This window comes from Alicyclobacillus shizuokensis NBRC 103103 (genome assembly GCF_001552255.1).
Classification (GTDB): Bacteria; Bacillota; Bacilli; order Alicyclobacillales; family Alicyclobacillaceae; genus Alicyclobacillus_G; species Alicyclobacillus_G shizuokensis.
The window spans coordinates 115,344-163,491 of record NZ_BCQV01000004.1 but is presented as its reverse complement, the minus strand read 5'-3'; the positions used below and the strand labels follow the sequence as shown (position 1 = coordinate 163,491).

Sequence of the window (48,148 nt, the reverse complement as noted above, 5' to 3'; positions counted from 1 at the left end):
CTACAGACGATACGAAAGGACGGAGACGGGATACTGAGCGAAGAAAAGATATTACCGATGTGACGCCTGTGCAACATACCTTTGCTGCGATCTCAGTGTACGAAAGGATCGAGTAACCGGCAAATTGCCGTAAGTCGTGAGCTACGAAAACACAAGCAAATTACGAGGGAACAACTGCTCAACGAGGAAGGTCGCGAACTCTCCGTCCGACGTATGGTAGAGGTTGAGAGTATGTTTGGACATCTAAAAGCCAATCGCGGGTTCCGCAGATTTCGCCTAGGGGGTCTATTCAAGACGCCCATCGAGATGGAACTCATCTGTTTAGCTCACAATCTGATGAAGAAGGCGGCCTTATCAGCGTGGGAAGAACTGCCTTTTCGCACAGAATGCTAAAAAACAAATCACCAGACACAACCGGGGCTGTCTCCTTCGTCATCTTACGATGAGTTTTAGGACAGCCCCACAGGCCTACGATATACTTGCTGCCTGCCATGATATACACGCAGATTCCCTTGAAACGCACGGGCGAACAAGTTTTCTGTATCTAATGAGTCGACTCCCCGACTAGCAAAGAGTCGATCTCTCGACGTGTGGGAATCGCATTTTGCGCTCCATTACGTGTAACGGTAACCGCTGCCGCCGCCGACGCGAATCGCAGCGCCTGCCTAATATCCATTTCTTCACTTCGGGCAGCCGCAAATGCGCCGACGAAGGTGTCGCCGGCAGCCGTTGAGTCAAGTGCGTTCACCTGAAACGAAGGCTGAAAAATGAGCGTCATACCATTCGAATTCAGAGCTCCTTGACCGCCTCCGCCGTCACCGGGCGCGGCATAGACCGCTCCCTTTGTACCGAGGGTAATTATAACCTCCCTTGCCCCGGCCTCCAGCAGGGAAGCGATTACCGCCTCAATGTCTGTTGTCGGGGCAATGCCGGTTAGCGCTTCAGCCTCAGTTTCATTAACCACCAAGGTATCCACGTACATTAGCCAATCCAGTGACACCCCGGCCACCGGCGCTGGATTCAGGATGACGTGGATGCCTGCAGCATGTGCCGTCTGCATGGCATACAGGCTAACGTCCGCCGGGATCTCATTCTGGACCAGCAGCGTATCAACTCCGGAAAACATTCCGTTATTTACCGCTTCCCTGAGCATCTCGGTAGTCAATCGCCCATTCGCACCAGCGGCCACTATAATGGTATTTTCACCAAGTTCGTCGACAGAGACAAATGCTATTCCAGACTCACCCTCAAATGCTTGCACATATGCGATGTCAATCCCGTCTCGTCTTAGTGCCGCATTGAGCGTGTTGGCAAACTCATCATTCCCGAGGGCGCCGTACATCCTGACATTGGCTCCAGCTCGGGCGGCAGCAACCGCCTGATTCGCTCCCTTACCGCCTGGCTGATACACGACCCCATGGCCATGGATCGTTTCTCCTGGACGGGGATGCCGACGAACCCGCAACACGACATCTATATTTATACTACCAACAACAGAAATATATGACATTTATTTGATCGCCTTTCAATTAAAAGCCTTTAAACGAACTTCCTTTTTCGATGAGCTTGATGGGCGAGGAAACAATGGCATCCACATTCTCCCCGTTAGCCGCTTTAATTGCGTATTCCACCCCCAGTTGGCCTTCCCTTTCTGGCTGTTGAGCAATATCCGCGTACAGTAAGCCCTTATTGACATCATTCACGGCCTCTGCTTCACCGTCAATTCCGACAATCCGAATCCCGGATTTCCCCGATTGCTCAATAGCCTTCAACGCGCCAAGGGCCATCTCATCATTCTGAGCAAAAACTCCTTTCACAGTTGGATAAGCTTGCAAGAGGTTCTGCATAACATTAAGAGCCTCATTGCGGTCGAAATTCGCCGCTTGCCTAGCCACAACCTGTATTCCAGAAGCCTTTTTGATTTCCTGGTCAAACCCTTGTTCCCGTTCACGCTCCGAGGATGTACCGATTTGCCCCTGCAGTTCAACTACACTGCCCTTACCGCCCAATGCTTTGATCAACTCGTCAGCCGCCATTTTGCCAGCTTTAACGTTATCAGAAGCGATGTAAGTCGTCACCTTAGCACCTGTCACAGTACGATCCAGGGTTATCACCGGAATATTCGCGTTGTTGGCCATTTTTACAGCCTGTGCCAGCCCTTGACTGTCAACAGGATTCAAAATAATTGCGTCCACCTTCTGTTGAATTAAATCTTCTACCTGATTCAATTGTGTGGAGGAATCGTTGTTACCATTGTCAACAATGAGTTTTACTCCTTCTTTCTGCGCCTCCTCTTTGGCGCCCTTCTGCATAGCGACAAAGAACGGGTTGTTAAGCGTCGATACAGCAAATCCAATGGTTTTGCCACTGCCACTCGCTGAACTACTCGAACTGCTTGTATTGCCACTCACAGTGTTCGGGCTGCCTCCTGTCACGCCACAACCAGCCAATAAGCCAATGGTCAACGCAGATGCTACAACAACACTTTTCTTTCTCATGATTGAAAACCTCCTCGCACTCAGAAAAGGATTCTAAATATATATGTTGACTACCAGCCACGACTGGCAGCAAACTAGCGACTAGCGGGACGGTCTTTTCCGGTCTAGTAGAATCGCAACCAGGATGATGGCGCCTTTTACCGCATCCTGCCAGAAAGAGTTAACACTCAACAAGTTCAGACCGTTGTCGATCACGCCGAGTATCAAACCGCCAATGACAGTTCCTACGATGGTGCCTTCACCGCCGAACAGACTAGTTCCGCCAAGTACAACGGCCGCGATAGCATCCAGTTCGTAACCAGTACCGGCGGTTGGCTCAGCCGACCCAAGACGGGCAGTCAGAACCAAGCCAGCCAGTGCGGCGAGCAAGCCGCTAATCATATATACAACTAATAGGTATTTTTTTACAGATACGCCCGCAAGGCGAGCTACTTCTTCGTTGCCTCCAATGGCGTAGATCCGACGACCAGGCACCGCCTTATGTAAAATAATCCAAGCCATAATGAGAACAATGACCGTGACAATGACGGGAAGTGGAATCCCAGCAACGTAAGCCGTGCCGAGACTCGTAAACGAGTGCGGCAGGTAGAAAATCGGCATGCCTTGCGTTAGGATCTCAGTAATGCCGCGATATAGTTGCATCGTACCGAGTGTAACGATGAATGGCGCAAGTCGACCGTAGGCAATAAATATTCCATTTAGCAAGCCAGCCAAGAGCCCTATTATCAATGCGATGATCATCGCCAACCATGGATTCACGTGTGCGACCATCAGCTGAGCACTGATTGCCGCGGTGACGGCCAAGGTGGAACCTACCGAAAGGTCAATCCCGGAGGTCAAGATGACAAATGTCATTCCAGCGGCTAGTAGTATATTCACTGACGTCTGCATGGCTACGTTACGCAGGTTGTTGAAAGTCAGAAATTCTGGACAGATAATGGATAGAACGATGAATAGGACGACAAACCCGAGAAACGGGCCTAAATGATATCTTCGAACAAGATTCTTCATCCAAGAACTCCTCCTGTGGCCAATATCATAAAGTTTTCTTCTGTCTTGTTTTCTTCGGTAATCTCCCCTTGCACTGTGCCCTGATACATGACGTATATCCTGTCGCACATCCCCAACAGTTCCGGGAGATCAGAAGAAATCATCAGGATACCTTTGCCCTCACGGACCATCTTGTTCATCAATTCATATATCTCTTGCTTGGCGCCGACATCGACGCCACGAGTCGGTTCGTCCAAAATCAGCAAATCAGGCTGACTTGCCATCCATTTCCCAAGTACGACCTTCTGTTGATTGCCACCGCTCAGGCTACCGGCCGCCTGCTCTGAGTTGGCAGCTCGAATTCCCATTCGTTTCATATAGTCATTGGCAAACGTCTGCTCTGCGCGTTTCTGAACCAGACCAAATCTCTTCCGTTGATCCAATGTGGGTAAAGCTAGGTTCTCCCGGATCGAAAACGACAGAATCAGCCCTTGCCGCTTACGATCTTCCGTGACGAAGGCTAACCCAGCGCGAATCGCGTCAGCAATTGACTTGAAATGCCGCTCAACCTGCTTGAAACGGACCACTCCCCCTTTCATCTTGTCCACTCCGGCCAATGCCCGAGCGACTTCCGTACGGCCAGCTCCCATCAAACCACCTAAGCCGACAATTTCACCCGCTCGGACAGTCAAATTCACGTCATGTACAGCATCGTTCGTTAGTCCTTCGACCTCGAGGATAACATCACCCACCGGCACCCTTTCCTTGGGATAGCGATCTTCAACATCACGTCCCACCATCATGGCAATCAACTCACGCTCATCCACCGTCTTCATATCTCGCGTTCCAATCATCCGCCCGTCCCGGAGGATCTCAACCCTATCCGCGATTTGATAGAGCTCTTCCATGCGGTGCGAAATATAAATCATTCCGACCCCATCTTCGCGGAGCTGATGAATGAGGGCGAAAAGACGATCAGTCTCCGATTCAGTCAATGCCGCTGTCGGCTCGTCCAATATCAGGAATCGCACTCTCGACTGCAATGCTTTGGCGATCTCGACCAGTTGCTGCTCACCAACGCCGAGGTCTGCAACCTTCGTCGTGACCGGCTTGTGCAGGTTTACACGTTCCAAGGCTTCCTTCGTCTCTAGGTACAGCTTCTTGTAGTCAATGAAACCAAGTGACCGCCTATAGCGTTCCTCATGTCCTATCAAAAAATTTTCAGCAATAGACAAATTCTTGAACAAACTTAATTCCTGGTGGATGATTTCGATTCCGTTTGCCCGGCTGTCTTGAATATTTCTTATAATTAATCGTTTGTCATCGATTACAATTTCACCTCCATCAGCTGGGTAGATGCCGGTTAAGATTTTCATCAGAGTTGATTTACCGGCCCCATTCTCACCAAGGAGCGCGAGTACCTCACCCGACTTGACACACAGGGAAACATCATTGAGAACGCGTACGGCCCCAAAGGACTTGGATATGTTTCGCATCTCGAGGACACTCATTCACTTCCCTCCCATCAGAACGGTACACCGGCACGCAGAATAACGTTTGCATAAGGTGTCCATTCTCCTGTTCGTATAACGGATTTGGCACGATTGCTACGTAATTTCAGCTCTCTATGTGAGACGTATTGCGGGCGACATGGTAACGTTTCCACAACACTTTGCAAATAACCCTTCTGGCCTTTTAATTCTTCAGCAAGTATTGCCTCTTCAACACAAAGTTCACTCAATACTGTACGTAGAACGGTCAAAAAATCGGGTACTCCCGCAGTAACTGCCAAATCGATACGGTGGATGCCGTCGGGTACGGGAAAACCATAATCCGAAATCACAACCTCATCGCCATGCCCTAGATTAGCCACCAACAGCGAGATTTCACTATGTAATATCCCTGCAGATTTCATGCTGCCCTCCTCTAGGTGAAGCAACCTTTCGGAAATCACTCTTCTATGACATTCTTTCTGTCGACTTACGCAGCTTCAACTCTGGCTTGAATTCAACGTGCTGCAAGTCACTGACTCCATGTTTTAGCTGTGTTATCAGCAGCTTTGACGCCGTTCGTCCCATATCATAAGCAGGTTGAGCAACGGTTGTCAGAGATGGATACACACACCGTGCCATCGTAATGTCATCGTAACCGACCAACATAACATCCTCTGGGATTCGGATCCCCATCTCATTTGCCGCCTGAATGACGGCAATCGCCATCATATCATTTGCTGCAAAAATTCCATTTGGATGTGGCCTACATTTCAACAGGTCCACCGCAGCTTGATACCCGCCATCAAATCGAAAATCCCCTGAGACGACAGAAACTTGGACATTCCTAGCGGATAGTACTGCTTGATAGAAGCCCTCTCGTCTAGCAAGCGCGGAAGGAGAACCTTCCGGGCCCGATATATGTACGATCCGATAACAACCGTTATCGATAAGGTGTTGTGTGGCCATTCTACCCCCGACCAAGTTATTGCTCCAAACGGCATTAACGATCTGATTCGGCCTGCTGTCCACTAGGATGAACGGCACATCCTCCAATTGATGCATCAAGAATTCTGGGGCCGCTCGGTTCCCTACGATAATAGCGCCTTCCACCCACCTCCCGCGAAGGAGTTGAATGTACATATCCTCACGCGTGACTTGCCAATCTGTATTACACAGAATTACGGTGTATCCATTCTCAATCGCCTCGTCCTCAACCCCGCGTGCGACATCCGAAAAAAACGGATTCGCAACATCCGGAACTATGAGACCAAGTGTTGCTGTTTTACGGATGACCAATCCTCGTGCAACAGCGTTTGGCTTGTAATTAAGTGTTTCCATTGCAGCAACGACGCGATTATAGGTATCCCTTTCAACGTAACCATTCTGGTTGATAACACGAGAAACGGTCGATACAGAGACTCGAGCCAATTGGGCCACATCTTTGATTGTTGTCATCGAATCTGCACCTATACCTACAAACTGGGAATCATTTATACACATTTATCATATGGTAACGTTTTCACACCTCGATATAGATTGTATACGTAATTCATAGAGATGTCAACTCAGGTCTTTTATTTGCCTTGTCTCTGAAATTGTCACGGTGGTAGTAAAGCCATATGCATCTCGCCGCAGACCAGGACAGGTATGGTTGATTGGGCGATAGACAGAGAACGTTGCCTCGACTGAAGACAAAGAGTCGTATGTCGCCATCCCTGGAGACACTTCTGTGAGCACGTTTTTCTGCCATTTCGGCCCCCTTCTGAGACGTATGCGCCTCGATTCACGAGCCACGCACACGTTGGGATGTGTCTGCACACATGTCACGGCGACTATCGAAGCCAAAGCGAAAGCAAGGGTCCCTGGTCCGATTTTCCCAAGAACCCTTGCCGCACAAGACTCTATGGTGTCGAGGACGGGACTTGAACCCGTACGGGTTTCCCCACACGCCCCTCAAACGTGCGCGTCTGCCGATTCCGCCACCTCGACATATGGTTTGATATGTCACACGATTGATTCGAAGTGACGACCATTATTATACGGGCTACCCCAGGGCGTGTCAACCGCCGGAACACACGCCATATCCCCGCCACCCAACGCCGTCCCAGATCTTACGCTAAGCCCAACAACCGGCCCCAGGCCGGGGCGGTTTCCCTCGTAAACCGTCCGCCCGCGCTCTCCTATGTCTGCATCTTCCACGCCGCTTCAAACCCGTAAATCCGTTTGTACAGCGTATAGTTGTAGAACACCCGGTCGACGAAGTGGCGCGTCTCGCCCACGGGAATCTGCTCTACGTCCTTGAGCCCGCCGCTCCAAGTGCCGTCGTTCAACCAACCGCTCACACGCCGCGGCCCTGCGTTGTAGGCGGCAATCGCGGCGGCCTGGTTGCCGTGAAAGGTGACCAGCAAATAATGGATGTACCAGCTGCCGATGCGAATGTTCGTGCGGGGGTCATGCAGATCCAATGGGCCCGAAAGCGTGGGGTCTTGGTCGCCGTGGCGCCGCATCTGCACGCGGATCCACTGGGCGGTCCCGGGCATCAGCTGCATGAGTCCCACCGCTCCGGCGTGGGAGACGTCGTCGGTGTGAAACTTGCTTTCGACGCGAATCACACTCGCGACCAGCAGCGGATCGACATGGGCAGCGTGGGCCGCCTGTTGTATCTCGGACGCGTATCCAATCGGGTACATCCACTGCCAAAACCGGTTGGAACTGATGAGCCCGACCAGCGCAATCAGCAAAATCAGACTGATTACGATGCGCCTGTTGACGATGAAGATCCGCACCCGGCCGCGTCGCTGCGAAGGCTCTTCCATACGCGTTCAACCTGCTCTCTGGTGTGTTCTAAAGTCCCGGTATTGTCGATGACATAATCGGCCAATCGACGCTTTTCCTCAATGGGCATCTGGGCGCGGATACGCGCCTCGGCCTCCGCCTGACTGTAGCCGTTTCTCGCCATCAGGCGAGACAACTGCGTCGCCTCGTCCGCATAGACGACGACGGTGCGCTGAACCATACACCGCGTCTCCCCTTCGAACAACAGTGGCACGTCCCAGATGACCGGATGGCCCGGGTGCTCGGCCAAATAGGCGTCCGATTCGGAGCGCATGCCGCGGCGCACACGGGGGTGAGTGATGGCGTTGAGTCGCTGCCGAGCCTCCCGGTCGTGGAAGACAATGGCCGCCAGGGCCGCCCGGTTCAAGCTCCCGTCCGGGTGGAGTACGTCCGGCCCGAACGCCTCCACCACCTCACGCCATCCGTCCGTTCCGGGCTCGACCACTCGGCGCGCCCACACGTCGGCGTCCACGACATAGGCGCCGAGCTCCCGCAGCATGTTGGAGACGGTGCTCTTCCCCGTGGCGATGCCGCCTGTTAAGCCCACGATGAGTCCGCTCATGCGCCCACCCCTTGGCCGGCGGGGTTGTCGTCCACCGGCAGCTGTGAGTTCTGCTCATGCGCCGTCAGCCGCGTGTCCGATCCGTTGTCTAGACCGGATGTGGCTGTCCTCCTCTTCCCGCGGGCTGTCGAGGGCCTGCGCGAGGTCCGGGGCGGGCGCTGGCACAAGGGGCAATAATGCGTGCCTCGGCCACCTACGCGCGTTTTCTCGATGGGGGTCTGGCAGACGCGGCACGGTTCCCCCTCGCGCGCATACACATTCAGCTCCATCTGGAATCCGCCGTGCCGCCCGTAGCCGTCAACGTACGTGCTCACGGACGATCCGCCCGCGTCAATGGCGCGCCTCAACACGGCACGAATGGCGGTCAAAAGTTCATTCGCCTGGCGGCGGGTGACCTTCGCGGCCAACCGCTCCGGATGGATGCGGGCCAGGAACAGGGCTTCGTCCACGTAGATGTTTCCAAGCCCTGCCAGGCACGTCTGATCAAGCAGCACCGCCTTGATGGGCGCCCTGCGCCGATGGATGCGACGGTAGAGAGTCGCCCCATCCAGATCGTCCGCAAAGGGCTCCGGTCCCAGGCTCGCCACCCCTTTCGGCAAAGCATCGCCTTCGGCAATGAGGTCCATGGTGCCGAACTGGCGCACGTCCCGGTAGCGGAGCTCCGTCCCATCCGTGAAATGAAAAATGATGTGAGTATGGGGCCTCTCGGGCTCCCCCGCTTGATGGAGGCGGTATTGACCCTCCATGCGCAGGTGAGAGATCAGGCGGTAGGGCGGAACGCGGAAGATGAGATATTTCCCACGCCGCTCCACCGCCTCGATACAGCATCCAGCCAGCTGCGCTCGGAACCGCTCCACATCGTCCGGTGTACGGATGAGGCGCGGCAGTCGCACCTCCACGTTGCCTATCGTCTTGCCGACAACCAGCGCCTCCAGGCTGCGTCGGACCGTTTCCACCTCGGGCAACTCCGGCACAGCATGCACCCCCTTCTACCTGCGTTCCGGCGGACGCCTGGACTTGATGTCTTGACTTGACGCTTTATTTCGCTTCGTACCACGTTTTGCCTACGTGTACATCCACCTTGAGCGGCACACTCAGCACCATGGCATTCTCCATTTTGTCCTCGACCAGCTCACGGAGCGCCTCCAACTCGCTGTTCGGGCACTCGAAAATCAACTCGTCGTGCACCTGCAGCAGCATACGCGCCTTCAAATCGGAGCCCTGCAAGGCTTCGTCGATGCGCACCATCGCCAACTTGATGATGTCGGCCGCCGTGCCCTGAATCGGCGTGTTCATCGCCGTCCGCTCGGCAAAACTGCGCAGGTTATAGTTGCGGCTGCGGATGTCGGGCAAATAGCGGCGACGGTTCAGCAAGGTGGTCACATACCCTTGCCGCTTCGCCATCTCCACGACTTCGTCCATATAGCGCCTGACGCCAGGGAACTTGGCGAAGTATCCCTCGATGAATTCCGCCGCTTGCTTGCGCGGGATGCCCAGGTTTTGCGACAGCCCATAGTCGCTGATGCCGTACACGATGCCGAAGTTGACCGCCTTGGCCTGGCGGCGCATGAGCGGTGTGACCTCCTCCGGACTCACCTCAAACACATCCGCCGCCGTGCGCGTATGGATATCCATGCCTTGGCGGAACGCCTCAATCAGCGTCTCGTCACCCGATAAATGCGCGAGAATGCGTAGCTCAATCTGCGAATAGTCGGCCGAGAGAATCGACCAATCCTCGTAGCTGGCTGTGAATGCTTGGCGCAACCGGCGTCCCTCGTCCATGCGGATGGGGATGTTTTGCAGGTTCGGATCGCTGCTGGAAAGCCGTCCGGTGGCGGTCAGCGTTTGATGGAAACGGGTGTGCACGCGCCCCGTCTCAGGCCGAATGACCTTGAGCAGCCCATCCACGTATGTGGACTGCAGTTTGCCGAGCTGTCGAAACTCGAGAATCCGTTCGACGACTTCGTGGTAGGACGCCAGCTTCTCCAGCACATCCGCGCTGGTCGAGTACCCGGTCTTCGTCCTTTTCACCGCTGGTAGGCCCAGTTTGTCGAACAGCACCTCGCCGAGCTGCTTTGGCGAGTTGATGTTGAACTCGCACCCGGCCAAACGATAGATATCCTGCTCCAGCTCGGCAATGCGCCCAGACAGTTCCTCTCCATACTGGCGCAGCCAATCAGCGTTCACCAGAAAGCCGAGCGACTCCATGCGTGCCAGCACCATCGCCAGCGGCAGCTCCACTTCCCGGTACAGACGCTCCAGGTCCTGCGCCGACAGAGCCTGCTGAGTGTGTCGGTTCAGATCTATCAACAGCGAGGCGATGCGGACCAACCCCTCGGCCTCGGCCCGCGCCGCGTCGGCATCTGGCATGGAATGGGCATCGGCCGACTTTCCGCGGCCGGCGCCTGACACCCGACCGCCGGCCGCACGGCGCAATCGATCATCCAGGCGGACCTTCAACTCCCGCTCCAGAATATCGGCCAACGACGGCTCTCCGTCGGAAGGATTGAGCAGATAGCTGCCAATCATGGCGTCGTCCCAACTGTCGTCCAGCTGCAGGCTGTGGCCGTGACTGTCCAGAGCGACCGCCAACGCCTTGATGTCAAAGACCACTTTATCCCAGTCGTCCGTCCACAACCTCTGGACATCCGCCATACCCAGTTCGCCCGCGAACGAAACGTAGTAGCCGTGATTGGCCAAACCGATAGCCACGCCGCACACGTCGGCCGTCTGGTACCCACCCTCGGCGAAGTGGGGCACAATCCCAACGGTACCGCTCAGCTTCGTCCACATGGACTGCAGCTGCGGTTTATCCACAATCACCTCCACTTGCAGATCAGGCAGTTGCCCGCCATCCGCGCCCACGTCCGAGCGAGCCTCGCTGGGGCTGTCGATTTCCCCGGAAATCCTGTCGATGAGTGACTGAAAACCCAAATCGTGAAACACGCGGCGCACCGCCGCTGCCTCATAGCCTTCGTATTTCAGTTGGTCGATGCTGACGTCAATCGGGGCCTTACGGCAAATGGTGGCCAGTTGCTTGGACATCAACGCCTGCTCCCGGTTCTCACGCAGCCGCTCCTGCAGTTTCTTGCCGGGGATCTCGTCGATGTGCTCCAGCACGCGCTCGACTGTATGGTACTCTTTGAGCAGCTTGATGGCGGTCTTCTCCCCAACCCCGGGCACGCCCGGGATGTTGTCCGAGTTGTCGCCCATAAGCCCCTTGAGATCAACAATCTGTTCCGGGGACAGCTCAAAACGGGCGCGCACCGCCTCCACATCATACACGTCCATGTCGGTGATGCCCCTGCGTGTGACGGCGGCGTGAACCGTATCGCTGACCAACTGCAGGAGATCCCTGTCCCCGGATACGACCAAGGTGGGCAGACCTTCCGCCTCCGCGATCCGCGAGAGCGTGCCGATAAGATCGTCCGCCTCATAGTTTTCCAGTTCAATCACCGGGATCCGAAACGCGTGGAGAACCTCGCGCACGAGCGGAAACTGTTCCGAAAGCTCGCTGGGTGTCTTTTGTCGTGTTCCCTTGTATTCCTCAAACACATGGTGCCGAAACGTCGTCTTGCCGACGTCAAACGCCACGGCGATATGTGTTGGGTTTTCATCCTGCAGGAGTCTCAGCAACATCTGCGTGAACCCAAACACCGCATTGGTGAATTGTCCGCGCGCGTTGGACAGCGGCGGCAGTGCGAAGAATGCGCGATAGGTGATGCTGTTGCCATCGATGAGGACAAGTTTCGGTGCGTCCGTGGCCATAGAGGTACCTCACTCCCAAATGGGGGTCGAAACGTCGGCTTGCTCTCCCCATTGTACCACACGGGCGGGACCCAATTGGCCGCTCTGCAGGCAACCGGGACAGACGGCATTTGGTCAGCCTGCCATACCGTTCCACACGCGTTCAAGAAAAAGCCTACGCCGTCAGGCGCAGGCTTTTCAACAGGCTTTCGGGCGATCCGGCCGCCCGGGCGATGGGGAGACCAGCAGCGGCCATCTCGATAACCATGCCGACACCTAGACTACCCGGACCGGACGCATCCTGTGAAAGGGTAGACGGCCGAGTGGAATGGGAACGGAGGTTACCGCTTGGACTTGACCACGTTGATGACGCTGCGAACCGATTGGGCCGACTTGTCTAGCGCTTCCTTCTCCTCAGGCAAGAGATCGACCTCGATAACCTTCTCCAGTCCGTTGCCACCCAGAATCGTGGGTACGCCGAGGAACAGGTCCTGGTACCCGTATTCTCCCTCCAGATAGGCAATCGCCGGCAGCAGGCGCCGCTTGTCTTTCAGGATGGCTTCCGCCATCTGGACCAGCGAGGCGGCCGGTGCGTAATAAGCGCTGCCGTTGCCGAGCAGGTTGACGATTTCACCGCCACCCTTGCGGGTACGCTCGACGATGGCGTCAATCTTGTCCTTGGATAACAGCTTCTCCAGTGGGATGCCACCGACGTACGAGTAGCGGATGAGCGGAACCATGTCGTCCCCGTGCACGCCGAGCACAAAACCGGACACGTCCTCCACCGACACGCCAACCTCCTCGGCCACAAACGTGCGGAAGCGCGCGGTGTCGAGCACACCGGCCTGGCCGATGACGCGGTTCTTTGGAAATCCAGAGGTCTTGTACGCCACGTAGGTCATGGCGTCCACCGGGTTGCTGAGCACGATGATGATGGTGTCGGGAGAAAACTTGACCACCTGCTCAGTGACCGAGCGGACGATGCCGGCGTTGGTCGTCACCAAGTCATCGCGGCTCATTCCCGGCTTGCGGGCCACACCGGCGGTGATGATGACCAGGTCCGATCCGGCCGTGTCCTCGTAACTGGAGGTGCCGATGACATGCACATCCTGGCCGACCACCGGCAGCGCTTCGGCCATATCCAGCGCCTTTCCGCGGGTCGGGTCCTCCAACTGCGGAATGTCGACCAACACCACGTCCCCGAGTTCTTTCAGCGCGAGCATGAACGCCGTCGTTGAACCGGTGAACCCCGCTCCGATAACGGAAATTTTCTTCCGTTTAATCATTTTCAATTCCTCCTTGACTTCCATGCCTCGCAGTCCCTTCCATAGCTGAAATGCCGAACCAATCCATCATAGATTGGCAATCAATGCGTCGCCGAATTCGGAGGTTTTGACTTCTTTGGCGCCCTCCATCAGGCGGGCGAAGTCGTAGGTGACGACTTTCTGCTCAATCGTCTTTTCCAGGGCCGAAGTGATTGCGTCAGCAACCTCTTGCCACCCCAGGTACTCAAACATCATGACGCCCGAGAGGATGACTGAACCCGGATTGACCTTGTCCAGTCCCGCATACTTGGGGGCGGTGCCATGCGTAGCCTCAAACACGGCGTGACCCGATTCGTAGTTAATATTGGCTCCCGGCGCAATGCCAATCCCGCCAACCTGCGCCGCCAGTGCGTCCGAGATGTAGTCACCGTTAAGGTTGAGAGTGGCAATGACATCATACTCCGCCGGACGCAGGAGGATTTGCTGCAGAAAAGCGTCAGCAATGACGTCCTTGACAATCAACTTGCCAGCGGCGACCGCCTCGGCCTGCGCCTTGTTGGCTGCGTCCTGCCCCTGCTCCGCTTTGATGCGGTCGTACTGAGCCCATGTGAAGACCTTGTCGGCGTACTCGCGTTCCGCGAGTTCGTAGCCCCAGTTTTTGAACGCCCCTTCAGTGAACTTCATGATGTTGCCTTTGTGCACGAGCGTCACACTCTTGCGCCCGTGCGCCAACGCGTAGTCGATGGCCGCTCGCACCAGCCGCTCGGTGCCTTCACGCGAGACCGGTTTGATGCCGATGCCCGAGGTTTCCGGGAAACGGATCTTGGTGACCTTCATCTCGTTGCGCAGGAAGTCGATGACCTTCTTGACCTCCGGAGTCCCTTCCGCCCACTCGACGCCGGCGTAAATGTCTTCGGAGTTCTCCCGGAAAATGACCATATCGATGAGTTCAGGCTGCTTGACCGGCGAGGGAACACCGCGAAACCAGCGGACAGGGCGCTGGCAGACGTAGAGATCCAGCTCCTGGCGCAACGCCACATTCAGGGAGCGGATGCCGCCACCGACCGGCGTCGTCAGCGGGCCCTTGATGCCCACCAGGTAGGTGGAGAGGGCGGTCAGCGTGTCGTCCGGCAACCATTCGCCGAACTTGTTGAAAGCCTTTTCACCGGCATACACCTCGTACCACGCAATCCGCCGCTTGCCACCGTACACCTTGGCCACCGCCGCGTCAAACACACGCTGAGAGGCGCGCCAAATATCGGGACCTGTACCATCTCCCTCAATGAACGGAATGATGGGCACATCCGGAACCTTCAGCTTCCCCGCTTGCTTTGTTATCGGTTCTCCGTCAACCGGAGCTTGGTAGGTTTTGAACGCCATCGCCGCTGGCCTCCCTTTGCACGCGTGTTGTCTCTCGAAAATCTTACCACAGGCAATTTTCAAAGAAAAATCACATATTGTTCAGAAGAAACCCTTGCTTTCCTGACGACAATCTGAGTTCCCCCGGATGGGGGCACCCCGGCGACGGTGCTGCCTCGGTTGGACGGCCCTCGCCCGGGATGCGGCTGGGCGCAGGTCAAATCAAAAAGCCAACCCGCTCCTTCACCAGCCGGAGCGTGGCCCGGCACTTTTCGGCCGCGCGCTCGGCGCCCTCGCGCAGGATCTTGTCCACCTCGCCCGAGCCCAGGATCTCCCGATACCGGGCCTGGATGGGCGCCAGCTCCGCGACCACCGCCTCGGCAAGGTCTTTCTTGAACGGGCCGTATCCCTGCCCCTGGTATTGTGCCTCCAGCTCCGCCACCGATTGCCCGGAAAACAGCGAATAGATGGTGAGCAAGTTGCTGATAGCAGGCTTGTTCTCCACATCGTACCGCACCTCGCGCTCCGAATCGGTGACCGCGCGGGAGATCTTCTTGCGGATGACGTCCGGATCGTCCAGCATCGAGATGTACGCGCCGGCGCTGGTGTCGCTCTTGCTCATCTTCTTCAGCGGGTCTTCCAGGCTCATGATGCGCGCTCCCAGCTTGGGAATCATCGGCTCGGGCACCGTGAACGTCTTTCCATAGCGGTTGTTGAAGCGCTCCGCCAGGTCGCGGGTCAGTTCCAGGTGCTGCTTTTGGTCTTCTCCCACCGGCACCAAGTCGGTTTGGTAGAGGAGAATGTCCGCGGCCATCAAAGCCGGGTAGGTGAACAGCCCTGCGGTGACAACCTCGGCCCTTTCCGACTTGTCCTTGAACTGGGTCATGCGCCCCAGTTCGCCGTAGTGGACTATGCATTGCAGAAGCCAGCCGAGTTCGGCATGGGCGGGGACGTGCGATTGGACAAACAGGATGGACTTTTTCGGATCGATGCCGGCCGCCAGATAGAGGGCCGCCAGGCTGCGCGTGTTGTGCAAGAGCTGCTTGGGATCCTGCGGGACGGTGACGGCGTGCATGTCAACCACGCAGAACAGGCAATCCGCCTCGTCCTGCAGAGCGACGAAGTGGCGCATGGCGCCCAGGTAATTGCCGATGGTCAAGGTCCCGCTGGGCTGGATGCCGGAAAACACCTGCTTCATTTTTTGGGTTCCCTCCTTGCCAGAAAATGAAAAATCCGCCCCGTATGGGACGGACAAAACCGCGGTACCACCCATGTTCGACAGCCCCAGGCTGCCGCACTCGTGCCCGTAACGTGGGCCATCCGGATGCGCCTACACAACCTCCAGACGCGTTTTGGCGTTCTGGCAGACCGGTCTCAGCGGTCTCAGCCGTGCATCGCCGGTCTGGGGCCTTCAGCACACCGGCTCCCGGGCCCATTCCGAGCCGACCGCCAACCGGGTTTCCAGCCTCCCCGGCTCTCTGGATGGGAGTCAAGCCCGTACTCTTCCCGTTCACAGCCGTTTCCACGACACAAGTTCCAGAAGACAGCTTTCTGTCGATCCGCCCGCCGCCGCGCCTTGGACAACCGGAGAACGGCGCTAGCTGCGGAGGCTGGGACTACGCATCATCTTAACGAAGTTGCCGCCGACCCGCAAGTGCTTCACCGGCCCAGCCGCGTGGATTCGCTCGCACTCCCGCGTCCATTGGATTGCACAGCTACACGGGCTCCCGGGGGCACAAACACGTACATGAGGACAATATTGATGGCGAGGAAGTCAAAAACAGCCGCCCAACAGGGCGGCCGTAAGAAAGGGGGATCGGCTCCAGTGCCTGACCCGTGTGTACGCACACCTGCCAACTTCTCTGCAGAGACGGGACTCTGTGTCAGCCGCGCACGCGCCGTAGCAGTTCAAGCAAAGTGCGAACCACAATCAACGCCGCAGCCACGTAGAACCAGGCGTTAGCGACGAGGTGCGTCGGGTCTGCCGTCGTCAGCCAGGAGAGAAGGATGAGCGGCAGAGCGTCGGTCAACATGGGGCGTGTAACCGAACGGGCCCACTCGGACCAATCGACCGTTCCCCTCAGGTCTAACGCCGCGGTGACCAGAATGCGCAGGGCAATGAGGGCCATCACGACCTCAAACGCAATCAACATCGCGGTGTCTCCCAACAGAATGCTCATGCGTGCGACCTCCCGATGGAAAGGATGAGTTCACTCCACCTTACGGGAAGACCCACGCACAGGTCACCGCGCTTGTCCTTCGCAACCGCCTATTGTCGATGTTTGTCGAGAAACTCCACAATACGCCGATAGGCTTCCATCTCATTCTGCTTCTTCATGAACCCGTGCCCTTCGTCCTCAAACACGATGTATTCCACCTCGGTTCCGCGTTGACGCAGGGCATCCACAATCTGGTCCGATTCCGCCTTCACCACACGAGGATCATTGGCGCCTTGGATGACCAGCATGGGCTTGGTCATGCCATCCAGGTAGGTGATAGGCGAGTCTGCGGTCAGCCGCTCCTTGTCCGCCTCTGGATCTCCGAGCCATTGACGCATTATCGGTTTCCAGTGATCCGGCACCGACTCCAGAAACGTAAACAGGTTGCTCGGCCCGAAAATGTCGACGCAAGCCTGGAACCACTCCGCGTGCCGACCGTGCAAAAGCAGCGTCATGTACCCACCGTAGCTGCCGCCCACAAGAAACAACTTGTCCCTGTCGGCGCGCTTTTGGGAAAGCAGCCACTCGATGCTCGCCAGCATGTCCAAACGTGGCCCCTCGCCCCAGTCACCCTCGACCATGCGCATAAACTTGGTGCCGTACCCGGTGCTGCCGCGAAAGTTGGGCGCCCAGACGTTGTAGCCGCGGTTGCACAGATATTGAAAGAAGGGACGGAACATCTTTCGCTCCGCCGCCTGCGGACCTCCGTGCGGCCAGACGACCGTGTACCCGTTGGCAGACTCCGGGTTGGCTGGGAACCAGAGCGCCTCCAACTCCAGACCATCATAGGAGGCAAAGTGAACGACCTCCGCAGCGGACAGTTGTTCGCGCGCCACGCCCATCACCCGGTTATCCGTCAGCTTCCGCCACACGCCGTCCGGCGAGCGTAGGTAGAGGTTGAACGGATCTACGTCGCTGCGTCCCAGCAGATAAACCATCCCGCTCTCCCCGACCTGGATGTCTTCCACCACGGCAACCGGCAGGTCGATGGGCCGCCCCTCCCCAGTCGGCACATGGTAGGCGTACAATCGGTCCTCGACGCCGCGGGCGGCGCACAGATACAGGGTCTGACTGGGGCGGTGCACGGCGACGGCAACAATGTCCGCTCCGTCAATCTGCAGGCGCTTCTGGAATGAGCCCGTGGATAGATTGAAGCTGGCCAAGTAGGCTCGGTCCTCGCCAAAATCCGTGGCAAACCACAGCTCCTCGCCGAGATACTCCGGACTGTACACGACATGGGGGACGTTTTCATCCGGCGTGAGCGCCCGCACCTCATCCCCCGCCTGAACGTACCCGACCATGTAGGAGTTGGCGAACAGGCGCACAAAGACGAAACTCGATTCGTCCGGCGCGACCTGGAGCAAGTGGGTGGAGCCCCCCGTGCCCTGGTACAGTACGCGCTCCTCTCCGGTGTTCAGGTCGTAGACGTACCCGTTCAGGTATGTATGGTTGTCCTTGTCAGAACAGTAATACACACGGTTGCCGTCCTCCGACACGGCGGCCAGATAGTGCCTCCGTCCCGCGTGGGTCCGAACCGGAGTTGGCGATCCACCCGCTGGAGTGATGGCGTACAGTTGCACGTTCTCATCCCCGTCACGGTCGAAGCCGACAAGGATGTACCGTCCCTGCGGATCAAACCGAATGGAATGGGGCACCTGGTCCACGTAGGTCAGGGGGTATGGATAGCCCTGTTCGATGTCCAGGCCCCAGAGATTGTACTGCCCGCCGAGGTTGGTCGAAAAAGCGAGGCGCCGCTCGTCGCGGCTGACCGCAAAGCCGGTGATGGCATACGTCCGAAAGAACTCTTCAATGTCAGGCTTGGGAAAAGAGATCATAGAGACGCCTCCTCTACGCATCTATTCTATTCGGCTCTATTCGGCATTCATTTGAATCTTCCTGTTCTTTGCGCAGAAAAAGCGGCAGCCTGGTCGTACGCCCAGACCGCCGCTTCCCTGGACCTTTTGCCGCATCAACAGCCGGCCCCGTGCGGAACCAGGAGGATGAACAGCACGAAGATGATCAGAAACACCACCGCCCAGCGGGTGAATCCACCGAACACTCCGTCCATCGTCACCCCTCCCTTCGTCGGAAGCTGTGGCAATATATGCCGCCTTGTCCTCCGACGAACGGGCGAATTTCCCTGGCAGTCGAGGCCACAAGCCGCGTCTACAACACCTGCGCGCGGCCGCGGTAGACCAGACCGCGCACCGCATCCACCGTCACGACCTCGCCGTCCTTGATGCGACTGGTCGCCTCATGCGCCCCTACAATCACCGGCTTGCCGAGGCTCAACCCGACCACCGCCGGATGGGAGGTAAGCCCACCTTCCTCGGTGATGATGGCCGCCGCCCGCTCCATGGCGGGCACCACGTCGGCGTCGGTGGCCATGGTCACCAGGATATCCCCGTGGTGGACGCGCTGCAGCAAGTCCTCGGTCTGCCTCGCGACCACGGCCCGACCGCTGACCGCCTTCTGCCCGACGCCCTGGCCCTGCACGACGACTTCCCCAATGGTGTGCACCTTGATCAGGTTGGTCGTTCCCTGCTGCCCGACGGGCACCCCGGCGATGACAATCACCATGTCGCCCGGCTGCACGTAGCCAGCGGCGAGTGCGCCATCAACCGCTGTTTCCAGAACCTCGTCCGTGGTCTGCGCCTCGGCCACCACCACCGGATGCACGCCAAAGGACACCGCCAGCCTCCGCGCCACCTTGTCCGACGGAGTAGCGGCGACAATCTGCGCGTTCGGGCGGTGTTTGGAGATCATGCGCGCCGTATGGCCCGAGGTGGTAGCGGTCACCACCGCCTTCACGCCCAAGTCGGCCGCCATCGTCTCCACCGCGTGCCCAATCACGTCCGTCACCGTTTTCTCCACATCGGTGCGGTGGCGCGTAGCCACCTCGTCCTCGGCCAGCGCTCGCTCCGCGCGTTCGGCAATCTGAGCCATCGTCTGCACCGCCTGCAACGGGTAACGGCCGGCGGCCGTCTCTCCGCTGAGCATGATGGCGTCCGTCCCATCGAAAATAGCGTTAGCCACGTCACTGGCTTCCGCGCGCGTCGGCCGCGGGTTGCGCTGCATCGAGTCGAGCATCTGCGTGGCTGTGATGACCGGCTTACCCGCCTGGTTGCAGAGACGAATCATGCGCTTTTGCGCCAGCGGCACTTCTTCGGTGGGAATCTCCACACCCAAATCGCCGCGGGCCACCATGATACCGTCCGAGACGGCGACAATTTCTTCAAGCCTGTCCAACCCTTCCTGGGTCTCAATCTTGGCGATGATGTCCGCCTGGTAGTTCTGCTCTTCCAGCAGACGGCGCACTTCCAGCACGTCGGCCGCCTTGCGGACAAAGGACGCCGCGATGAGGTCCACTCCCTGCTCGATGCCGAAGCGGATATCGGCGATATCCTTTTCGGTGACCCCGGGGATGCGCAGGGTCACGCCCGGTACGTTGATGCCCTTGCGATCCTTCAGGATGCCGCCGTTGGTGACACGGCACAGGATGTCGTGCCCCTCAACTTTTTCCACTACCAGACCAATCAGCCCATCGTCGATCCGGATGGGAGCCCCTGGGTAGACGTCTTCGACGAGGCCCTTGTAGGAGATTTCCACCCGCTCAGCGGTGCCGCACTCGACCGGATCGATGGTCAAGGTGATGTTGGCGCCGTCGGACAGCTCCACCTCGCCGCCCTCTATCTTCCCAGTGCGAATCTTCGGCCCTTTGATGTCAAGCATGATGGCCACGTGCTTGCCGACCGCCTGCGCCGCCTCCCGGATGCGACGGATGCGCTCGGCGTGTTCCTCGTGGGATCCATGGGAAAAATTGAGCCGCGCCACATCCATGCCGGCCTCGATGAGCGATCTGAGCACCTCCGGCGATTCGCTGGCAGGTCCAATCGTACATACAATCTTGGTCTTGCGCATGATTTTCCTCCTCGCCTAAATCGACAGCATCTCCGCGAGTTCGTGCAGGCTCAGCTCCGGCTGCCTAGGGGTGGTGAAGACCGTCTCAAAGTCGACAGCGTGCAGCTCGCCATTGCAGGTGGCGACCATCTTGCCTCCCACCCCTTGCCGGAGCAACCGCACCGCGTAAGCCCCCAAGCGGCTGGCCAGGACCCGGTCGCGCGCGCTGGGCGCACCGCCGCGTTGGATGTGCCCGAGCACCGTGACGCGCACGTCGAAGCCGGTGTGCTCTTTTAAGTATTTTCCTATCTCCATACCGCTGCCCGCGCCCTCGGCGACAATGATGATGGAGTGCTTCTTGCCGCGCGCCATCCCGCGCTCCAACTTGCGAATCACGTCATCCATGTCAAACGGGACTTCCGGAATGAGCACCGATTCAGCTCCTCCCGCAAGCCCCACCTGGATGGCAATATCGCCCGCATGCCGGCCCATTACCTCCACCACATACGTCCGCTCATGAGAGGTGGCCGTGTCCCGGATCTTGTCAATCGCTTCAATCGCGGTGTTCACCGCGGTATCATAACCGACTGTGGCGTCGCAACAGGGCAGGTCGTTGTCAATCGTGCCCGGGATGCCGATAGTCGGTATCCCGCGTTTCCACAGCTCCAAGGCCCCATGGAATGACCCGTCCCCGCCGATGACCACAAGCCCGTCGATGCCGGCCTCGCGCAGCCGTTTGGCGCCTTTGTCCTGCCCCTCGGCGCTCTTGAATTCCTCACAGCGCGCAGTAAACAGGATGGTACCACCGCGTTGGATGATGTCCGCCACCGATCCGAGCGACATATCACTCCACTCGCCATTCATCAGCCCGTGGTAGCCGCGCCGAATGCCGACGACTTCCAATCCCTCGTAGATCGCCGTGCGGACGACGGCCCGAATCGCCGCGTTCATGCCCGGCGCGTCTCCGCCACTGGTCAATACCGCAATCCTCTCCACTCATGCCACCCCCGCGTGCGCGTATCCGCCCGTTCGGACGGGCGAACTTCCCCGTTTGCGCCTAACCCCGGCCGCCGGCAAGGCGTACGACCGCAGCCGGATCGCAGGCTTTTGTGAACGCTGCGCCAAACCTTGGGCACGCTTTGCGTCCCGCCGGGACGCAAAGCGTCCCTTGGCGGGAGTGCAACACGCTTCCAGCACTGGCCCGAAAACCGTTCCAGGCCACCGGCCATGCCACCGGGACCACAAAAGCGGGGCGGCCGTACCTTGTCCGCCACCGCCCCTTCTGCTCTTCCCAGCGCGCACCGCCGCTCGGTCCCTGCACGGTCTGGTTGTGGGTCCGACACGTGTTCACGACTCCGAATAAATACCCATCTGGCGATATTTATCATAGCGCTCCGCCAAGAGCTGTTCAAGCGGCTTTTGAGCCAATTCGCGCAAGGCCGACAACGCCTGCTCGGCGACACGGGCGACCATCTCTTGCGGGTTCTTTTGCGCCCCGCCGACGGGCTCCCGAATCATCCCGTCGGCTACGCCCAGCTCAACCAGGTCGCGGGCGCCAATGCGCATCAGTTCGGCCGCGCGCGGCCCCTGCGTGCTGTCCTTCCAGAGGATGGCTGCCGCTGATTCTGGCGCTATCACGGAATACCAGGCGTATTCCAGGACATAGATTCTATCCGTCAGCCCAAGCCCCAGCGCGCCGCCGCTTCCCCCCTCACCGGTCACAAAGCTGACGGTGGGTACGCGAAGCCCGGCCATCTCCAGCAGATTGCGGGCGATGGCCTCGCTCTGCCCCCGCTCCTCCGCGGACATGCCGGGATACGCGCCGGCGGTGTCGATGAACAGGACAACCGGCCTCCCGAACTTCTCCGCCTGCTTCATCAATCGGAGCGCCTTTCGATAACCCTCAGGATGGGCCATGCCGAAGTTCCGGTAGACATTTTCCTTAGTGTCGCGGCCCTTCTGCGTACCGATGACCGTCACGGGGCGGCCGTCCGCCAGGCCAATGCCGCCGATGACGGCCGGATCGTCCCGGAAGTTGCGATCCCCGTGCAGCTCAATGAACTCGCTGCACAGCCCCCGTATATAATCCAGCGTCGTCGGACGTCCGGGCTGGCGGGCAATTTGCACCCGTTGCCACGGCGTGAGCTCACCGTACACCCGAGCCCTCACCTGTTCCAACTCGGCTTCGAGCCGGGCCACCTCCTGGGACAGGTCGATGCCGTGCTGACGCATGAACGCCCGTACCTCGTCCAGCTTCTTGGTCAACTCTTCGATGGGACGTTCAAACTCCAGTTGCCCCGGCATCTTGCCACCCCCTCGCCGCGTGGATGCGCAGGATGGTAGCGAGTGTATCGCGCATCTGCTTGCGGTGTACCACCTTGTCAATCATTCCGTGTTGGAGCATGAACTCGGCCGTTTGAAAATCGTCCGGCAGTTTTTGCCGAATCGTCTGCTCAATGACGCGGCGCCCGGCAAAGCCGAACAGCGCCCCAGGCTCGGCCAGAATGATGTCCCCAACACTCGCAAAGCTGGCACTGACTCCGCCGGTCGTCGGGTGTGTGATGACGCTGACGTAGAGGATGCCCGCCTCGTGCATGCGGTTGACGGCAGCGCTGGTCTTGGCCATCTGCATCAGGGACAAAATCCCTTCCTGCATCCGGGCGCCGCCGGAGGCGGTGAACAACACCATCGGGCATTGGCGCGCCAACGCCGCCTCCATCGCCCGTGTCAGCTTCTCGCCGACAGCCGAACCCATGCTGCCCATAATGAAACGAGAGTCCATGACACCGACCACCAGCGCCTGGCCGTCGATGCGGCCAGCACCGGTGACCACGCCTTCCGCCAGGTTGGTGGCTTGCTGGGCCTTCTCCACCTTCTCCCGGTATCCTGGGAATCCAAGCGGATCTTCGGACGAGAGGGCGGCGTCGAACTCCTCAAAAGAGCCTTCGTCCAGCAGCATTTCCAGCCGCTCCGGACCCCCGATAGGAAAGTGATAGTTGCAGTGTGGACATGTATACGCGTGCTTTTGCAGCTCTCGAGCCATCAGGAGAGCGCCGCAGCCCTTGCACTTTTCCACCAACCCCTTGGGCACGTCGCGCGGCGGCACCTCGTCCGGAATCTCGGGCCTGGGTCGCCTGTTTGTCTGAGCCACGGTCGCGTATCGATGTCGTTTCTTATAAAACAAGTCCTTCAGCACCCTCTCACCTCGGTCTCTGCCTTCCGCGCCGCCGCGCCTATGCGCAACAGCCGGGGGCACATCAGACCGAGCCGCCTACGGATTGGAGGTGTGCAGGATGTCGTTCAACACCTCTTGCACCTCGTCCAGTTCCGCCTCAGGAACGACGATTTCGAACTGCTGCCGGGACACGCGAGTCTGCCGAACCTTTGCCAGGAATCCTTCTGCAGCCAGTCGATCGACAATCTGCCGAGCCTGTTTTTCGGACTGTGCGATGTAGATGACCGTCCACATACACATCGCCCCTGTCAGCATCAATAAACTCCATGAATTATACCATGTCCCGTGGACAATCGGAAAAGGAGGGACACTATGCGTCCACGTTGTCCGCATCGTAGGATTGGGCCCGGTGCTGATGGGCAATGCGAGCGGCTGCGGAGGCGGCCACACTGGCAATCAAGTCATCCAGGAACACGTGGACGCGGCCGGCATGGTTGTTCAAGACGCCGATGATGCCAAGCTTCGTCTTGTCGAGATAGCCAAAATTGGTCAAACCTATCGATCCGTACACATTGGTGATGGACAGGGCGAGGATTTCGTCCACCCCGTACAGCGGTTCGTCTTCTTCCATGATCTGCTGCAAGGGGGTGGGCAGCGCCTTCTGCTCGGCCAGCATGTCCAACGCCACGCCGGTGAAAATGGCGTGCTGCACCTCCCGCTTCGCCAACACATGCAACACGCTCTCGGTGCACGCAGAGAGAGTCAATTCCCGGTGATAGGGCTTTTGCAAGTCGTATACAATCTGGGCAATCTGGTCGACCTCCACGCCTCGCTCGCGCAGCAGCGCGACAACCTTTTCCACCACGGACATCCTATCCTTTCCTCACGGCGACGCTGGCCGCTTCGCCCTGGGCAAGCGCCCCACGCGCGCGTTGCCGAGCCCCACAATCTCCTCCAGCGCCCCTATCAAGTCCGGCGACAGCGCCACCGACCACGTTCCAGGCAGCAATCGCGCGCGCCGTCTCTTCTCATCATACAAGGCGACCGGCAAACTGCCTGGGTAGGAATGGAGCACCTCCTGCACCGCCAACAGCCCGTCCGCCGCCAGCCGATCCGGATGATAGCGGACAAACAGCGCCTCCTCACCCGAGGGGTCACGCCCGCCAGCCCCTGCAGCGTCCCCTCCCGCCCGCGCCGCCCCGAGCGATGCGGCGGCATCGGCCGCGGGCCCGGACGTAAAGGTCAACCCAAGCCCGCGCGTCTGGGCACCCTCCCCGGCTTCTTGATAGGCTTCATCGAGAATCTGCCGCTTGGCCGCCGGCGCCGCGCCGTCCGGCAGAAACACGTCGAGTGCCCCGGCCGCCAGCAGACTCTCCATCGCCTTGCGGTTGCAGCGGCGCGGATGCACGCGCGTGAGTACGTCGACCAGGGAGCTGAACGGCCGTTCCCGGCGCGCTTCCAGTATCGCTTCCACCGCCCCGCGCCCCACGTTGCGGATGGACAAAAGGCCGGTGCGTATCTGCCGCTCGCCGGCGACCGTGTACAGGGGACCGCTGTCCTGGATGGACGGCGGCAGGATCTCAATGCCCAGGCGCCGAGCGTCGCGCAGGTACTCCTGGTGCTTGGTCGGGTGCCCGGCATCGAGCGACAATAATGCCGCGAAGAAGTCGGCCGGGTAGTGGGCCCGCAGGTACGCCGTGCGGTAGCAGAGCACCGCGTACGCCGCCGCGTGGCTACGGTTGAAGCCATAGTCGGCGAAGCGGACAATCAGGTCATACACCTCGTGCGCCGTCTGCTCCGCGTATCCGCGCCTGACACATCCTTCGACAAAACGCGCCCGCTCCGCATCCAATACATCCCGCTTCTTCTTGCTCACCGCCCGCCGCAAAAGGTCGGCCTGACCGAGCGAAAAGCCGGCCATGCGCGCGGCAATCTGCATGATCTGCTCCTGGTATACGATGACCCCGTACGTGTCGCGCAGGATGGGTTCCAAATCCGGGTGTGGGTAGCGAATCGGTGTTTCTCCCTCGCGGGCAGACAGGAACGTCGGGATGTTCTCCATCGGGCCCGGCCGGTACAACGAGATCACGGCAATCAGGTCCTCCAGCCTGTGCGGCCGCATCTGCCGCAGGATGCGCCGTACGCCCGCAGATTCCAGCTGGAAGCAGCCGTTCGTCTCGCCGCGCCCGAGCATCGCGAACGTGGCCTCGTCTCCGTCGGGCAACGCGCGGATGGGGATGGACTTGCCCGTACGTCGGCGTACGCTCTCCACACAGGCGTCAATCAGGGTTAAGGTGCGAAGCCCGAGAAAATCCATCTTGATGAGCCCCATCCGCTCCACATCCTCCATCGCGAACTGCGTGACAGCCACCCCATCCGGCCCCGGCTGCGTGGGGACCAGAGTGCTCAGCGGATCGGGCGAAATCACGACGCCAGCCGCGTGAATCGAGGTGTGCCGGGGCAGCCCCTCAATCGCCTGCGCCGCCTGCCATAGCGGCCGGAGTTCCGGCTTTTCGGCCGTTAACCGGGTGATCTCGGGCGCCTCTTTGGCCGCGCGCTGCAGCGTCATACCCGGGCCTGACGGGATATGACGCGCCAATTGGTCAACCAGCCGCGGCTCCACCCCCAGCGCGCGGCCAGCGTCACGCACCGCGGCCCGGGCCGCCAGGGTGCCGAAGGTGCCAATCTGCGCTACGTGGTCGGCCCCATACCGCTCGACCACGTAGCGGATGACTTCGCCGCGCCGCTCGTACTCGAAGTCGGTGTCGATGTCCGGCCAACTGACCCGCTCCGGGTTGAGAAAGCGCTCAAACAACAACTGGTTCGCGATGGGGTCCACGTCGGTGATGCGCAGACAATAGGCGACCAGACTCCCAGCGGCCGATCCGCGCCCTGGACCGGTGGAGATGCCCTGGCGGTGGGCGAAGCGGATGAAGTCCGCGACCACCAAAAAGTAGTCGGCAAAGCCGAGCTGCTCGATGACCTGCAGTTCATATTGCAAACGCTCCTGCACATCTGGTCCCACCTGGCCGTACCGCTGCACGGCCCCCGCCTCGGCGGCCTGACGCAGCACCCGCGCCGCGCTCTCGCCCGCCGGCAGTGGATACTTGGGAAGGCGCAACTGGCCGAGTGGCAGTTCCAACTGACAGCGTTCGGCAATCGCCAGCGTGTTGGCGAGGGCCTGCGGTATCTGGGCGAAGCGCCGGGCCATCTCCTGGCCGGAGACAAACGCGTAGGTATCGGACTGCAGGCGCGGTGAACCTGCTCCTGCGTCGATGGCGGCGACAAGCCTCTGCACGGGCGCATCCGAGGGTTCGAGGTAGTGCACGTCATTGGTGGCGACCGGCTGCAGGCCACGCGCCCGCGCCGCCCGCAGCAGCCCCGGCAGGCCACGCCGCTCCTCCGGCACCCCGTGGTCCTGCAGGTCCAAGAACAGGCTGTCGGTCGGCATGGCGGCTTGCCAAGCGTCCAGCCAGGCTGCCGCCCCCGCTTCGTCACCCGCGGCGAAGCGGCGCAAAACCGCCGACTCACCGCCGCCCACGAGGGCAATCAAACCTCCCGCCCGCGCTGCCACCTCGTCTAGCGTCACCGCCAACAGGCGCGGCCGCGTGTGTGTCAGCGTGACCAGCTCCACCAGGTGCGCGTAGCCCTGCAGATTCTCCGCCAACAGCACCGCCGTGTCCAGGTCGTCGGGCGCGGGCCGGCCCGGTTGTTCCCACACCCCAGCGTCTCGTACCACCGTCAGCTGGGCGCCCAGGATGGGGCGCACCCCGGCCTGGCGCGCCAGCGTATAGAACGACACCGCCCCGTAGAGAGCGTGGGTGTCCGTCAGGGCGACGGCCGGCATGCCAAGCTCCGCCGCCCGCTGCACCAGCTGCGTCAGCCGCAGCGGCGACTGCAGCAGGGAATACTCGCTGTGCACGTGCAGATGGACAAACCCGTCCACCACGGCTCCTCCTCTACCCCCGATTGCCAATCCGGTCCAACGTCTGCGCCGTCAACAACGCCTTGGCCATACACTGCCCCTGTTCATAGACCTCCACATCCACCTTCGCGAAGCGGCGACCGCTGTCGAGGATGCGCGCCTTGACCGCCACCCGGCCATCGACCGAGATGGGTCTGAGAAAGTAGAGGGTCACATTCTCGACACGCATGTCGCCGTGCCGGCTGCGTTCCAGGCAGAGCATGGCCCCCCGTTCTATCAGCGTCATCAACGGCCCGGTGGCCAACGTGCCGACCGCGTTGGTCATCTGCGGCGTCACATCCCCCACCAGTACCCCGCCGTCCTGGTCCCGGTCTTCGCGAAAGCCGCGCAGCGTAAGATCGGTCAATGTTTCCGCCACCTGCGGCTGCCGGCTCATCAACTGCAGGGCCTTGATCACATCCTGGCGGCTGACGACGCCGACCAAGCGTCGTTGGTCCACCACCGGCAACAGTTCAATCCCCTCCCAAACCATCCGGTGGGCCGCCGAGGCGACCGTGCTCTGGGGCGTGACGAAGAACGGATTGCGGCGCATGTATTGTTCAATTCGGGCGTCCGGCCGCGCCTCCGCCACGTCGCGGGCGGTCAGGATACCGACCAGGTGGCCTCGCTCGTCTATCACCGGCACCCGCGCGTGGCCGGTCGACTCGACCAAGCTCAGGTAGTCTCTCACCGTCTGCTCCGGGTGCAGGGTGGCCAGCGGATGCCGAACCACAATGTCCTCGACGTAGAGAATGTCCTTCTTGATCAAACGGTCATAGATGGCCCGGTTGATCAGCGCGGCCGTGGTGAAAGTGTCATAAGAAGAGGACAGAAGCGGGAGTTGGCGCTCATTGGCGAGCCGCTGGACCTCCTCGGAGGCCTCGAATCCCCCGGTGATGAGCACCGCCGCCCCGTGTTCCAGCGAGAGCCGCTGCACCTGTTCGCGGTTGCCCACCAGCATCAGACTGCCGGGCGAAATGTAGCGCACGATGTCAGGCAGCTGCATAGCGCCGATGACAAACTTTTGCAGCGTCTTGTGTAGCCCGTCCCGTCCGCCCAGGACCGTTCCCTCTACGATGCCGACCACCTCGGCGAAGGTCAGGCGCTCGATGTCGCGTTTTTCCTGACGGTCGATGCGCACCGTGCCGATGCGGTCGATGGAGCTGACCCACCCACGCAGTTCGGCCTCCTTGATAGCGCGGTAAGCGGTGCCTTCGCTCACCCCCAAATCGCGGGCAATGCCCCGCACCGAGATGCGTTCCCCCACCTGCAAATTCTGTATGTATTCGAGGATCCGCTCGTGCTTCGTCGTCATCCCGCAACCTCCGGTCAGCAGTGTTTCATGCATCCCTTTATGTCCATTATATAAGACAACACTCTTCACCAATTTGCCACCATTGCCTCGCGCCCATCCACCACGAATCATATAGACTCTTCTGTGTGGCACACTAGACTACACGTCGCCCAGGCGTACCGCCACTCAGGCAGAGAGGAAGGGTTTTTGCATGGTTGAACAAGCCATCACGCAGTCGCGTCCGATGAAAAAACTGCGCCAGTCGAAAGGATACCCTATCTGGGCGACCTTGGGGCGCGTGGTGGTCATCCTGTTGGCGGACCTGTTGGCCGCGGTATCGCTGGAAAACTTCTTGGTCCCGGCCAACATCCTCTCCGGCGGCATCACCGGTGTGACTCAGCTCATCCACCACCTGACCGGGTGGCCCATCGGCCTGCTCTACCTGTTGTTCAATGTGCCGTTGTTTGCGCTCGGATACAAATACTTGGGCAAGCGATTCATCCTCTTGACCGGTGTGGCCATCCTCGGCTTCTCGCTGATGACCGACTGGGTGCACCTGCACCTCGACCTGCCCCTGGAAGATCCGCTCATCATCAGCCTCTACGGCGGGGTGCTCGCCGGACTGGCTTCGGGGCTCGTCATTCGCGTCGGTGGATCGATGGGCGGAACCGATATCCTGAGCCTGGTGATCAATCGCGTGTCCGGCAAGAGCGTGGGCGGCGTGTCGTTCGCCGTCAACGTGGTGGTTGTGCTGCTCTCGCTCGGCGTCTTCGGAGTCAAGGCCGGCATGTATACGCTCGTCTCCATGTTCGCCGCCGCCCGCGTTGTCAACGCACTGCTGAACTTTCAAGCGCGCAAGACGGCCCTCGTCATCTCACCGAAGTCCGCGGAAATAGCCGAAGCCATCACGCAGCGCCTGCGTCGCGGCAGCACCCTCATCCAGGGGCACGGCACCTACACGAAAGCCGATCTGGGCGTTCTCGTCTGTGTCCTGACCCACCTCGAACTGGCCGAACTGCGCGCGCTGGCCACCGAGATCGATCCGCACGTGTTCATCTCCGTTCTCGACACGGCGGAAGTGGTGGGCCGTTTCCGACGCCTGCCTATCTGATTCCGCAGCGCTTCACCTTTGATGTCGTTTGTTCTCGCAACCCTCGTCAACCTCCGCACGGCGGCTCCCAATCTAGGTGGGTTCCCAATCTAGGTTTATTTTCTCGCGAACCGGGTGATAACGTAACTAGACCCAACTGGCCTGGCGGGCGTCTGCCCACCGAGGGCCAGCGAGAACGAATGAGGAGTGAGTCGAATGAAACAAGTGCCACTGACGTTGGTTCTGATGGCCGTCTGCCTGGTGGCAGTCAATTGGCCATCGGTTCAGACGTGGGCCACAGCCACAACCATTCACCACTACCTGGCGCACGGACTGTACCTGTTGGGCGGGGCCTGCCTTGGCCTGCAGGCCAGCCGCTGGCTGACCGCGTCCCCGTCGGACATTGTGCTCGAAGAAACGGGGGTGAGTTCATGAAACGGCGCACCGCCCAAGCCACACTGGCCGCGTACGTTGGCGCACTGCTGATTGTCCTCGGTTTCTATCCGGACTTTGACCGTGTGCTGGACTCGCACGTTCTGCTGCACGCCCTGTGGCACATCGCCATCTTCACCGGCGCTGCCCTGATTGTGTTTGGACTGGAGACCCTGCGCAGCTACGCGCGCCGACCGCGCCGCATGCCCAATTGAAGCCCCTGCGGAACACTGACCGTCCCCGTGGGACCGCATTCGTCACTTTCCTGACTTGCAGAACAGCGCAGCCAACTGCGCCGCGGCTTGATCCGGCTGCGGCGCGCTCATCACGGCAGACACCACCGCCAAACCGTCCGCTCCATGTTCCAACACCCGCGGAGCGTTTTGAATCTGGATGCCACCAATCGCCACCACCGGGATGCGCACCGCCTCCGCAATCTGGCACAGGCCGGCCAGTCCGGTGTAGCCGGCGTCGGGCTTGGACTGGGTGGGAAAGACCGCGCCCACTCCCAGGTAATCGGCGCCGTCCGCCTCAGCCTGGCGCGCCTCGTCCACGGTCTCGGCAGACACGCCAATCACCTTTTCCGGTCCCAGCAGCCGCCTGACATCGCGGCAGGGAATATCGTCTTGACCCACATGCACGCCGTCCGCGTTCACTACCATCGCTACGTCCACCCGGTCGTTGATAAAGAACAACGCGCCAGTCTCGTGCGCCAGCGCCCGCAAGGCCCGTCCCAGTTCGACAAAGCGGCGACCCAGCTCCTGCTTGCGGCGAAGCTGTATGGCGGTCGCGCCCCCGGCGAGAGCACTTCGCACCGTCTCGATGAGCGACCGCTCGTCTGGGCGTTCATCGGTGACCACATAGACACGCAGGCGCTTGGCCAGTTCCGATGCCGTTGCCATCACCCTTCCGCCCCCCAGACCCGCATGTGCGCCCGTGCGGCGACCACTTCCGGGTGCAGATGGTACAGCGCGTCAAATAGGGCCGCCTGGAACGTTCCCGGGCCCGCGGCCTGCGACGCGGCCAATTCCGCGGCCACATTGTACGCGGTCAGGGCGGCCGCCGCGGCCTGGGCCAGGTGCGTCCGTTCCGCGCCGCGGCCGGCCACCGCCGAAAACGCTCCGAGGATGCCCGTCGCCATGCAGCCAGAGCCCGTGATGGCCGCCAGCAGCGGGTGGCCGTTGTTCAACTCCCAAACCGTTTCGCCATCCGTGACATAATCCGTTTCACCAGTCGCCACCACCACACACTCGTGCGCGGCCGCGTACGATTTCATTGCCTCGGGCAGGTGGACGTCCGCCCCGGCAGAGTCGACCCCTTTGACCTCGCCGCCCGCACCCAACAGCACGCCTATCTCGCCCGCGTTGCCGCGCAGGATGTCGACATGGACTTCCGAGAGCACGCGGGCAGCCGCCGCGTCTCGAAACGGAGTCGCACCGACCCCGACCGGATCGAACACCACCGGCACCCCCGCCGCGTTGGCCGCCTGACCGGCGATACAGATGGAGTCGAGCACCGGGGTGTCCAAAGTGCCCATGTTGAGCGCCACAGCACCGGCCAGCCGCGCCATATCCGCCACCTCCTCACGAGCGTAGGCCATCACCGGCGAGGCACCGATGGCCAACAGCGCGTTGGCGACGATGTTGGTGACCACCCAGTTGGTGATGTTGTGCACCAGCGGACGCGCCTCGCGCACCCCATTGAGCCAGTAGGCTGTGTCCACAGACGAAGGTACTTGCCCAAGATCCACGAGAAACTCCTCCTCAGGTTTCATGTATCGCTGTCCACTCGCCGTTCTGCCACAGATATACATACCCGGCCGCCAGGCCGCGGAACGTGACTGTGGGGACCGAGTGGTCCGTCGGGCCGTGGCCGTGGCCTACATCCCAGTTCATGGCGCCATGGATGGCCCGATCGATGAACACCTTGGCGCCCGCCACCGCGTCGAGGATGTTGGCGCCCAGCGCCAGCGCGGCCGCGGCCGCTGAAGAGAAGGTGCAGCCGGTGCCGTGCGTCTTCTCGGTGCGCGCCCGCGGGGTCGCGAACAGAGTGTACCGGCTGCCATCGTAGAGTGTGTCCACGGCCAAGTCTGCAGCCAGTTCCGGCCATGGCGAGTCCTGCCAGAGGATGCCCGCGCCGTGCCCGCCCTTGATGACGACCGCCTGTGCCCGCCGGCACAGGAAAGCAGCCGCGTCCAGCACCCGCTGCCAGGTGTCGATGGGCCGACCGTACAACGTCTCCGCCTCCGGCAGGTTGGGCGTGACCAGAGTAGCGAGCGGCAGGAGCCGCGCCGTCAGCGTGGCCGCCGCGTCGTCGTCCATCAGCCTGGCGCCGCCCTTGGCGACCATCACCGGATCCACCACAATCGGCGCCGCCACCCCGGCCAACTCCTCAGCCACCGTCTCCATGATGTCTACGCTCCCGAGCATGCCGAGCTTCACTGCGTCCACGCCCAGGTCATCCAACACCGACCGTATCTGGGCCTGCACCAGGCTCTCATCCAGGTAAGCCACCGCCTGCACACCCAGGGTGTTCTGCGCTGTCACCGCGGTCAGGGCGGACATCCCGTATACGCCATACGCGGCGAACGTCTTCAAATCGGCCTGGATGCCCGCGCCGCCGCCGCTGTCCGAACCCGCAATCGTCAACGCCCGCACCACATGCCCGGCTGTCGTCTTTTTCATAGCCCTCCCCCTCGTCCTCAGGCGAACAAATCGGAAGACAGGTAGCGTTCACCCGTATCCGGCGCCAGGAACAGAACGCGCGCCTTTGGCGGCAGCTCGGCGGCAATCTTGACGGCAAAGTGCGCCGAAGCGGCTGCCGAGGCGCCGACGAAAATGCCCTCTTCGCGGGCCAGACGACGGGCCATGACCTGAGCCTGCTCATCCTCGATGTGCAAAAGTTCGTCGTAGATGTCCCGGTTGAGAATCTTCGGGATGAACCCTGGGCCCGTCCCCGGGATTTTATGCGGACCTGGCTGTCCCCCCGCCAACACGGGCGATCCGGCCGGCTCCACGACATAGATGCGCAGCCCCGGGATCTTCTCCTTGAGCACCTCGCCGGTGCCCGTCACGGTGCCGCCTGTGCCCGCCGTCAGAACAAAGGCGTCCAGCTTCCCCTCGAACGCCTCATAGATCTCCAGCGCTGTCGTCGTCCGATGAGCGTCCGGATTGGCCGGGTTCTCAAACTGCATAGGGATGAAGCTGTCGGGGATCTCCGCCGCCAACTGGTTGGCCACGTCAATCGCGCCCTGCATGCGCTGGGCCGCCGGCGTCAGGTGCACCTCGGCCCCGTACGCCCTGAGAATCTTGACCCGCTCGGCGGTGGCGTTATCCGGCATGGTGATGATGCAGCGGTATCCCTTGGCCGCGCACACCATGGCCAGCCCAATGCCCGTGTTGCCGGAGGTGGGTTCAATGACCGTGCTGCGGCCCGGTTGAATCCGTCCTGCCCGTTCCGCCACCTCTATCATGTTGAGCGCCGGGCGGTCTTTGACGCTGCCGCCTGGGTTAAACGATTCCAGCTTGACGTACACCTGGGCTCCCCGAGGGTTGGGGACTCGATTCAGTCTCACAATCGGCGTCTTGCCTACCAATTCCAAAATCGAGTGATGCAACGGCATGTGTACTTCGCCTCTTTCATACCTATCTGATGCCGGCGACTCCGGTCGGTCGGGGTTACACCGGACAAAACGTCAAGAACTACGATGGATCATGGACCGAGTGGGGCAGCAGGGTCGGTAACCCGATGGAGAGATGACAGATTCCTTCCCCGATTCATCGTCCATCGAACGGACCGCGCAGGCACAAAACGCCTCCCGGTTGTTTGAGCGGGTGTTCGCCGGCTTGGTGTGGCCGGGCTGTCTGGACGACGGCCCCATCCGCCCCTGGTGACAAAAAGACCCCCAGGTACCACAGAGGGGCTGTTCCCACCGTGCCGAGGGCACTGGGACGGCCCCTTGCCTCTGAATGGAGTGGCTCCCCAGAGCCCCCGTGACAGGAACCCTCCCCTGGGCCGTCTCCCGACAGGTTGCCTGCCGGCGGTGAAGAAAGGGGAACCGCACCCAGCCTCACCCGGCGGTAAATTCCTGCTCCAACCGCAGGGCGGAAGGCTCATCTTGGCAGATGAGCAAGAGCGTGTCATCGCCGGCGATGGTGCCAATCAGCCCGTCAATCGAAAGGGCATCCACCATGGCCGCAATCGCGTGTGCATTGCCGGGCATCACCCGGATCACGATCAGGTTTTGCGCCCGCCCCAAGGAGATGAATACGTCGGCCAGACGGCGCCGCAGGGTGTCGAGATTGACCGGCGGCGCGGCCGCGGGAATGGCATACTTGTAGCGGCCGTTGCTGCCAATCACCTTGATCAGCTGCAGTTCCTTGATGTCGCGCGACACAGTGGCCTGCGTGACATTGAAGCCGGATTCCTCCAGCCGGCGAATCAGCTCCTCTTGGGTTTCAATTTCGTACTGGCTGACGATTTCCCGAATCCGCAACTGGCGTTGTTCTTTCACTCATGTTTCCTCCTGCCTCATCGGCGGCATCAGTGAATCCTGTGCGCCTTGCCCGGCGGCCAGATGACCATATCCGCCCGCCCGACGATTGCCGATCTGGGTACGTACCGGTGCTGCCAGAAGCGGCTGTCATCCGAGACGTTGCGGTTATCTCCCATCATGAAGTATTCGCCAGCGGGCACTTTATAGGGACCGTAATCCCCCTTGGTCCCGCCGGGGGCAAGGTAAGGTTCGTGCAGCAGCTTGCCGTTGCGATAGACATGTCCATCGCGGACCACAATCGTGTCCCCCGGCATGCCGATGATGCGCTTGACAAAAATTTTCGAAGGATCGTCAGGCCAGTGGAACAGCACGACCTCTCCCTCGTACGGAGCGTGGAACTCGGTCGCGAGGTGATCCACGAGCATGTAGCAGGGATTGGGGATGGTGGGATACATGGACTCGGACGGGACTATCGCCACCCCGACAATCCATTTCTGGATGCCCCAAGCCACCAGACAACCGAGGGCGATGGGCCACACCCACTCCCAGGCCGTTCTCCACAGCGCCGGCCGACGCCCGGATTGACGTTCCGACAGATCCATGAGGTCACCTCGTCCACTAGACCATGCAGCCGCGACACGACAGGGGATGACTCGCTTCACGCTGCACAGGAATGGTAATACGTTAAGTATGACGGAAAATCCGCTGCGATGCCAGCCGCCGAAACCAGTCCCTAGGCAGAACCGATTCCCCCGCAACCACGAACACGTGTTCTACCCAGAGTCCGGTCGTGATACAATGAAAGGCAAACGAGCCAGCTTCGGAGGCATCCACGATGGCAGAACGGGACATCCTCCATATCGATATGAACGCCTTTTACTGCTCCTGCCACGCCGCGGCCGATCCGCACCGGTACCGGGGCAAACCGACAGCCGTGGCGGGGAGCCCGGAGACCCGTCACGGCGTCGTCGTCACGGCCAGTTACGAGGCGCGCAGGTTTGGGGTGCGCGCCACCATGACAGTGCCACAGGCGGTACGCGTGTGCCCATCCCTCATCTTAATTGAACCGGACTTCTCCCTCTACCGTGCGTACTCGCGCGAGGTGATGCGAATCGTGCGCGAGTACACACCCCTAGTCGAGGTATTCAGCATCGACGAGTGCTTCGCCGATGTGGGGGGCAGTGGCCAGTTTGGCAGCCCGACGGAGATTGCGCGGACCATCCAGCGGCGGCTCCAGCACGAGCTGGGACTACCGTGTTCCGTCGGGATTGGTTCCAACAAGTTTTTGGCGAAGATGGCGAGTGACCGAAAGAAGCCGATGGGAATCACAGAAATCCGTAGCGCCCACCTGCGCGACCGGTTGTGGCCGTTGTCGGTGGACGAGATGCTGGGGGTGGGGCGACGCACCGCCCAACGCTTGAAGGAGATGGGCCTGGCCACCATCGGCGATGTGGCGGCGTCGCGTCCGCACGTCCTGGAACGGCGGTTTGGCAAACGCGGAGTCGAATTGTGGCGCTTGTCAAACGGGATCGACGACCGCCCCGTCATACCGGTGCGCCCCCCGAACAAGAGCATCGGTCACTCCATCACGTTGCCGCAGGACGCCACTGACCGGGAAGAGGTGCAAACCATTCTGCTCAATCTCAGCGACCGTGTTGGGCGACGGCTGCGCCGCCACGGCGCCGTCGGACGGGCTGTGCAGGTCACCATCCGCTATGCCACCCGCGAGACCATCACGCGCGTCATGACCCTGGAGAGACCGACCGATGTGACAGAGGATGTGTACGCGGCAGCGTGCACACTGGTGCGCGCTCATTGGCAACCGTTCCGACCCATTCGACTACTCGGAGTCAGTGTGCAACAATTGGCGTACCCGGGCGAGGCGACTCCCGTGCAACTGCGTCTGTTCCCCGAGGCGGAGAGCGCCTGGGCGCCCCGTGGTTTCCTTCAAAGCGACTCAGTGGTGCAAAGCACCTCGCGGCGCTGGAAGCGTCTGGATAGGGTGATGGACAGGCTGCGCGATAAATACGGAGAGGACATCATCCTACGCGGGCGCATGCTGGCCGCCCATGCCAGCGGCGAGTTGCGCAACGAGAGGACCCGCGGCACTTCCCTGCAAAAGGATGTTCTGGATGCACCCAGGCCACCGGTGCCGCGTCGGCGTCAGGAGGTGGAGTGAACGTGCCGCTGCTGGGAGGGGCGCTGGCCCCGATACTGACGATTCTCGCCTGCCTGCTGGCAGCCGTGGTCATGGTCTGCTCACGCCGGCTGTAGCGCCGTCATCCGTCGTGCGCGTGGGGCAGCCGACAATGATCGACCGGCCGACCGCTCAAAGGGACCCACGCTCAAGCGAGCCCGACCTTGTCCGCTCCCTTTCGGGATAGATGTCCATCTCTTCCAACATGCGGACGCGCTCCCGGTCGGCGCCAAACACGAAGTACAGGTTGGCCGCGATGCCCAGCCCCAAAAACAAGATCCACACCAAGGCGAACGTCCCCGCCAGCCCCGGGTGCAACCCCGGCAGCCGAGGAATCCCATAGACGCCTAAGGCAACCAGGGCACCCGCGTAAACCATCGCCCGCCTGCGGCTGCTGGCGTCGGGGCGTGTATGCCTGCGCATCCTCATCCCTCCTCACGTCTTTGTCCAGCGCTATATTCCTATGCCGCATCGCCCTCCGGTATGCCCGCCTGACGCGCCGAGTACCAGCCAGCACGCCTGCAGGGGCAGCGCGTATACTCCGGTCGGGATTGCGGCACGCTGTCAATGAAGCGAACGACGTCAGAGGCAGGAGGGAAAACGCATGAGCGTTCTCGAGAATTTCGACCGGTGGCAAGAGTTTCTCGGCGATCAGGTGAACAAGGCGCACACGATGGGCATGTCCGAAGACCAGGTGACCGCGGTCGCCAAGAAAATGGGAGACTACCTGGCCAACAAGGTGGACCCTAAGAACGAGCAGGAGCGCCTGCTCAAGGACTTATGGGATGTGGGAGACGACCAGGACCGACAGGCTCTGGCGCGAATGATGATCCGGATGTCCGAGCACAAAGTCCACTGACCCGCGCGATGGTGCAAATCGGCGGCCGTCGGAAGAATCCCAGCGGCCGCCGTCCTTGCTGCAGGTGTGAAGTTCAGTGCGAATGGGCAGCATGCTGTACCCTTGTGAATTAGACCTCGATGCTCTCACCAGGCTTGAGAACCGCCCCGTTCAACCCCTTCTCCGCCAGCGAGCGCACGTATGCCTGCGCATCCTGGCGAATCAGGTCAAACGTGTTGTAGTGCATCGGGATCACCAGTCCGGCTTGGAGCCATTCCGCCGCGATGAGGGCGTCCTGTGGCCCCATCGTGAAGTTGTCGCCAATGGGCAGCGCAGCCACATCAATGCGGTTGAGTTCTCCCAGCAGCCGCATGTCGCCGAACAAGGCGGTGTCTCCGGCATGATACAACGTCTTTTCGCCCATCGTGAGCAAGAATCCGCAGGGATTGCCCGCATACAGCAGCTGGTCCCCGTCCTCCAGGGCAGAACCGTGGAAGGCCAGGGTCAGTTTCACGCGGCCGAAGTCGAAGGCGTGCGCCCCGCCCAAATGCATCGGGTGCACCCGGCAGCCCCGCCGTCCGTACAGGATGGCCAACTCATTGGGAGCCACAATGAGAGCGTCGTTGGCTTTCGCGATAGCCTCCGCGTCGGCCACGTGGTCAGCATGGCCGTGCGTGAGCAGGACCGCCTCGGCACGGATGTCCTCCGGTTTCGCCACCGCCGTCGGGTTGCCGGACAGGAACGGATCGATCACAACGGTGTGCCCGTCCGCTTCAACGACAAAACACGCCTGTCCATGAAAGGTCAGTTTCACATCAATCCCTCCCGCTTCACTCGTTTTCTTTGGTATCCCCAAGCCCTGGGTGCGGCAGGAGCGCATCCTCGACCACTTTGGACAAAATGTCCTGAATATCCATCAACATGACGGTCAATTGCCGCTCCGCCTCCAGGTACTCGCTGACATCGCGGTTGAGGCGGACAATCTCCGCCAGCCTCGCGAGGTTGTCTTTCTCCTCCTGGGAAAGCTCCTGGCCGTCGATGATTTTGGTCTGCAGCTCCCACTCGCGCAATCGAAAGTCCTGCAGCATATGTAAAGTCGATGGGTCCTGCTCGATACGCTCACGGGCGTCCTTGAGCCTTCGAAATACCTCGGAGTTGCGGATTTCCTTGGCTAATTCATGCGCCCTGTCGTACGGATTCATGGCCGACCTCCCATCTGACTCGTCGGCTGCACCTTGCAGATCCGACGCATCTAGTTCCAGTATAGCGAATTTGTGAGGACCGAACCATTCGCTATACTATGGAGTGTGAGCCGGCTTTACCGGTTTGCGAAAAAACGGCTCCACCCTGAAGGGCTTATCCGCAGAAAAGGAGTGTGCCACATGCGAGGGATTCCCAGTCCAGCCACCATCTACGAGATGATTGGCGGGGCGGACACGATTCGCGAGTTGGTCACGCATTTTTACGATTACGTGGCGCAAGACCCGGATTTACGCCCGATTTTCCCAGAGGATTTTACCGAGATTCGGGAGAAACAATACGCATTCTTGACCCAGTTTTTCGGCGGCCCGCAACTGTACAGCGAAACCTATGGCCCGCCGATGATGCGCGCCCGGCACCTGCCCCACCCGGTTACGCCGCGCCGCGCGAAGGCGTGGCTGAGCTGCATGGAGCGAGCCATGGATGACACAGGGATTACCGGGGATGCCCGCCAGTTCATGCTGCAGAGGCTCACACTGACTGCCCACCATATGGTCAATACCCCGGATGATGACGCCGAATAGAGGCAAACCCACTCGCGAAGGAGGAAAACCATGCCGCTGAGACTGGCCGAGTGGCGCAAGCAGAAAGGCTGGACACAGGCCCGTCTGGCCAAGGAAACGGGACTGTCGGCGAGCGCCGTGGCGATGTACGAAACCGGCCGCCGCACACCGGATGCGGGCGCGTTGGCCCGCTTGGCCGCGGCCTTGGGCGTGTCCATCTCCGACCTCACCGATGCTGGGGCGGACGCGGCGGCCAAGAAGGACGGCGTCCCGGCCGCGGGACCCACGGCGGATGCGCCGCCGGCCACATCCCACGCGTCGACGGCTGCGGAGGCGCCGCCCGGCGCTTGGTCGCCGACCACTGCCATCCCGCTGTCGGGCGAGGAGGCACGCATCGTTCTCTTCCTGCGCCTGCACCCGGAGGCGGTGCCGTTTCTCGTCGAATATGTGAGCGCGCCCGAGGAGCGTAGGCAACAACTGGAGAAAACCTGGCAGTTGATTCGAAACTTCCCCATCTGACCTTGCGGGGCTGTCCTCCCATGGGCCGCCGCCTTACAGTGCGCGCACTTTGCGCAGGCGTAAGGAACGGGCGAGATCGGCCGGAGCCGGAAAACGGACCTGCGGGCACAGGTCCACCCCGACGGAGCGGTACGCCTCGCACCAAAGCGTCGAACAGATGCGTGTGCGCGGCGGCTCCTGGAACGGCAGCACCAGGTGCAATAGGTAGCGTACCCCTTCCCAGGCAATCAACCAATAATCATAATCATAGCCGTACTCCCGCAGCACGTAGTCCCGGATGCCCGCACGTTGATCCTCGTTCAATTCGTCACAGGTGTACAGGTCGGCCAGACCCTTATACGCAGACAGCGGCAGATACCCGACGCGCCGCGAGGCACGGACCTCCATCAATTGGCCCGGGAGCACAACGCCTGCCACGTGGCTGTACGGGCTGTGGGTCACACGCTGAATGACCCGGTCAAACAGGTGCACCCCACGCAAAAAGACAAGGTCCGCGATGCGATAGTCCACCGGACCTCCACCTCCACGTCGCCGCTCGGAGCGGCGATGGCAGGCAGCCTGCCGCGTGCCGAAACCTGCGGCGTCCGCCCGCTCTCGTTTGCAGCATAGTGTTGCCGGATTTGGACTGTCCGCATGCGGACCCTGGGAAAAAGGAGCCACCGGTCCGACGAATCCGAGCGGGGTTTCAGGCCCGCACCCGATACGGAATCGGATCTTCAACCCCCGCCTCCGCGAACCCTTTCAAGCGCAGCCGGCAGCTGTCGCACTCGCCACACGCCACCTCCTGACCGTTGTAGCAGGAAGTGGTGAGCTCGTAGGGCACGCCAAGGCGCATACCCAAGCGGATGATCTCGGCCTTGGTCAAGTGCAAAAGCGGCGTCTCGATGCGTATGGGCCGACCCTCGACGCCCGCCTTGGTGCCCACACGGAGCACCTCTTGCACAGCCGAGATGAAGGCTGGGCGACAATCCGGATAGCCGCTGTAGTCGAGAGCGTTGACGCCGATGTATAGCGCCTCTGCTCCCTTGACCTCCGCGTACGAGGCGGCAATGGACAAAAAGATGAGGTTGCGCCCCGGAACGTACGTGATGGGGATCTCGTTCTCCGGGCTCACGCCTCCTGTCGGCACCGCCAGCGACCGGTCGGTCAAGGCGCTGCCGCCGAACTGGGAGAGAAAATCAAGCTGGACCACCCGGTGCTCCGCCACGCGGTAGTGGCGCGCCACCGCCTGCGCCTTCTCCAACTCAATCCGGTGGCGCTGCCCATAGTCGAAGGTAATGGGAAACAACTCGTACCCGGCGTCCTGCGCGATGCCCATGCAGGTCGTGCTGTCCAGACCGCCGCTCAAAATCACAACTGCGCGCAAGCTCGCGCCCCCTCTCCTCGGTTTCATCCTTTTGTGGAGTTGGTCCCGCCCGTCTTGGCCTCGCTGTTCGCACCGCTGCTCGGCTGAGTGTTACCGACGCCGCTGCCGGTATTGCTTCCGCCGCCCTGGACCGGCGGCACCGGGCCTCCCGTCGCTCCTTCGTTACCCGTCCCGACCGGGCCCGTGGGGACCGTGTTGTTGCCCGTGGAATTGGTGGGCGGGACCGCGCCCGTGGTGTTGTTGACGGAGTTGTTGGCGGTCGTGCTGCCCGTGCCGTTCTCCGGCGCCCCCGGAGTACCGGGGGCCATGGAATTTCCCTCACCAACCCCGTTGTTTGTCGAGTTCTCCGGCGGCGATGCCGGCGCCTCCACCCTGACCGTGAGGGAAGCCGGGCTGCCCACCTTCGATCCGCTGGCCGGATCGACCGCCTGGACGGTGTAGGTGTACGTCTGCCCTTCGCTGACGTTGGCATCGTAGAAGTTGAGGCTCGCCGTCTCGCCAATCTGGGTGGAGCTGGTGCCGCCGCCCGAACGCGAGATGATGAAGTTCACATCTCCGGTCAGGTCGGACTGCCAAGACAGCTCGACGCTGCCGCGCGTGGCGTCCCAGGACGCGTGCAACCCCTTCACGGCCGTTTTGGTCTGAGTGGAGGGCTGCGTCGATTCGCTGCCGGCCTGCGACAGGTCAAACTGCTCGGGCGTGCGTCCCTGCTCGGCCAGACGAATCACATCGCCGAAGATCTGCGAACACATATAAGACGGCTGGTCGCTGCTGAGCATGTGATATTCCGGCCCTGGGCCGTCGTAGTTCCATCCCATGTAGATGCTGCCGACCATGTTTGGTGTGTAGCCATCAAACCAGGCCAGGCGCACCCAATCCTGGTGGCCCCCGTTTTGCGACGAGTCGTACTGCACCGTTCCGGTCTTACCGGCCACTCCCCAGCCGGGAAGCTGGGCGCCGGTGCCGGTGCCGTAGCTGACCACGTCGGTCAAAAGGTCGGTCATGACTTGCGCGGTGCGCTCACTCATCACCCGCTTGGCGGCCGGGGCAAAATTGTAGATTTCGTCCCCGGATTGGTTGACAATGCGCCGGATCAGGTGCGCCTGCTCCATGACGCCGCCGTTGTCAAACGCCGAATAGGCCTGGGCCATCTGCATCGGCGTCACACCCTTCTGCATACCGCCGATGGCGATGCCCAGGTGTTGATGGTCGCTCTGCGTAAACTGCAGGCCCATGTTCTCCGCAAACTGGATTCCGTTGTCGATGCCAATCATCTGCAGCACCGTGCAGGCCGCCACGTTGGCCGAGTGGGCCAGCGCCCAGCGCACGGTCACACGGGATGGCATCGGCTCGTCGTTTCGCGGGTAAAACCCGTGGCCAAAGTCGTGCGGCTGGTTGTCCAGCACCGTGTTCGGGGTGATTTTGCCCTCTTCCAGTGCCGGGCCGTAGTCGAGCACCGGCTTGATGGAAGAGCCGGGCGAGCCATACTCGTACACCCGGTCGATCCCGTTCACCGCATTGGCCCCATGCCCCGTCGCGGCGCCCAGGATGCCGCCCGTCTTCGGGTCCACAAACACGGCGGCGGCGGGTACCGGTTGGCCATGGACAGCCGGTTCAAAGTGGTTGTTGTAGTTGTTGCTCTTATAGAACACAGTGTTCAAAGCCGATTGCACCTGCGGATCGATGGTCGTATAGACCTTCAACCCGCCCTGCGACAACAGGTCTTTGTCGATGCCGTTTTGCTCCGCGTAATCAAACAAGAACCGGGCCAACATCGGGTTTTTGTCCCAGATGTCGCCAGGCAGGTTGTGGAACGAGGCATTGATCTTCTGGGCCTCGACCCGCTTGGCCTCGGCCTCGCTGAGATTCCCGTACTTGACCATGTTCTCCAGCACCTGGTTGCGCCGCTTTTCGGCCGCCGCCTCGTGCGCAATCGGATCGTAGGCGCTGGGCGCCTGCAACAGCCCGGCCAAGGTCGCCGCCTGGTTGAGCGTCAGTTGATCCGGGTGCTTGGCCAGGTCCACCCCAAAGTAACGGATGGCCGCCTCGCGAATGCCGGTGGCTCCCTCGCCGAAGTACGCCCGGTTGAGGTACATGGCCAGAATCTCTTGCTTGCTGAAGTGGCGGTCAATCTGGACACCCAGGACAATCTGCTGAAACTTGCGTGAGAACGTCTTCTTATCCGTCAGATACACGATTTTCGCCAATTGTTCTTGAATCGTGCTGCCGCCCTGGGACAAACTCCCTGTCCACAGGTCCACAAACACCGCCCGCAACAGGCCCCGGACATCGATACTGGACCCCTGCCAATAGTTGCGGTCCTCGGTCGCCACCACGGCTTCCTGGAGATTTTGCGGGATGTCCTGATAGGAGATATCGTTGCTCCCCGGCGCGCTGATGGTGGCCAGCTGATGCCCGTCCTTGTCGTAGACCACCGTTGGGGTGGTATTCAGTTCCAGTTTCGATGCGTCAAACGGCATCAGTTCCACCAAAGCCACAAACACGCCGACAAAGATGACAACGATCGCCGCAAAGGCGATCACGATGCGTGCGATATACTTCCTTTTCATGGGTCCTCCGTCTCCTTCCCGGCCAGGTCTGATCCTGCGGCGAAGATTCCCTTTCCCTGACAGATGGCGTAAGGACTCAAGGATAGAGTACGTGGATTGGGCGTCAAAATCGAGGGGTCCTGGCGAGAAAAAGCGACGGTTTGACGACAAACCGGGCCTCACCCGGCCGTGGGCGCGCACATAGGCTGCTGGGGGTGATGGATATGACGCTCGCACACTGGGTCTACCTGTTGGGGGCGCTGGCTGTCGTGCTGACCATGGTTTTCCGCAAGAACCTGGTGGTGCCCAGCCTCATCTTCACGTTCTTGGCCGCGTGGGCCTATCAGGGCTCTCTGATTGCCGCCATGGAATCGATATTCAACGCCGACTTGTATGCGGCGACGCAGCTGTTCAACGTCTTCTTGATCATCTCCATTATGGTCGCCATGCTGCGGGCGGCCCACCACATCGGCGCCGACGTGTACATGGTGCGGCCGATTCAGAAGCTGATGCGAAACCCTCTGGTCGCCTACATCGTGTTGGTCCTCGCGACAGCGGCCATCTCTTTGTTCTTTTGGCCAACCCCGGCCATCCCACTGGTCGGCGCATTGCTCATCCCGGCGGCAGTGCGGGCCGGCCTCAGCCCGCTGGCGGCAGCCGCGGCGGTGGCCCTGGCTGGCCAGGGCATGGCCCTCGCCGGCGACGTGGTGATTCAGGGGGCACCGAGCATCACGGCCGGCGCCGCCGGCGTTCCGCTGACCCTGGTACTGGTCAAGGGCGGTATCCTCACCGGGGTCACAGGCGCCGTGGCGATCCCGCTGGCCTACCTGATGCAGCGCCAGGAAATCAGACAGTTCCGCCGACAGTCTGCCGAAGACCGGATGCAGGTAGCCGGCATGCTCGGCGACAGCCAATTGGAGATGGCCGCGACCTCCCAGGGAGGCCCAAGCCCACCGCTCGCCAGCTGCCGGGCTTTGGTGTTCGCCGTTGTCGTGCCGGTGTTTCTGGTCGCCGTGATGGCCGCCTTGTACGTGTTTCAGCTCAAGGGCAGTGATGCCACCGCCCTGCTTGGGGGAGTGGGAGCGCTTTTGTTGGTCATCCTCGGACTGGCCGGAGGAGGGCGCGGTATGGGGGGACTGGAGCGGGTGAGCCATCACCTGGTGGAAGGATTCACGTTCTCGTTCCGGGCCATGGGGCCGGTCATCCCCATTGCTGGCTTCTTCTACCTGGGCAGCCCCGACGGAGCAAAGGGGATTCTCGGCCAAGGAGCGCCCGGGTTTTTGTTTGACGCGGCGGTGCACGTCAGCCACGCTCTCCCGCCTGGCAGCGCGGTAGCCGCATTCGGCGTGCTCATTCTGGGGCTTGTCACAGGGCTGGACGGATCTGGCTTTGCAGGGTTGCCGTTGGTCGGCTCGGTTGCCGGCGCGCTGGCCCCCGGCCAGCCGCAGACCGCGTCGCTGCTGGGAGCGATTGGGCAGATGGGCTCGGTCTGGTCCGGGGGCGGCACGCTCATCGCCTGGTCGTCGCTCATCGCGGTGGCTGCCATGGCGGGTGTGAACGTCACCGAACTCGCCAAACGCAACCTGGTTCCCGTGCTGGCGGGTTTGGTGGTCAGCACGGTGGTGGGTCTTATCCTCTGGTAAGGCACCCTCACCCCTCCGCACGGGCGGAGCGGCCACCCACTTCCAGCCCGGTGCCGCTCAGGAGCGCGCCGAGCCGGCCGCCAAGGCCCGATCGCTGGGCAGAAGCGCAAACAACACCGCCGCCAGCGCCGGAAGGATGACGTACAGATGGATGATGAACTGCACCCCAAAATGGTCCGCCAGCCCGCCCATGAACGCGGCGCCCACGCCGGCGGCCCCGATGCCAAGGCCAATCACCAGTCCCGACGCCAACCCGATGCGCCCGGGCAGCAGCATCTGCCCGTAGACCACCGTGACGGCGAACGTGGCGAGCATACAAAAACCGAGCAGCGCCAGGTCCACTGCCGCCCAGATGCCGTGGGTGTGCGGCAGCAGCCAGGCAAACGGTACCGCCAAGAGTGTCGTCCCAACCATCAGCCACTTGCGGCCAAACCGGTCGGACAGAGGGCCGCCGCACAGCGTCGCCACCGCACCGGCGCCCAAGAACAAAAAGCTGTAGATTTCGCCCTGGTCGAGGGACATGTGCTGCTCCTCGTAGAAAAACGGCAGAAACGCGGGAATCCCCACCTGGGCCCAGGCGCGCGCGATGATGGCAACGGTCAGCAGCGCCATCGCCCACGGCCGGTCTTGCCCCGCCCGTGAGGCACGCGCGCCCGCCTGCCCGCGCGCGTTGGCCTTGTACCAAGGCACCAACCGGATCGTCAACAAGAACGCCAGCACGCCGATTACCAGAAACCACAGCAGCCCGTGGATGCCGGTGTAGGCGCGCAGAAGCGGCACGGCCAGCGGACCGAGCGCCTGCCCGGCGTTGCCGCCCACCTGGAAGATGGACTGGGCCGTGCCCTTGGCGCTTCCCGCCGCCAAGTGGGCACCGCGCGAAGCCTCTGGGTGAAACACGCCGGAACCGAGCCCGGACACCGCCACCGCCAGGAGCAACAGAGGATAGGATGGGGCGACCCCGGACAAGGACAGCCCCACGCCGACCAGCAGCAGGCCAAACGGCAAGAGCCAAGCCTGCGGGCGCCGGTCGGACAGGATGCCGAACAGCGGCTGCGATACCGAAGACGTGAGGTACGAGACCAGCACAACCAGTCCGGCTTGGGTGTAGCTCAGATGGAACGCCGACTTGTACAGGGGCATCAGGGCCGGCACGATACCGCTGGTCATCAGGTCGTTCATCAAGTGAGCACCGCTGAGCGTCCATACGCGCCCCTTCTGCAGAGGGGCGGACGACAGTGCAGCCAAAGGTGTGGACATCATCGTTCCCCTCCTCAGCGGCCGCCGATTCGTCCCACGACAGGGCGTGTGGACGAGGACAGGCCACCACCAGGTTTCTACCAGAATTCGAGACAAACTTGTATAATCGGTGTCGAAATCCAGTACGTGACCATTGTAAGGGGTTTGTTCGAGTTGCGAAAGGTTTTTGCGGTGATTTTGGCCTCCGGGACCGGACAGCGCATGGGCGCCGGCGTCCCCAAACAGTTTCTGTCGCTCGCCGGGCGCACGATTCTCGAGCACGCCCTGGACGCGTTTGAAGCCAGCGCGCACGTCGACGAGATGATTCTCGTCGCACACCCGGACACAGAGGAACGAACCCGGCACATCGTGAGACGCAATCGCTACACCAAGCTCCGACGCGTGGTTCCCGGCGGCGAGACCCGTCAACAAAGCAGCAAAGCCGGCATCGACGCCATCGCGGAGGAGGACGCCTGGGTTTTGATCCACGACGCAGCCCGGCCGCTGGTGAGCGAGGCGGTGATAGCCCGGTGCGTGTCCGCACTGCACCAACACAAGGCGGTGTCGGCCGCCATTCCGGCCACCGACACCGTGTTTGAAGTGAACGACTCGGGCCGCATCGACGCCATACCGGACCGGGCCCGGCTGTGGAGGGCGCAGACCCCGCAGGCGTTTCATCTGCAGGTGCTCCGCCGCGCCCATCAATTGGCCATGGCCAC

46 protein-coding genes, 1 tRNA gene and 1 other annotated feature (1 of these 48 running past the window's edge) are annotated in these 48,148 nt (G+C 61.0%); of the genes, 10 read left to right on the top strand and 37 right to left on the bottom strand.

Going from position 1 to position 48,148, the window contains the following annotated elements; translation table 11 throughout:
* Positions 1-81: 81 nt before the first annotated feature.
* Positions 82-393 carry a transposase gene (locus tag ASH01S_RS19610; protein WP_169794170.1) on the top strand — a complete coding sequence of 104 codons (312 nt, stop codon included), beginning with the start codon at positions 82-84 and terminating at the stop codon, positions 391-393.
* A gap of 151 nt (positions 394-544) precedes the next feature.
* Here ASH01S_RS19610 and rbsK read toward each other — a convergent pair whose 3' ends face one another.
* The 24 genes from rbsK to ASH01S_RS02360 form a co-directional block, all read right to left on the bottom strand.
* Entirely contained in the window at positions 545-1,510 is a 966-nt protein-coding gene (gene rbsK, locus ASH01S_RS02470) for a ribokinase (protein WP_083516750.1), read from the bottom strand.
* 19 nt (positions 1,511-1,529) lie between these two features.
* Complete coding sequence (locus ASH01S_RS02465; RefSeq protein ID WP_067922877.1) at positions 1,530-2,498, bottom strand: D-ribose ABC transporter substrate-binding protein; 969 nt, start codon at positions 2,496-2,498, stop codon at positions 1,530-1,532.
* An 81-nt stretch (positions 2,499-2,579) separates the two neighbouring features.
* Positions 2,580-3,509, bottom strand: a complete 930-nt coding sequence (locus ASH01S_RS02460) for an ABC transporter permease (RefSeq protein WP_067922875.1) — start codon at positions 3,507-3,509, stop codon at positions 2,580-2,582.
* A complete protein-coding gene (locus ASH01S_RS02455; RefSeq protein ID WP_067922872.1) occupies positions 3,506-4,999 on the bottom strand; it encodes a sugar ABC transporter ATP-binding protein in 1,494 nt (497 codons plus the stop codon). Before ASH01S_RS02455 ends, ASH01S_RS02460 begins: the two co-directional genes overlap by 4 nt.
* Positions 5,000-5,013: 14 nt before the next feature.
* Positions 5,014-5,403, bottom strand: coding sequence for a D-ribose pyranase (rbsD, locus tag ASH01S_RS17780; protein ID WP_083516748.1), 390 nt, complete (start codon positions 5,401-5,403; stop codon positions 5,014-5,016).
* Positions 5,404-5,446: 43 nt separating this feature from the next.
* Positions 5,447-6,436, bottom strand: coding sequence for a LacI family DNA-binding transcriptional regulator (locus ASH01S_RS02450; RefSeq protein WP_067922866.1), 990 nt, complete (start codon positions 6,434-6,436; stop codon positions 5,447-5,449).
* Positions 6,437-6,885: 449 nt separating this feature from the next.
* A tRNA-Leu gene (locus ASH01S_RS02445) sits at positions 6,886-6,970 on the bottom strand.
* A gap of 191 nt (positions 6,971-7,161) precedes the next feature.
* Positions 7,162-7,797, bottom strand: a complete 636-nt coding sequence (locus ASH01S_RS02440) for a lytic transglycosylase domain-containing protein (protein WP_067922863.1) — start codon at positions 7,795-7,797, stop codon at positions 7,162-7,164.
* Complete coding sequence (gene coaE, locus ASH01S_RS02435; protein ID WP_067922861.1) at positions 7,734-8,378, bottom strand: dephospho-CoA kinase; 645 nt, start codon at positions 8,376-8,378, stop codon at positions 7,734-7,736. The genes ASH01S_RS02440 and coaE overlap by 64 nt, the downstream gene beginning before the upstream one ends.
* The gene (mutM, locus tag ASH01S_RS02430; protein ID WP_083516747.1) at positions 8,375-9,352 is read right to left on the bottom strand and encodes a DNA-formamidopyrimidine glycosylase; all 978 of its coding nucleotides are present in this window, start codon (positions 9,350-9,352) and stop codon (positions 8,375-8,377) included. Before mutM ends, coaE begins: the two co-directional genes overlap by 4 nt.
* Before the next feature lie 64 nt (positions 9,353-9,416).
* On the bottom strand, positions 9,417-12,146 hold the full coding sequence (gene polA / locus ASH01S_RS02425; protein WP_067922859.1) for a DNA polymerase I: 2,730 nt from the start codon (positions 12,144-12,146) through the stop codon (positions 9,417-9,419).
* Between the two features lie 320 nt (positions 12,147-12,466).
* Complete coding sequence (gene mdh, locus ASH01S_RS02420; protein WP_067922855.1) at positions 12,467-13,411, bottom strand: malate dehydrogenase; 945 nt, start codon at positions 13,409-13,411, stop codon at positions 12,467-12,469.
* Positions 13,412-13,477: 66 nt separating this feature from the next.
* Entirely contained in the window at positions 13,478-14,770 is a 1,293-nt protein-coding gene (gene icd / locus ASH01S_RS02415) for an NADP-dependent isocitrate dehydrogenase (RefSeq protein WP_067922853.1), read from the bottom strand.
* Between the two features lie 196 nt (positions 14,771-14,966).
* Positions 14,967-15,947 carry a tryptophan--tRNA ligase gene (gene trpS / locus ASH01S_RS02410; protein ID WP_067922851.1) on the bottom strand — a complete coding sequence of 327 codons (981 nt, stop codon included), beginning with the start codon at positions 15,945-15,947 and terminating at the stop codon, positions 14,967-14,969.
* A gap of 42 nt (positions 15,948-15,989) precedes the next feature.
* Positions 15,990-16,272, bottom strand: a binding site (T-box leader).
* A 360-nt stretch (positions 16,273-16,632) separates the two neighbouring features.
* Positions 16,633-16,929, bottom strand: coding sequence for a hypothetical protein (locus ASH01S_RS02405; protein ID WP_067922848.1), 297 nt, complete (start codon positions 16,927-16,929; stop codon positions 16,633-16,635).
* 89 nt (positions 16,930-17,018) lie between these two features.
* Positions 17,019-18,803, bottom strand: a complete 1,785-nt coding sequence (locus ASH01S_RS02400; RefSeq protein WP_067922843.1) for a S9 family peptidase — start codon at positions 18,801-18,803, stop codon at positions 17,019-17,021.
* A 331-nt stretch (positions 18,804-19,134) separates the two neighbouring features.
* Positions 19,135-20,889, bottom strand: coding sequence for a pyruvate kinase (gene pyk, locus ASH01S_RS02395; RefSeq protein WP_067922829.1), 1,755 nt, complete (start codon positions 20,887-20,889; stop codon positions 19,135-19,137).
* Positions 20,890-20,904: 15 nt separating this feature from the next.
* Positions 20,905-21,864, bottom strand: a complete 960-nt coding sequence (pfkA, locus tag ASH01S_RS02390) for a 6-phosphofructokinase (protein ID WP_067922826.1) — start codon at positions 21,862-21,864, stop codon at positions 20,905-20,907.
* Positions 21,865-22,215: 351 nt separating this feature from the next.
* On the bottom strand, positions 22,216-23,172 hold the full coding sequence (locus tag ASH01S_RS02385; RefSeq protein WP_067922824.1) for an acetyl-CoA carboxylase carboxyltransferase subunit alpha: 957 nt from the start codon (positions 23,170-23,172) through the stop codon (positions 22,216-22,218).
* A complete protein-coding gene (gene accD / locus ASH01S_RS02380; RefSeq protein WP_083516746.1) occupies positions 23,150-24,064 on the bottom strand; it encodes an acetyl-CoA carboxylase, carboxyltransferase subunit beta in 915 nt (304 codons plus the stop codon). The genes ASH01S_RS02385 and accD overlap by 23 nt, the downstream gene beginning before the upstream one ends.
* Before the next feature lie 75 nt (positions 24,065-24,139).
* A complete protein-coding gene (locus ASH01S_RS02375; protein WP_067922934.1) occupies positions 24,140-24,337 on the bottom strand; it encodes a glutamate decarboxylase in 198 nt (65 codons plus the stop codon).
* A 76-nt stretch (positions 24,338-24,413) separates the two neighbouring features.
* Complete coding sequence (locus ASH01S_RS02370; RefSeq protein ID WP_067922822.1) at positions 24,414-24,914, bottom strand: phosphatidylglycerophosphatase A family protein; 501 nt, start codon at positions 24,912-24,914, stop codon at positions 24,414-24,416.
* Between the two features lie 12 nt (positions 24,915-24,926).
* Positions 24,927-27,989, bottom strand: a complete 3,063-nt coding sequence (gene dnaE, locus ASH01S_RS02365; protein ID WP_067922820.1) for a DNA polymerase III subunit alpha — start codon at positions 27,987-27,989, stop codon at positions 24,927-24,929.
* 13 nt (positions 27,990-28,002) lie between these two features.
* Complete coding sequence (locus ASH01S_RS02360) at positions 28,003-29,322, bottom strand: DRTGG domain-containing protein (protein ID WP_067922818.1); 1,320 nt, start codon at positions 29,320-29,322, stop codon at positions 28,003-28,005.
* 190 nt (positions 29,323-29,512) lie between these two features.
* Between ASH01S_RS02360 and ASH01S_RS02355 the strand changes: the two genes are divergently transcribed.
* The 3 genes from ASH01S_RS02355 (at position 29,513) to ASH01S_RS02345 (ending at position 31,038) form a co-directional block, all read left to right on the top strand.
* On the top strand, positions 29,513-30,412 hold the full coding sequence (locus ASH01S_RS02355; RefSeq protein ID WP_245628898.1) for a YitT family protein: 900 nt from the start codon (positions 29,513-29,515) through the stop codon (positions 30,410-30,412).
* A 195-nt stretch (positions 30,413-30,607) separates the two neighbouring features.
* The gene (locus ASH01S_RS02350; protein ID WP_067922815.1) at positions 30,608-30,826 is read left to right on the top strand and encodes a hypothetical protein; all 219 of its coding nucleotides are present in this window, start codon (positions 30,608-30,610) and stop codon (positions 30,824-30,826) included.
* A complete protein-coding gene (locus ASH01S_RS02345) occupies positions 30,823-31,038 on the top strand; it encodes a hypothetical protein (protein WP_067922812.1) in 216 nt (71 codons plus the stop codon). Before ASH01S_RS02350 ends, ASH01S_RS02345 begins: the two co-directional genes overlap by 4 nt.
* 42 nt (positions 31,039-31,080) lie before the next feature.
* On the opposite strand, the gene thiE is transcribed toward ASH01S_RS02345, so the two are convergent.
* From thiE to lepB, 6 genes are all read right to left on the bottom strand, one after another.
* Positions 31,081-31,725, bottom strand: a complete 645-nt coding sequence (gene thiE / locus ASH01S_RS02340) for a thiamine phosphate synthase (RefSeq protein ID WP_067922927.1) — start codon at positions 31,723-31,725, stop codon at positions 31,081-31,083.
* A complete protein-coding gene (gene thiM / locus ASH01S_RS02335; RefSeq protein ID WP_067922924.1) occupies positions 31,725-32,546 on the bottom strand; it encodes a hydroxyethylthiazole kinase in 822 nt (273 codons plus the stop codon). Before thiM ends, thiE begins: the two co-directional genes overlap by 1 nt.
* Positions 32,547-32,586: 40 nt before the next feature.
* On the bottom strand, positions 32,587-33,507 hold the full coding sequence (gene thiD / locus ASH01S_RS02330; RefSeq protein ID WP_067922810.1) for a bifunctional hydroxymethylpyrimidine kinase/phosphomethylpyrimidine kinase: 921 nt from the start codon (positions 33,505-33,507) through the stop codon (positions 32,587-32,589).
* Positions 33,508-33,524: 17 nt separating this feature from the next.
* Positions 33,525-34,445, bottom strand: coding sequence for a cysteine synthase A (gene cysK, locus ASH01S_RS02325; RefSeq protein WP_067922800.1), 921 nt, complete (start codon positions 34,443-34,445; stop codon positions 33,525-33,527).
* Between the two features lie 447 nt (positions 34,446-34,892).
* Positions 34,893-35,336 carry an arginine repressor gene (argR, locus tag ASH01S_RS02320; RefSeq protein ID WP_067922797.1) on the bottom strand — a complete coding sequence of 148 codons (444 nt, stop codon included), beginning with the start codon at positions 35,334-35,336 and terminating at the stop codon, positions 34,893-34,895.
* A gap of 29 nt (positions 35,337-35,365) precedes the next feature.
* Positions 35,366-35,920, bottom strand: coding sequence for a signal peptidase I (lepB, locus tag ASH01S_RS02315; RefSeq protein ID WP_083516744.1), 555 nt, complete (start codon positions 35,918-35,920; stop codon positions 35,366-35,368).
* 233 nt (positions 35,921-36,153) lie between these two features.
* Here lepB and ASH01S_RS02310 point away from each other — a divergent pair, with 233 nt between their 5' ends.
* Positions 36,154-37,497: a DNA polymerase IV gene (locus tag ASH01S_RS02310; RefSeq protein WP_067922795.1), complete on the top strand. Its 1,344-nt coding sequence runs from the start codon at positions 36,154-36,156 to the stop codon at positions 37,495-37,497.
* A 150-nt stretch (positions 37,498-37,647) separates the two neighbouring features.
* On the opposite strand, the gene ASH01S_RS18930 is transcribed toward ASH01S_RS02310, so the two are convergent.
* Positions 37,648-37,938 (bottom strand): hypothetical protein, encoded by a 291-nt coding sequence (locus ASH01S_RS18930; protein ID WP_067922792.1) that lies wholly within the window; start codon positions 37,936-37,938, stop codon positions 37,648-37,650.
* A 181-nt stretch (positions 37,939-38,119) separates the two neighbouring features.
* On the opposite strand from ASH01S_RS18930, the gene ASH01S_RS02300 reads away from it, so the two are divergent.
* Positions 38,120-38,374 (top strand): DUF3243 domain-containing protein, encoded by a 255-nt coding sequence (locus tag ASH01S_RS02300; protein WP_067922786.1) that lies wholly within the window; start codon positions 38,120-38,122, stop codon positions 38,372-38,374.
* A 109-nt stretch (positions 38,375-38,483) separates the two neighbouring features.
* Here ASH01S_RS02300 and ASH01S_RS02295 read toward each other — a convergent pair whose 3' ends face one another.
* Complete coding sequence (locus ASH01S_RS02295; protein WP_067922783.1) at positions 38,484-39,167, bottom strand: metal-dependent hydrolase; 684 nt, start codon at positions 39,165-39,167, stop codon at positions 38,484-38,486.
* A 16-nt stretch (positions 39,168-39,183) separates the two neighbouring features.
* The gene (locus tag ASH01S_RS02290) at positions 39,184-39,555 is read right to left on the bottom strand and encodes a YlbF/YmcA family competence regulator (RefSeq protein ID WP_067922778.1); all 372 of its coding nucleotides are present in this window, start codon (positions 39,553-39,555) and stop codon (positions 39,184-39,186) included.
* Between the two features lie 180 nt (positions 39,556-39,735).
* Between ASH01S_RS02290 and ASH01S_RS02285 the strand changes: the two genes are divergently transcribed.
* Positions 39,736-40,137 (top strand): globin domain-containing protein, encoded by a 402-nt coding sequence (locus tag ASH01S_RS02285; protein WP_067922775.1) that lies wholly within the window; start codon positions 39,736-39,738, stop codon positions 40,135-40,137.
* Positions 40,138-40,167: 30 nt separating this feature from the next.
* Positions 40,168-40,635, top strand: coding sequence for a helix-turn-helix domain-containing protein (locus ASH01S_RS18985; protein WP_067922772.1), 468 nt, complete (start codon positions 40,168-40,170; stop codon positions 40,633-40,635).
* A 33-nt stretch (positions 40,636-40,668) separates the two neighbouring features.
* On the opposite strand, the gene ASH01S_RS02275 is transcribed toward ASH01S_RS18985, so the two are convergent.
* The 3 genes from ASH01S_RS02275 to ASH01S_RS02265 form a co-directional block, all read right to left on the bottom strand.
* Complete coding sequence (locus ASH01S_RS02275; protein ID WP_067922769.1) at positions 40,669-41,145, bottom strand: hypothetical protein; 477 nt, start codon at positions 41,143-41,145, stop codon at positions 40,669-40,671.
* Between the two features lie 175 nt (positions 41,146-41,320).
* On the bottom strand, positions 41,321-42,028 hold the full coding sequence (gene queC / locus ASH01S_RS02270; protein WP_067922767.1) for a 7-cyano-7-deazaguanine synthase QueC: 708 nt from the start codon (positions 42,026-42,028) through the stop codon (positions 41,321-41,323).
* Positions 42,025-44,571 (bottom strand): transglycosylase domain-containing protein, encoded by a 2,547-nt coding sequence (locus ASH01S_RS02265; RefSeq protein ID WP_067922764.1) that lies wholly within the window; start codon positions 44,569-44,571, stop codon positions 42,025-42,027. The genes queC and ASH01S_RS02265 overlap by 4 nt, the downstream gene beginning before the upstream one ends.
* A gap of 203 nt (positions 44,572-44,774) precedes the next feature.
* Between ASH01S_RS02265 and ASH01S_RS02260 the strand changes: the two genes are divergently transcribed.
* Positions 44,775-46,193, top strand: coding sequence for a hypothetical protein (locus ASH01S_RS02260; RefSeq protein WP_067922762.1), 1,419 nt, complete (start codon positions 44,775-44,777; stop codon positions 46,191-46,193).
* A 57-nt stretch (positions 46,194-46,250) separates the two neighbouring features.
* Here ASH01S_RS02260 and ASH01S_RS02255 read toward each other — a convergent pair whose 3' ends face one another.
* Positions 46,251-47,450: an MFS transporter gene (locus ASH01S_RS02255; protein WP_067922918.1), complete on the bottom strand. Its 1,200-nt coding sequence runs from the start codon at positions 47,448-47,450 to the stop codon at positions 46,251-46,253.
* A 153-nt stretch (positions 47,451-47,603) separates the two neighbouring features.
* Between ASH01S_RS02255 and ispD the strand changes: the two genes are divergently transcribed.
* Positions 47,604-48,148, top strand: the 5' portion of a protein-coding gene (gene ispD, locus ASH01S_RS02250) for a 2-C-methyl-D-erythritol 4-phosphate cytidylyltransferase (RefSeq protein ID WP_067922759.1). It continues 151 nt past the right edge of the window; only the first 545 of its 696 coding nucleotides appear in the window; its start codon is at positions 47,604-47,606; its stop codon lies off the right edge, out of view.

Bases quoted from the DNA above. Each gene is read 5' to 3' on its own strand.
- rbsK (WP_083516750.1), bottom strand. From the start codon at position 1,510: ATGTCATATATTTCTGTTGTTGGTAGTATAAATATAGATGTCGTGTTG.
- ASH01S_RS02465 (WP_067922877.1), bottom strand. From the start codon at position 2,498: ATGAGAAAGAAAAGTGTTGTTGTAGCATCTGCGTTGACCATTGGCTTA.
- ASH01S_RS02460 (WP_067922875.1), bottom strand. From the start codon at position 3,509: ATGAAGAATCTTGTTCGAAGATATCATTTAGGCCCGTTTCTCGGGTTT.
- ASH01S_RS02455 (WP_067922872.1), bottom strand. From the start codon at position 4,999: ATGAGTGTCCTCGAGATGCGAAACATATCCAAGTCCTTTGGGGCCGTA.
- rbsD (WP_083516748.1), bottom strand. From the start codon at position 5,403: ATGAAATCTGCAGGGATATTACATAGTGAAATCTCGCTGTTGGTGGCT.
- ASH01S_RS02450 (WP_067922866.1), bottom strand. From the start codon at position 6,436: ATGACAACAATCAAAGATGTGGCCCAATTGGCTCGAGTCTCTGTATCG.
- ASH01S_RS02440 (WP_067922863.1), bottom strand. From the start codon at position 7,797: ATGGAAGAGCCTTCGCAGCGACGCGGCCGGGTGCGGATCTTCATCGTC.
- coaE (WP_067922861.1), bottom strand. From the start codon at position 8,378: ATGAGCGGACTCATCGTGGGCTTAACAGGCGGCATCGCCACGGGGAAG.
- polA (WP_067922859.1), bottom strand. From the start codon at position 12,146: ATGGCCACGGACGCACCGAAACTTGTCCTCATCGATGGCAACAGCATC.
- mdh (WP_067922855.1), bottom strand. From the start codon at position 13,411: ATGATTAAACGGAAGAAAATTTCCGTTATCGGAGCGGGGTTCACCGGT.
- icd (WP_067922853.1), bottom strand. From the start codon at position 14,770: ATGGCGTTCAAAACCTACCAAGCTCCGGTTGACGGAGAACCGATAACA.
- trpS (WP_067922851.1), bottom strand. From the start codon at position 15,947: ATGAAGCAGGTGTTTTCCGGCATCCAGCCCAGCGGGACCTTGACCATC.
- ASH01S_RS02405 (WP_067922848.1), bottom strand. From the start codon at position 16,929: ATGAGCATTCTGTTGGGAGACACCGCGATGTTGATTGCGTTTGAGGTC.
- ASH01S_RS02400 (WP_067922843.1), bottom strand. From the start codon at position 18,803: ATGATCTCTTTTCCCAAGCCTGACATTGAAGAGTTCTTTCGGACGTAT.
- pyk (WP_067922829.1), bottom strand. From the start codon at position 20,889: ATGCGCAAGACCAAGATTGTATGTACGATTGGACCTGCCAGCGAATCG.
- ASH01S_RS02385 (WP_067922824.1), bottom strand. From the start codon at position 23,172: ATGCCGGGGCAACTGGAGTTTGAACGTCCCATCGAAGAGTTGACCAAG.
- ASH01S_RS02375 (WP_067922934.1), bottom strand. From the start codon at position 24,337: ATGTGGACGGTCATCTACATCGCACAGTCCGAAAAACAGGCTCGGCAG.
- ASH01S_RS02370 (WP_067922822.1), bottom strand. From the start codon at position 24,914: ATGTCCGTGGTGGAAAAGGTTGTCGCGCTGCTGCGCGAGCGAGGCGTG.
- ASH01S_RS02360 (WP_067922818.1), bottom strand. From the start codon at position 29,322: ATGACGACGAAGCACGAGCGGATCCTCGAATACATACAGAATTTGCAG.
- ASH01S_RS02355 (WP_245628898.1), top strand. From the start codon at position 29,513: ATGGTTGAACAAGCCATCACGCAGTCGCGTCCGATGAAAAAACTGCGC.
- ASH01S_RS02350 (WP_067922815.1), top strand. From the start codon at position 30,608: ATGAAACAAGTGCCACTGACGTTGGTTCTGATGGCCGTCTGCCTGGTG.
- ASH01S_RS02345 (WP_067922812.1), top strand. From the start codon at position 30,823: ATGAAACGGCGCACCGCCCAAGCCACACTGGCCGCGTACGTTGGCGCA.
- thiE (WP_067922927.1), bottom strand. From the start codon at position 31,725: ATGGCAACGGCATCGGAACTGGCCAAGCGCCTGCGTGTCTATGTGGTC.
- thiD (WP_067922810.1), bottom strand. From the start codon at position 33,507: ATGAAAAAGACGACAGCCGGGCATGTGGTGCGGGCGTTGACGATTGCG.
- cysK (WP_067922800.1), bottom strand. From the start codon at position 34,445: ATGCCGTTGCATCACTCGATTTTGGAATTGGTAGGCAAGACGCCGATT.
- lepB (WP_083516744.1), bottom strand. From the start codon at position 35,920: ATGGATCTGTCGGAACGTCAATCCGGGCGTCGGCCGGCGCTGTGGAGA.
- ASH01S_RS02310 (WP_067922795.1), top strand. From the start codon at position 36,154: ATGGCAGAACGGGACATCCTCCATATCGATATGAACGCCTTTTACTGC.
- ASH01S_RS18930 (WP_067922792.1), bottom strand. From the start codon at position 37,938: ATGCGCAGGCATACACGCCCCGACGCCAGCAGCCGCAGGCGGGCGATG.
- ASH01S_RS02300 (WP_067922786.1), top strand. From the start codon at position 38,120: ATGAGCGTTCTCGAGAATTTCGACCGGTGGCAAGAGTTTCTCGGCGAT.
- ASH01S_RS02290 (WP_067922778.1), bottom strand. From the start codon at position 39,555: ATGAATCCGTACGACAGGGCGCATGAATTAGCCAAGGAAATCCGCAAC.
- ASH01S_RS02285 (WP_067922775.1), top strand. From the start codon at position 39,736: ATGCGAGGGATTCCCAGTCCAGCCACCATCTACGAGATGATTGGCGGG.
- ASH01S_RS18985 (WP_067922772.1), top strand. From the start codon at position 40,168: ATGCCGCTGAGACTGGCCGAGTGGCGCAAGCAGAAAGGCTGGACACAG.
- queC (WP_067922767.1), bottom strand. From the start codon at position 42,028: ATGAAACCGAGGAGAGGGGGCGCGAGCTTGCGCGCAGTTGTGATTTTG.
- ASH01S_RS02265 (WP_067922764.1), bottom strand. From the start codon at position 44,571: ATGAAAAGGAAGTATATCGCACGCATCGTGATCGCCTTTGCGGCGATC.
- ASH01S_RS02260 (WP_067922762.1), top strand. From the start codon at position 44,775: ATGACGCTCGCACACTGGGTCTACCTGTTGGGGGCGCTGGCTGTCGTG.
- ASH01S_RS02255 (WP_067922918.1), bottom strand. From the start codon at position 47,450: ATGTCCACACCTTTGGCTGCACTGTCGTCCGCCCCTCTGCAGAAGGGG.